At 53.0% G+C, this 57,671-nt stretch carries 52 protein-coding genes and 2 pseudogenes (1 of these 54 running past the window's edge); 26 read left to right on the forward strand and 28 right to left on the reverse strand.

Annotated elements, in window-relative coordinates:
* Positions 1-171: 171 nt before the first annotated feature.
* Positions 172-675, reverse strand: coding sequence for a molybdopterin-guanine dinucleotide biosynthesis protein MobB (gene mobB / locus OGX80_RS00020; protein ID WP_115591158.1), 504 nt, complete (start codon positions 673-675; stop codon positions 172-174).
* Positions 672-1,256: a molybdenum cofactor guanylyltransferase MobA gene (mobA, locus tag OGX80_RS00025; protein WP_115182269.1), complete on the reverse strand. Its 585-nt coding sequence runs from the start codon at positions 1,254-1,256 to the stop codon at positions 672-674. The genes mobB and mobA overlap by 4 nt, the downstream gene beginning before the upstream one ends.
* Before the next feature lie 68 nt (positions 1,257-1,324).
* Between mobA and OGX80_RS00030 the strand changes: the two genes are divergently transcribed.
* The 3 genes from OGX80_RS00030 to dsbA all read left to right on the forward strand — a co-directional run bounded on the left by OGX80_RS00030 (position 1,325) and on the right by dsbA (position 3,307).
* Positions 1,325-1,594: a YihD family protein gene (locus tag OGX80_RS00030; RefSeq protein WP_012133952.1), complete on the forward strand. Its 270-nt coding sequence runs from the start codon at positions 1,325-1,327 to the stop codon at positions 1,592-1,594.
* Positions 1,595-1,670: 76 nt separating this feature from the next.
* Positions 1,671-2,657: a serine/threonine protein kinase gene (locus tag OGX80_RS00035; protein WP_112001472.1), complete on the forward strand. Its 987-nt coding sequence runs from the start codon at positions 1,671-1,673 to the stop codon at positions 2,655-2,657.
* A 26-nt stretch (positions 2,658-2,683) separates the two neighbouring features.
* The gene (gene dsbA, locus OGX80_RS00040) at positions 2,684-3,307 is read left to right on the forward strand and encodes a thiol:disulfide interchange protein DsbA (protein ID WP_286471064.1); all 624 of its coding nucleotides are present in this window, start codon (positions 2,684-2,686) and stop codon (positions 3,305-3,307) included.
* Between the two features lie 12 nt (positions 3,308-3,319).
* On the opposite strand, the gene yihG is transcribed toward dsbA, so the two are convergent.
* Positions 3,320-4,255, reverse strand: a complete 936-nt coding sequence (gene yihG / locus OGX80_RS00045; RefSeq protein WP_115182268.1) for a 1-acylglycerol-3-phosphate O-acyltransferase, YihG family — start codon at positions 4,253-4,255, stop codon at positions 3,320-3,322.
* Positions 4,256-4,618: 363 nt separating this feature from the next.
* On the opposite strand from yihG, the gene polA reads away from it, so the two are divergent.
* Positions 4,619-7,405: a DNA polymerase I gene (polA, locus tag OGX80_RS00050; RefSeq protein WP_049009351.1), complete on the forward strand. Its 2,787-nt coding sequence runs from the start codon at positions 4,619-4,621 to the stop codon at positions 7,403-7,405.
* Positions 7,406-7,571: 166 nt separating this feature from the next.
* A complete protein-coding gene (gene spfP, locus OGX80_RS22375; RefSeq protein ID WP_071892919.1) occupies positions 7,572-7,619 on the forward strand; it encodes a small protein SpfP in 48 nt (15 codons plus the stop codon).
* A gap of 306 nt (positions 7,620-7,925) precedes the next feature.
* Here the strand turns inward: spfP and yihA are convergent, their stop codons facing one another.
* Complete coding sequence (gene yihA, locus OGX80_RS00055; protein ID WP_024130677.1) at positions 7,926-8,558, reverse strand: ribosome biogenesis GTP-binding protein YihA/YsxC; 633 nt, start codon at positions 8,556-8,558, stop codon at positions 7,926-7,928.
* Between the two features lie 240 nt (positions 8,559-8,798).
* On the opposite strand from yihA, the pseudogene OGX80_RS00060 reads away from it, so the two are divergent.
* The 3 genes and pseudogenes from OGX80_RS00060 (at position 8,799) to hemN (ending at position 11,273) form a co-directional block, all read left to right on the forward strand.
* Positions 8,799-9,023, forward strand: a pseudogene (locus OGX80_RS00060) (hypothetical protein).
* 178 nt (positions 9,024-9,201) lie between these two features.
* Entirely contained in the window at positions 9,202-9,711 is a 510-nt protein-coding gene (gene yihI / locus OGX80_RS00065) for a Der GTPase-activating protein YihI (RefSeq protein WP_012133944.1), read from the forward strand.
* Between the two features lie 188 nt (positions 9,712-9,899).
* On the forward strand, positions 9,900-11,273 hold the full coding sequence (gene hemN / locus OGX80_RS00070) for an oxygen-independent coproporphyrinogen III oxidase (RefSeq protein ID WP_101744345.1): 1,374 nt from the start codon (positions 9,900-9,902) through the stop codon (positions 11,271-11,273).
* A 90-nt stretch (positions 11,274-11,363) separates the two neighbouring features.
* On the opposite strand, the gene OGX80_RS00075 is transcribed toward hemN, so the two are convergent.
* From OGX80_RS00075 to glnA, 4 genes are all read right to left on the reverse strand, one after another.
* Positions 11,364-11,474, reverse strand: coding sequence for a YshB family small membrane protein (locus OGX80_RS00075; RefSeq protein ID WP_096753919.1), 111 nt, complete (start codon positions 11,472-11,474; stop codon positions 11,364-11,366).
* A 111-nt stretch (positions 11,475-11,585) separates the two neighbouring features.
* Entirely contained in the window at positions 11,586-12,995 is a 1,410-nt protein-coding gene (gene glnG, locus OGX80_RS00080) for a nitrogen regulation protein NR(I) (RefSeq protein WP_012133942.1), read from the reverse strand.
* An 11-nt stretch (positions 12,996-13,006) separates the two neighbouring features.
* The gene (gene glnL, locus OGX80_RS00085) at positions 13,007-14,056 is read right to left on the reverse strand and encodes a nitrogen regulation protein NR(II) (RefSeq protein ID WP_047459914.1); all 1,050 of its coding nucleotides are present in this window, start codon (positions 14,054-14,056) and stop codon (positions 13,007-13,009) included.
* Positions 14,057-14,335: 279 nt separating this feature from the next.
* Positions 14,336-15,745 carry a glutamate--ammonia ligase gene (gene glnA / locus OGX80_RS00090; RefSeq protein ID WP_024130676.1) on the reverse strand — a complete coding sequence of 470 codons (1,410 nt, stop codon included), beginning with the start codon at positions 15,743-15,745 and terminating at the stop codon, positions 14,336-14,338.
* A gap of 377 nt (positions 15,746-16,122) precedes the next feature.
* Between glnA and typA the strand changes: the two genes are divergently transcribed.
* A complete protein-coding gene (gene typA / locus OGX80_RS00095) occupies positions 16,123-17,946 on the forward strand; it encodes a ribosome-dependent GTPase TypA (RefSeq protein ID WP_012133937.1) in 1,824 nt (607 codons plus the stop codon).
* Between the two features lie 153 nt (positions 17,947-18,099).
* On the opposite strand, the gene OGX80_RS00100 is transcribed toward typA, so the two are convergent.
* From OGX80_RS00100 to yihU, 9 genes are all read right to left on the reverse strand, one after another.
* Positions 18,100-18,552 carry a YqhG/Tai3 family protein gene (locus OGX80_RS00100; protein WP_115182266.1) on the reverse strand — a complete coding sequence of 151 codons (453 nt, stop codon included), beginning with the start codon at positions 18,550-18,552 and terminating at the stop codon, positions 18,100-18,102.
* 1 nt (position 18,553) lies between these two features.
* Positions 18,554-18,916, reverse strand: a complete 363-nt coding sequence (locus OGX80_RS00105) for a CHAP domain-containing protein (RefSeq protein WP_071259439.1) — start codon at positions 18,914-18,916, stop codon at positions 18,554-18,556.
* Between the two features lie 253 nt (positions 18,917-19,169).
* Positions 19,170-19,862, reverse strand: coding sequence for a porin OmpL (gene ompL, locus OGX80_RS00110; protein WP_024130675.1), 693 nt, complete (start codon positions 19,860-19,862; stop codon positions 19,170-19,172).
* Positions 19,863-19,950: 88 nt separating this feature from the next.
* Complete coding sequence (locus tag OGX80_RS00115) at positions 19,951-21,345, reverse strand: MFS transporter (protein WP_012133935.1); 1,395 nt, start codon at positions 21,343-21,345, stop codon at positions 19,951-19,953.
* A 45-nt stretch (positions 21,346-21,390) separates the two neighbouring features.
* Positions 21,391-22,773, reverse strand: coding sequence for an MFS transporter (locus OGX80_RS00120; protein WP_012133934.1), 1,383 nt, complete (start codon positions 22,771-22,773; stop codon positions 21,391-21,393).
* A gap of 45 nt (positions 22,774-22,818) precedes the next feature.
* Positions 22,819-24,843, reverse strand: a complete 2,025-nt coding sequence (locus tag OGX80_RS00125) for an alpha-glucosidase (RefSeq protein ID WP_115182265.1) — start codon at positions 24,841-24,843, stop codon at positions 22,819-22,821.
* Positions 24,844-24,953: 110 nt separating this feature from the next.
* The gene (gene yihS, locus OGX80_RS00130) at positions 24,954-26,195 is read right to left on the reverse strand and encodes a sulfoquinovose isomerase (RefSeq protein ID WP_115182264.1); all 1,242 of its coding nucleotides are present in this window, start codon (positions 26,193-26,195) and stop codon (positions 24,954-24,956) included.
* Positions 26,196-26,210: 15 nt separating this feature from the next.
* Entirely contained in the window at positions 26,211-27,089 is an 879-nt protein-coding gene (gene yihT / locus OGX80_RS00135) for a sulfofructosephosphate aldolase (RefSeq protein WP_047459903.1), read from the reverse strand.
* Between the two features lie 22 nt (positions 27,090-27,111).
* On the reverse strand, positions 27,112-28,008 hold the full coding sequence (yihU, locus tag OGX80_RS00140; protein ID WP_110494842.1) for a sulfolactaldehyde 3-reductase: 897 nt from the start codon (positions 28,006-28,008) through the stop codon (positions 27,112-27,114).
* Positions 28,009-28,174: 166 nt separating this feature from the next.
* Here yihU and OGX80_RS00145 point away from each other — a divergent pair, with 166 nt between their 5' ends.
* The 8 genes and pseudogenes from OGX80_RS00145 to OGX80_RS00180 all read left to right on the forward strand — a co-directional run.
* Positions 28,175-29,071: a sugar kinase gene (locus tag OGX80_RS00145; protein ID WP_115182263.1), complete on the forward strand. Its 897-nt coding sequence runs from the start codon at positions 28,175-28,177 to the stop codon at positions 29,069-29,071.
* A gap of 32 nt (positions 29,072-29,103) precedes the next feature.
* Positions 29,104-29,907 carry a DeoR/GlpR family DNA-binding transcription regulator gene (locus OGX80_RS00150; protein WP_012133927.1) on the forward strand — a complete coding sequence of 268 codons (804 nt, stop codon included), beginning with the start codon at positions 29,104-29,106 and terminating at the stop codon, positions 29,905-29,907.
* 436 nt (positions 29,908-30,343) lie between these two features.
* Positions 30,344-33,064, forward strand: coding sequence for an autotransporter outer membrane beta-barrel domain-containing protein (locus OGX80_RS00155; protein WP_115182262.1), 2,721 nt, complete (start codon positions 30,344-30,346; stop codon positions 33,062-33,064).
* 206 nt (positions 33,065-33,270) lie between these two features.
* Entirely contained in the window at positions 33,271-33,870 is a 600-nt protein-coding gene (yihX, locus tag OGX80_RS00160; protein WP_047459890.1) for a glucose-1-phosphatase, read from the forward strand.
* On the forward strand, positions 33,864-34,736 hold the full coding sequence (locus OGX80_RS00165; RefSeq protein ID WP_110494839.1) for a virulence factor BrkB family protein: 873 nt from the start codon (positions 33,864-33,866) through the stop codon (positions 34,734-34,736). The genes yihX and OGX80_RS00165 overlap by 7 nt, the downstream gene beginning before the upstream one ends.
* Entirely contained in the window at positions 34,733-35,170 is a 438-nt protein-coding gene (gene dtd / locus OGX80_RS00170) for a D-aminoacyl-tRNA deacylase (RefSeq protein ID WP_047459887.1), read from the forward strand. The genes OGX80_RS00165 and dtd overlap by 4 nt, the downstream gene beginning before the upstream one ends.
* 44 nt (positions 35,171-35,214) lie before the next feature.
* The gene (gene fabY, locus OGX80_RS00175; protein ID WP_024130670.1) at positions 35,215-36,156 is read left to right on the forward strand and encodes a fatty acid biosynthesis protein FabY; all 942 of its coding nucleotides are present in this window, start codon (positions 35,215-35,217) and stop codon (positions 36,154-36,156) included.
* Positions 36,157-36,222: 66 nt separating this feature from the next.
* Positions 36,223-36,399: pseudogene (locus tag OGX80_RS00180) on the forward strand (PIN domain-containing protein); the annotation flags it as partial.
* A 36-nt stretch (positions 36,400-36,435) separates the two neighbouring features.
* On the opposite strand, the gene fdhE reads toward OGX80_RS00180, so the two are convergent.
* The 4 genes from fdhE to fdnG are packed head-to-tail and all read right to left on the reverse strand — an operon-like array spanning position 36,436 to position 41,959.
* On the reverse strand, positions 36,436-37,365 hold the full coding sequence (gene fdhE / locus OGX80_RS00185; RefSeq protein WP_047459875.1) for a formate dehydrogenase accessory protein FdhE: 930 nt from the start codon (positions 37,363-37,365) through the stop codon (positions 36,436-36,438).
* Positions 37,362-37,997, reverse strand: a complete 636-nt coding sequence (gene fdoI / locus OGX80_RS00190) for a formate dehydrogenase cytochrome b556 subunit (protein WP_049011887.1) — start codon at positions 37,995-37,997, stop codon at positions 37,362-37,364. The genes fdhE and fdoI overlap by 4 nt, the downstream gene beginning before the upstream one ends.
* The gene (gene fdoH / locus OGX80_RS00195) at positions 37,994-38,896 is read right to left on the reverse strand and encodes a formate dehydrogenase O subunit beta (RefSeq protein WP_012133916.1); all 903 of its coding nucleotides are present in this window, start codon (positions 38,894-38,896) and stop codon (positions 37,994-37,996) included. Before fdoH ends, fdoI begins: the two co-directional genes overlap by 4 nt.
* A 12-nt stretch (positions 38,897-38,908) precedes the next feature.
* Entirely contained in the window at positions 38,909-41,959 is a 3,051-nt protein-coding gene (gene fdnG, locus OGX80_RS00200) for a formate dehydrogenase-N subunit alpha (RefSeq protein WP_115591159.1), read from the reverse strand.
* A gap of 643 nt (positions 41,960-42,602) precedes the next feature.
* Between fdnG and OGX80_RS00205 the strand changes: the two genes are divergently transcribed.
* From OGX80_RS00205 to OGX80_RS00230, 6 genes are all read left to right on the forward strand, one after another.
* On the forward strand, positions 42,603-43,310 hold the full coding sequence (locus OGX80_RS00205; protein WP_115182261.1) for a DUF1120 domain-containing protein: 708 nt from the start codon (positions 42,603-42,605) through the stop codon (positions 43,308-43,310).
* A 73-nt stretch (positions 43,311-43,383) separates the two neighbouring features.
* Positions 43,384-44,067 carry a fimbria/pilus chaperone family protein gene (locus tag OGX80_RS00210; RefSeq protein ID WP_012133912.1) on the forward strand — a complete coding sequence of 228 codons (684 nt, stop codon included), beginning with the start codon at positions 43,384-43,386 and terminating at the stop codon, positions 44,065-44,067.
* A gap of 36 nt (positions 44,068-44,103) precedes the next feature.
* A complete protein-coding gene (locus OGX80_RS00215) occupies positions 44,104-46,527 on the forward strand; it encodes a fimbrial biogenesis outer membrane usher protein (protein WP_286471066.1) in 2,424 nt (807 codons plus the stop codon).
* A gap of 20 nt (positions 46,528-46,547) precedes the next feature.
* A complete protein-coding gene (locus tag OGX80_RS00220) occupies positions 46,548-47,138 on the forward strand; it encodes a DUF1120 domain-containing protein (RefSeq protein WP_233644235.1) in 591 nt (196 codons plus the stop codon).
* 216 nt (positions 47,139-47,354) lie between these two features.
* Positions 47,355-48,107 (forward strand): formate dehydrogenase accessory sulfurtransferase FdhD, encoded by a 753-nt coding sequence (gene fdhD, locus OGX80_RS00225; RefSeq protein WP_313851955.1) that lies wholly within the window; start codon positions 47,355-47,357, stop codon positions 48,105-48,107.
* Between the two features lie 128 nt (positions 48,108-48,235).
* On the forward strand, positions 48,236-48,448 hold the full coding sequence (locus tag OGX80_RS00230) for a YdgH/BhsA/McbA-like domain containing protein (RefSeq protein WP_012133908.1): 213 nt from the start codon (positions 48,236-48,238) through the stop codon (positions 48,446-48,448).
* A gap of 88 nt (positions 48,449-48,536) precedes the next feature.
* Here the strand turns inward: OGX80_RS00230 and OGX80_RS00235 are convergent, their stop codons facing one another.
* Both OGX80_RS00235 and OGX80_RS00240 read right to left on the reverse strand, forming a co-directional pair.
* On the reverse strand, positions 48,537-48,860 hold the full coding sequence (locus OGX80_RS00235) for an AzlD domain-containing protein (protein ID WP_012133907.1): 324 nt from the start codon (positions 48,858-48,860) through the stop codon (positions 48,537-48,539).
* Positions 48,860-49,519, reverse strand: a complete 660-nt coding sequence (locus tag OGX80_RS00240; RefSeq protein ID WP_047459858.1) for an AzlC family ABC transporter permease — start codon at positions 49,517-49,519, stop codon at positions 48,860-48,862. Before OGX80_RS00240 ends, OGX80_RS00235 begins: the two co-directional genes overlap by 1 nt.
* Positions 49,520-49,620: 101 nt before the next feature.
* On the opposite strand from OGX80_RS00240, the gene OGX80_RS00245 reads away from it, so the two are divergent.
* The gene (locus OGX80_RS00245) at positions 49,621-50,169 is read left to right on the forward strand and encodes a helix-turn-helix domain-containing protein (protein ID WP_012133905.1); all 549 of its coding nucleotides are present in this window, start codon (positions 49,621-49,623) and stop codon (positions 50,167-50,169) included.
* A gap of 138 nt (positions 50,170-50,307) precedes the next feature.
* Here OGX80_RS00245 and rhaM read toward each other — a convergent pair whose 3' ends face one another.
* The 5 genes from rhaM to rhaB all read right to left on the reverse strand — a co-directional run bounded on the left by rhaM (position 50,308) and on the right by rhaB (position 55,582).
* On the reverse strand, positions 50,308-50,622 hold the full coding sequence (gene rhaM / locus OGX80_RS00250; RefSeq protein ID WP_012133904.1) for an L-rhamnose mutarotase: 315 nt from the start codon (positions 50,620-50,622) through the stop codon (positions 50,308-50,310).
* Positions 50,619-51,767, reverse strand: a complete 1,149-nt coding sequence (gene fucO / locus OGX80_RS00255) for a lactaldehyde reductase (protein WP_058668376.1) — start codon at positions 51,765-51,767, stop codon at positions 50,619-50,621. Before fucO ends, rhaM begins: the two co-directional genes overlap by 4 nt.
* Before the next feature lie 118 nt (positions 51,768-51,885).
* Positions 51,886-52,713 (reverse strand): rhamnulose-1-phosphate aldolase, encoded by an 828-nt coding sequence (gene rhaD / locus OGX80_RS00260; RefSeq protein ID WP_115182258.1) that lies wholly within the window; start codon positions 52,711-52,713, stop codon positions 51,886-51,888.
* Positions 52,714-52,856: 143 nt separating this feature from the next.
* Positions 52,857-54,116 (reverse strand): L-rhamnose isomerase, encoded by a 1,260-nt coding sequence (gene rhaA, locus OGX80_RS00265; RefSeq protein ID WP_049009558.1) that lies wholly within the window; start codon positions 54,114-54,116, stop codon positions 52,857-52,859.
* On the reverse strand, positions 54,113-55,582 hold the full coding sequence (rhaB, locus tag OGX80_RS00270; protein WP_024130666.1) for a rhamnulokinase: 1,470 nt from the start codon (positions 55,580-55,582) through the stop codon (positions 54,113-54,115). Before rhaB ends, rhaA begins: the two co-directional genes overlap by 4 nt.
* Positions 55,583-55,882: 300 nt before the next feature.
* Between rhaB and rhaS the strand changes: the two genes are divergently transcribed.
* Positions 55,883-56,719 carry an HTH-type transcriptional activator RhaS gene (gene rhaS / locus OGX80_RS00275; RefSeq protein ID WP_012133897.1) on the forward strand — a complete coding sequence of 279 codons (837 nt, stop codon included), beginning with the start codon at positions 55,883-55,885 and terminating at the stop codon, positions 56,717-56,719.
* 153 nt (positions 56,720-56,872) lie between these two features.
* Positions 56,873-57,671 carry the 5' portion of an HTH-type transcriptional activator RhaR gene (rhaR, locus tag OGX80_RS00280; RefSeq protein ID WP_115182257.1) on the forward strand. Its footprint extends 50 nt past the window's final position, so only the first 799 of its 849 coding nucleotides appear in the window; its start codon is at positions 56,873-56,875; its stop codon lies off the right edge, out of view.

Below are 57,671 nucleotides of genomic sequence, written 5' to 3' on the forward strand. Positions count from 1 at the left end.
GTAGTGTGGGGTCTCCCCATGCGAGAGTAGGGAACTGCCAGGCATTAATTAAGTGAAGAGGCCATCCTGAGGGATGGCCTCTTTGCGTTCATGCGTCCGGCATATATGCGCTGTTCTGCCGGATGACACTGCGCCTTATCCTGCCTGCAAAAAACCTGTGCCGCCCGTGTACTATCGTCCCAGCCAACGCAAAACAAATGTAGCGATCTGTGGTATATCATTGATATCTAATAGCGGGACATCCAGGGAAAGTGGAATGTCGCTGGCGACGGCGATCACATGTTCATCAATGGACAGCTCATCCACTTCATGCCCACACCCCTGTCGGAATAATAAGATCTTCGCCACCGCTTCGTGTTTAAAACCTTCAACAAGCACTATATCCAGCTTAGAAACATCCATTCGACTCACCAGATACGTTAAATCCAGCTCAGGTTCTTCCGGTGTTTCTGTCATCAGCGCCCAACGTTGCCGACTGGCGACAAGCGTTTGTGCTGCGCCTGCCTTGCGTAACTCGTAACTGTCTTTGCCGGGCTTATCTACGTCCATATTATGATGGGTATGCTTAATTAATCCTGGGCGAACCCCTCTGGCGCATAACGCTGGAATCAATTTCTTGAGCAGCGTAGTCTTACCGGTGCCGCTCCATGCGGCTATGCCGAGTAGTGGGATCATGATTTCTCCTGCCATCTGGCGAGTTCTTCCGGCGTATTCACATTCACAAATGCCTGTTTAAAATCACTGAAATCAACAGCATGACCACCGGCCTGGCGCATAAAGACCATGACTCGCCGTTCACCTGACCGGAGATACTCCTGTAAGAAAGGTTCTACTGAGCGATTAACCAGTGCAATTGTCGGGTGGTCCCGCTCGCCGTCGTGAACCCATACGACAGGCGCGTTATTACGCTGAGCTTTTAAACGCGCAACCAGATCGCGGGGAATGTAAGGTGTGTCGCAAGGGCAAAACAGAAACCAGTCTCCCTTCTCTTGCTGTAAAACAGACAACATACCCGCCAGAGGCCCCGGAAAATCGGCCAGTGAATCTGGGATCACTTTCAGACCGCTTTGTTGATAAATATCCTGATGGCGATTCGCGTTAATCACGACGGTTTCAAGCTGAGACGCCAGCGTATCAGCAACATGCTTCCAGAGTGGTTTGCCATCCAGCTCAAGCAGACCCTTATCTGCCCCCCCCATTCGCCTGGCCTTACCGCCTGCCAGCACAACCCCCGTTATTGCACTCTCCAGATTCACTGATATCGCCTCTTTTATTGTGGGATTGACCCTGCTAACGTATCTACATCAAATTAAGGAGCACAGCCATGAAATGTAAACGCCTGAATGAAGTCATTGAACTCCTGCAACCAGCCTGGCAGAAAGAGCCCGATCTTAATCTGCTGCAATTTTTACAGAAACTGGCGAAAGAGTCAGGTTTTGACGGTGAACTGGCGGATTTAACCGACGACATTCTGATCTATCACCTGAAAATGCGTGACTCCGCAAAAGATGCGGTGATTCCTGGCATTCAGAAAGATTATGAAGAAGATTTCAAAACGGCGCTATTACGCGCACGCGGCGTGATTAAAGAGTAAAACCTTGTAAGCGGCGCCACCGAAATCGCCACAAAATGATATCCTGAATCATTCGTAGTATTTTCCGGATGATGGGATGAACGATAACGCTTTTACTTTCCAGACATTACACCCGGATACCATCATGGATGCGCTGTTTGAACAGGGAATCCGGGTGGATTCCGGTCTTACCCCGCTCAACAGCTATGAGAACCGCGTCTATCAGTTTCAGGACGAAGACCGTCGGCGCTTTGTCGTTAAGTTTTATCGCCCTGAGCGTTGGTCTGCCGATCAAATACGGGAAGAGCATCAGTTTGCACTGGAACTGGTAAAAGATGAGGTGCCGGTCGCGGCGCCGCTTGTCCTCAATGGGCAGACGCTACTGAACCACCAGGGATTCCACTACGCGATTTTCCCAAGCGTCGGCGGGCGACAGTTCGAAGCGGATAATATCGATCAGATGGAAGCGGTAGGGCGCTATCTGGGTCGCCTGCATCAGACCGGGCGTAAACATTCTTTTGCCTTCCGGCCGACAATGGGCCTGGAAGAGTATCTCATTGAACCTCGCAAACTTTTCGAAGGCGCATCACTGATTCCCGCAGGGCAAAAAGCGGCTTTCCTGAACGCGACGGACACCCTTATTGCCGCCGTTACCGAACGTTGGCATACCCGTTTTGAGACGCTGCGTTTACACGGGGATTGCCATGCCGGAAATATCCTCTGGCGTGATGGCCCGCTGTTTGTTGATTTAGATGATGCCCGCAATGGCCCTGCCGTTCAGGATCTGTGGATGCTGCTGAATGGCGATAAAGCCGAGCAGCGGATGCAGCTTGAAACGATTATCGAGGCTTATGAAGAAGTTAGCGAGTTTGATATTGCTGAAATAGAACTTATTGAGCCTTTACGCGCGATGCGTTTGGTTTATTATCTTGCCTGGCTGATGCGTCGCTGGGCTGATCCTGCGTTTCCTAAAAATTTCCCGTGGTTAACCGGGGAAGATTACTGGCAACGGCAGACTGCGACATTTCTTGAGCAGGCAAAAGTGCTGCAAGAACCCCCTTTACAATTAACGCCAATGTATTAAACGGACACATCAGGAGAGAGTTGATCATGAAAAAGATTTGGCTGGCGCTGGCTGGTATGATTTTAGCTTTTAGCGCATCGGCAGCGCAGTTCAGTTATGGTAAGCAATACATCACACTGGATAAGCCCGTTGCTGGCGAGCCTCAGGTTCTGGAGTTTTTCTCCTTCTACTGCCCGCACTGCTATCAGTTTGAAGAAGTGCTGCACGTTTCTGATAACGTGAAGAAAAAGCTGCCTGAAGGCACCAAAATGACCAAATACCACGTTGAGTTCCTGGGCCCATTGGGTAAGGACCTGACGCAGGCATGGGCTGTGGCGATGGCACTGGGCGTAGAAGATAAAATCACTGCGCCGATGTTTGAAGCAGTACAGAAAAACCAGACCGTTCAGTCTGCTGCCGATATTCGCAAAGTATTCGTTGATGCGGGTGTGAAAGGTGAAGACTACGATGCGGCATGGAACAGTTTCGTGGTGAAATCACTGGTTGCGCAGCAAGAAAAAGCGGCCGCTGATCTCCAGCTTCAGGGTGTACCGGCGATGTTTGTAAACGGCAAATATCAGGTTAACCCGCAAGGGATGGATACCAGCAGCATGGATATCTTCGTACAACAGTACGCCGATACCGTGAAACATCTGGTTGAAAAGAAATAAAAAAATCGCCGGTCATTGACCGGCGTTTTTGTTTTCCGCTTTAATCTTTTCTATCTGTTCGTCTTTTTCATTCCAGAGTGCATTCAACCAAAGCTGGAAACGGCGTTTGAATCCTTTGTCGTTCACATAGTCACCGTGCAGCTCTTCTTTAATCGGCTCCAGATCGATACGTACCACGATGCGCGTCAGTTTACCGCTCAACATATCGTAGAATGGTTTCCGATCGTTTTCCGGGTAGCAGAGGGTAATGTTGAGCAGCTTATCGAACTGAGACCCTAATACGTTTAGCGCCATCGCGATCCCCGCCGCTTTTGGTGGGAGAAGGTTTTTATATGGCGAGCGAGTTTGCAGACGTTTCTCTTCGGTAAAACGCGAACCTTCGACAAAATTTACGATCGTTGTGGGATGCGCGCGAAATTTCTCGCAAGAACGGCGGGTTGTTTCTACATCTTTACCGCGTTGTTCGGGATGACGGAGCAAATAAGCGCGCGAGTAGCGTTTCATAAACGGCATATCCAGCGCCCAGCAGGCCAGGCCGATAAACGGCACCCAGGCCAGTTGCTGCTTAAGAAAGTATTTATTCATTGGAATGTGCTTACGGAACAGAACGCAAAGCACCACGATATCGGCCCAGCTGTGATGGTTACAAATAAGCAGATACCAGTTTTTCTTGTTCAGGCCTTCCAGCCCTTCCACGTCCCATTTAAGCCACGGATTGAGATGCAGCAGCAGCGCCAACCCTTCACACCAGCAGTACATCATGAAATTACAAAAAACGGATACCTTGCGCCAGACGACAGGAATGGGCAAAAGGAGCTTCACGATCCCGGCAAGGATGATCGGCACAGAACAAAAAATAGTGACCAAAATGGTCAATACGATACTCAGCAACAGCGTTATCGCAGCGAGTATTCTTGTCATAATTAGATTATTCAACGGGTTAGCCATAAATAGTGCGCGAAAGAGACGCAAGGGGCTGATTTTATCAGAAAACGCATCAAATGACGGGTCTTAGCGAAACAGAAAAAATATTGATATCTATCCACACACTGAGATGACGCTGAATAATGGGATAAAGTTCTGGTGATTTAATTAATATGTTGAAAAATAAGAATAAGTTTAATGAAAATTAAATCATCAGGATGAAATTAAATGAAATGTAATAATTTATGCACAAAGTTATCCACAGCTCGCTTTGCGAGCGATCCAGAAGATCTACAAAACTTTTTCGACAAATGCGGCGAAAAACTCATGTTTTCATCCTGTCTGTGGCATCCTTTACCCATAATCTGATAAACAGGCACGGACATTATGGTTCAGATCCCAGAAAACCCACTTATCCTTGTAGATGGCTCATCTTATCTCTATCGCGCGTATCACGCCTTTCCTCCTCTGACGAACAGCGCAGGGGAGCCTACAGGGGCGATGTACGGTGTTCTCAACATGCTGCGCAGCCTGATTATGCAGTATCAACCGACGCATGCCGCAGTGGTATTTGATGCCAAGGGTAAAACCTTCCGTGATGAGTTATTCGAACATTACAAATCGCATCGCCCGCCGATGCCTGATGACCTGCGTGCGCAGATTGAACCGCTGCATGCGATGGTAAAAGCGATGGGCCTGCCGCTGCTGGCCGTTTCGGGCGTGGAAGCGGACGACGTTATCGGTACGCTGGCGCGTGAAGCCGAGAAGGTGGGCCGTCCGGTGCTGATCAGCACCGGCGACAAAGATATGGCCCAACTGGTGACGCCAAATATCACGCTGATTAATACCATGACCAATACGATTCTGGGCCCGGATGAAGTCGTGAACAAGTACGGTGTTCCACCCGAATTGATCATCGATTTCCTGGCGCTGATGGGCGACTCTTCCGATAACATTCCTGGCGTGCCGGGCGTGGGTGAAAAAACCGCCCAGGCGCTCCTTCAGGGGTTAGGCGGGCTGGATACCCTGTATGCCGAATCAGATAAAATTGCGGGCTTAACCTTCCGTGGCGCGAAAACTATGGCCGGGAAGCTTGAGCAGAATAAAGAGGTGGCTTACCTCTCTTATCAACTGGCTACCATCAAAACGGATGTCGAACTGGAGCTAAGCTGCGATCAGCTTGAAGTACAACAGCCAGCGGCTGAAGAGTTGCTTGGCCTGTTTAAGAAATATGAATTTAAGCGCTGGACCACCGATGTGGAAGCGGGTAAATGGCTACAGGCGAAAGGTGCGAAGCCCGCAGCAAAACCGCAGGAATCCATTGTTATTGATGAAACGCCAGACGTGCCTGCGACCGCGCTTTCTTACGATAACTACGTCACTATCCTGGATGAAGCGACGCTGGAAAGCTGGATTGAGACGCTGAAAAAGGCGCCCGTTTTTGCATTTGATACCGAAACGGACAGCCTGGATAACCATGCGGCGAATCTGGTCGGTCTCTCTTTTGCTATTGAACCGGGCGTGGCGGCCTACGTTCCTGTGGCGCATGACTACCTGGATGCGCCCGATCAGATTTCCCGCGAGCGAGCGCTGGAACTGTTGAAGCCGCTGCTGGAAGATGAGAAGGCGCGTAAGGTTGGGCAAAACCTGAAGTACGATCGCGGCGTATTGCAGAACTATGGCATTGAGCTGCGCGGTATTGCTTTTGACACTATGCTCGAATCCTACATCCTGAACAGCGTTGCTGGTCGCCATGATATGGACAGCCTGTCCGAACGCTGGTTGAAGCATAAGACCATCACTTTTGAAGAGATTGCCGGTAAAGGCAAAAATCAGCTGACCTTTAACCAGATTGCCCTGGAAGAGGCCGGACGTTATGCCGCAGAAGATGCGGACGTTACGTTACAGCTGCATTTGAAAATGTGGCCAGAGCTACAGCAGTACAAAGGGCCGCTGAATGTCTTCGAGAATATCGAAATGCCGCTGGTGCCGGTGCTTTCCCGCGTAGAGCGTAACGGTGTAAAAATCGACCCTGCCGTGCTGCACAAGCATTCAGAGGAGATCACGCTGCGTCTGGCGGAGCTGGAGAAGAAGGCGCATGAGATCGCCGGAGAAGAATTTAACCTCTCTTCTACCAAACAGTTGCAAACCATTCTGTTTGAAAAACAGGGTATTAAGCCGCTGAAGAAAACGCCGGGCGGTGCGCCGTCCACCTCGGAAGAGGTGCTGGAAGAGCTGGCGCTGGACTATCCGCTGCCGAAGGTGATTCTGGAATATCGCGGGCTGGCGAAGCTGAAATCGACCTACACCGATAAACTCCCGCTGATGATCAACCCGAAAACCGGGCGAGTGCATACCTCTTATCATCAGGCGGTGACCGCGACGGGGCGTTTATCGTCTACCGATCCTAACCTGCAAAATATTCCGGTACGTAACGAGGAAGGGCGCCGTATTCGTCAGGCGTTTATCGCTCCGCAAGATTACGTCATCGCATCAGCGGACTATTCGCAGATTGAACTGCGTATTATGGCGCACCTTTCCCGCGATAAAGGTCTGTTAACCGCCTTTGCCGAAGGAAAAGATATCCACCGGGCGACGGCTGCTGAAGTGTTTGGACTGCCGCTGGAGAGCGTTACGGCTGAACAGCGCCGCAGCGCCAAAGCGATTAACTTTGGTCTGATCTACGGCATGAGCGCATTCGGTCTGGCGCGTCAGCTCAATATTCCGCGCAAAGAGGCGCAGAAGTACATGGATCTCTACTTCGAACGCTACCCTGGCGTACTGGAATATATGGAACGCACGCGCGCTCAGGCAAAAGAGCGAGGTTATGTTGAAACGCTGGAAGGGCGTCGTCTCTACTTGCCGGATATTAAATCCAGCAATGCTGCGCGTCGTGCCGGTGCGGAACGTGCCGCCATCAACGCTCCGATGCAGGGGACGGCAGCAGACATCATCAAGCGCGCTATGATTGCCGTCGATAAATGGCTGCAAGATGAACAGCCGCGCGTGCGTATGATCATGCAGGTACACGATGAACTGGTGTTCGAAGTGCATAAAGATGATCTCGACGTGGTATCGAAAAAGATCCATCAACTGATGGAAAACTGCACGCGTATTGATGTACCGTTGCTGGTGGAAGTGGGTAGCGGCGAAAACTGGGATCAGGCGCACTAAGGCTTTACTGAATAACGCGCTTTTTTCGTAACTAAGCAACATAAGATAGAACGTTTTGTGATGATCATTAGAATTCCCTATGTAAAGAATGAAAAAAAATTACAAAAAGTGCTTTCTGAGCTGCTCAAAAAAGAGTAAAGTTATTCGCGTAGGGTACAGAGGTAAGATGTTCTATCTTTCAGACCTTTTACTTCACGTAATCGGATTTGGCTGAATATTTTAGCCGCCCCAGTCAGTAATGACTGGGGCGTTTTTTATTTTGCTCGTCATACTTCAAGCTGCATACGCGTTGGCTTCGAATTACTCGGCTCATCCATGAGCCTCACCCTTACGGGCCGCCGCTTCGCGGCGTTCAAATCTGTTCCAGACAGATTTGTCGCTCACCCCAGTCACTTACTTATGTAAGCTCCTGAGGATTTGCTGTGTTGCCGCCTTTATGCAACTCGAATTATTTAGAGCAAGAATAAAGAACTGTAGGCCGGATAAGACGCGCAGCGGCGCCATCCGGCATATCGGTGGGTTATTCCCCGTCCTGCGTCTCTTCTACGGGGGCCAGATCGTTAAACCAGCTATCCAGTTTCTGACGTAATTTATCCACGCCTTGCTTCTTCAGGGAAGAAAACGTTTCTACCTGCACATCGCCGTTAAAGGCCAGTACCGCTTCACGCACCATATTCAGCTGCGCTTTACGTGCGCCGCTGGCCAGTTTGTCCGCTTTGGTGAGTAAAACCAGAACCTGAATGTTGCTCTCTACGGCCCACTGGATCATCTGCTGGTCGAGATCTTTTAACGGGTGACGGATATCCATCAGTACCACCAGGCCTTGCAGGCTCTGACGTTTTTCCAGATATTCGCCCAGCGCGCGTTGCCACTTACGCTTCATCTCTTCCGGGACTTCTGCATAGCCATAGCCGGGCAGGTCAACCAGACGTTTGCCTTCAACCACCTCAAACAGGTTGATGAGCTGAGTACGGCCCGGTGTTTTGGATGTACGCGCCAGACTCTTCTGATTCGTAAGCGTGTTCAGCGCGCTGGATTTGCCTGCATTGGAACGGCCAGCAAAAGCCACTTCGATTCCGGTATCGGAAGGTAAATGGCGAATATCAGGCGCACTCATCACAAAGTGCGTCTGTTGATAATTCAAATTAGTCAAAGCGGTCGTCTCCGTCAGTCAAAGCTTTGCAGCGATTATACCTGAACAGCGGCAAAAGACGGATTTTTCAGCATGGGGATGTGTGTAAGCTAAAACCATGCTCTTTGTGAGACATTGCCGATTGTTCTTATGCGAAATTTCAGAGTAAGCGCAGACCGAAAGTTAAGATAAAATAATAAAATCATAACGTTATGTTTCATGCAATATTCTGAAAAGTGGACATTCGCGTTTCGATTACTTGTGCGTTTATGCCAGAAGAGTAAAGTAGCATCCATAGCGAGGAAGCTGTCAGGATTACGACTCAGGATGAGGGTCAGGAGCGCCAGGAGGCGAAGACGCAGGATTTGTCAGGAAGACAAACGTTCGGAGACGTTAGTAAAAGGAAATGGAAACAACACGGAATGTTTCAGGCTAAGGGAAAAACAGGGCGTGTTGGTAGCCAACAGGGATCGTAGAGCCCGTTAGGGTTGTTAGACAGCAAAAAAGGCGACAGATTACTCTGTCGCCTTTTTTCTTTATAGGGTTTCTGCTAGATTCCGCGGCAAATGAAACTCGTCATACTTCAGGTTGCATGTGCGTTGACTTCCTGCAACTCGAATTATTTAGAGTATATACTGACTAAAACAGCCAAAGACGAATCACTATGAAATCAACTTCTACACCACGCGGTAAAGGTCCCGCAAAAGCGCGTCGTAAAACACGCGAAGAGCTGAATCAGGAAGCGCGCGACCGTAAGCGTCAGAAAAAACACCGTGGTCATGCGGCGGGGAGCCGTGCGACAGGTGACAACGCGGCTTCAGGCGGTAAAAACCAGAACAAGCAGAAAGATCCACGAATTGGCAGTAAAACCCCCATTCCCCTGGGTGTGACCGAAAAAGTCACCAAACAGCACAAACCGAAGAGTGAGAAACCTATGCTTTCACCGCAGGCTGAGTTGGATTTACTGGAAACGGATGAGCGCCTGGATGCGCTGCTGGAACGTCTGGAAGCAGGCGAAACCCTGAGTGCGGAAGACCAAACCTGGGTAGATGCCAAACTGGATCGTATTGATGAGCTGATGCAGAAGTTGGGCCTCTCTTATGATGACGATGAAGAAGAGGAAGAGGACGAAAAGCAGGAAGATATGATGCGCCTGCTCCGGGGCGGCAACTAACGGGTTTACACCGTGGGCCTTCCCGTCCTGCTTATAACCCTTCCGGTTGTATGTTATCTGGTGTGGTTATTCGTTAAACTACAGCGGTTGTCGCGGCGACAGAAGTGGCTGCGCAACCGGTTTATTACCCGTAGTGGGGTAAAGCCGGTACGCCGTACCCGCCAGCGACGCCATCGGAAGGAGTGAGCATGTCTGAACAGTTGATAGACTGGGATCTGGCCCTGATCCAGAAATATAACTATTCCGGGCCACGATATACCTCGTATCCCACAGCGCTGGAGTTTTCGGAAGACTACGGCGAAGAGGCATTTCAGCACGCTGTGGCGCGTTACCCTGAACGTCCGCTGTCTCTGTACGTTCATATCCCGTTTTGCCATAAATTGTGCTACTTCTGCGGTTGCAACAAGATTGTGACCCGCCAGCAGCATAAGGCCGACCAATATCTCGATGCGCTTGAACAAGAAATTATTCATCGCGCGCCGCTGTTTGCCGGACGTCGCGTTAGTCAACTGCACTGGGGCGGCGGAACGCCAACGTACCTGAATAAAGCGCAAATCAGTCGGTTAATGACGCTTCTGCGTGGAAACTTTCATTTTAACGATGACGTCGAAATCTCGATCGAAGTCGATCCCCGTGAAATTGAGCTGGATGTGCTCGATCATTTACGCGCGCAAGGGTTTAACCGCCTGAGTATGGGAGTGCAGGACTTCAATAAAGACGTTCAGCGTCTGGTTAACCGCGAGCAGGATGAAGAGTTTATCTTCTCGCTGCTCAATCATGCGCGCGAGATAGGCTTCACCTCGACGAATATCGATCTGATTTACGGGCTGCCAAAGCAAACGCCGGAAAGCTTCGCCTTTACGCTCAGACGCGTGGCAGAGCTGAGCCCCGATCGCCTGAGCGTCTTTAACTACGCTCATTTGCCCACGTTATTCGCCGCTCAGCGCAAAATCAAAGAGGCCGACCTGCCCAGCGCGCAGCAAAAACTCGATATCCTGCAAGAGACCATCTCGTCGCTGACGGAGACGGGCTATCAGTTCATCGGGATGGATCACTTTGCCCGCCCGGATGACGAACTGGCCGTTGCCCAGCGTGAGGGTGTTCTGCATCGTAACTTCCAGGGCTATACCACTCAGGGCGATACGGACCTGCTGGGGTTGGGCGTTTCCGCCATCAGTATGATTGGCGACAGCTACGCGCAGAACCAGAAAGAGCTGAAGCGCTACTATCAGCAGGTGGATGAGCTGGGGAATGCGTTATGGCGCGGCATTGTGCTGACCCGCGATGACTGCATTCGTCGGGATATTATTAAGTCGCTGATCTGCAACTTCCGTCTCGATTACGCAGCGGTTGAACAGCAGTGGGATCTCAACTTCGCGGCGTACTTTGCGGAAGATTTAGCGCTGCTGGCGCCGCTGGCGAAAGATGGGCTGGTGGATGTGGATGATAAGGGGATTCAGGTTACGCCGAAAGGCCGTCTGCTGATCCGTAACATCTGTATGTGCTTTGATGCTTATCTGCGCCAGAAAGCGCGGATGCAGCAGTTCTCACGGGTGATTTAGTGGCGTTGCCCGGTGGCGCTACCGCTTACCGGGCCTACAAGTTAACATCAACCGTAGGTCGGATAAGCGTTAGCGCCATCCGGCACGCATTTAGCTAAACAGCCCAACCAGCGCTGCACACAGCACTGCGGCAACCGCAGTTTGTGGCGTGTGGCTGTCGACCGCTCCGCTCGATACCAGATTGATTAATGATTCCAGCATGATGATTCCCCCTGTTTGCCGGGCATGATCATACTCAACTCATCGGAACAGTAAAGCGCAAAATAACGGCAATTTGCGCTTAAATATTAATCTTTACACAACGATGAATCGTCACTCCATACCCAGCTCTTTTAGCTTGCGAGTCAGGGTGTTACGACCCCATCCCAGCAGCCGTGCCGCTTCCTGTTTATGCCCCTGGGTATGACGCAGCGCGGTGGTTAACAGCGTACGCTCCAGCTCAGGCTGCGCTTCAGAAAGCAGGTTTTGATGACCGGAACGCAACGCGCGATCCGCCCACTGCGCCAGCAATGTGGCCCAGCTGTCTGACTGTATGTGCGACTGGCTGTCTGGCACCGTGGCTTCAAACAGCTCGCCGGGTAAGTCCTGAATCAGAACCTCCTGTCCGGCGGCCATCACCGTTAACCAACGGCAGGTATTCTCCAGTTGACGCACGTTGCCAGGCCAGGCCAGACGCGTCAGCGCCGCTTCGGTTTCCGGGTGGAGCAATTTGGCTTCGACGCCCAGCTCGCGAGCAGCCACTTGCAGGAAATGCCGCGCCAGGCGTGGAATATCTTCCCGGCGCTCGCGCAGCGGCGGTAAATGTACGCGAATCACGTTCAGGCGGTGGAACAGATCTTCACGGAACTTACCTTCCTGTACGCGTAATTCCAGGTTCTGATGGGTGGCGGCGATAATCCGCACATCAACCTTCACTGGCGCATAGCCACCAACGCGGTAAAACTGCCCATCGGCTAAGACGCGTAGCAAACGCGTCTGCACATCCAGCGGCATATCGCCGATCTCATCGAGAAACAGCGTGCCGCCGTCGGCCTGCTCAAAGCGCCCCTGACGAATGGTATTCGCCCCGGTGAACGCCCCTTTTTCATGACCAAACAGTTCGGACTCGATCAAATCCTTCGGAATAGCCGCCATATTCAGGGCGATAAAGGGAGCTTTAACGCGTGGGCTATGGCGATGCAGCGCATGGGCGACCAGCTCTTTACCGGTCCCGGACTCGCCGTTGATCAGCACGCTGATAGACGAGCGTGAGAGGCGGCCAATAATGCGAAAGACATCCTGCATCGCGGGCGCTTCGCCGATGATATCGGTTGTCGGGCCGTTGATCTGGACATTGCGCGGCTGTTGCTGCTCCTGATAATGGCTGATCGCGCGTTCAACCAGCGCGACCGCTTCGTCAATATCAAAAGGCTTTGGCAGATAATCAAACGCGCCTTGTTGATAAGCGCTGACGGCGGCATCGAGATCGGAATGCGCCGTCATTATGATGACCGGAAGCATTGGGTGACGCTGTTTGATCTGTTTTAACAGCGCCAGTCCGTCCATTCCCGGCATACGGATATCCGACAGCAGGACATCCGGCGTTTTACTCGCCAGCGCGTCCAGCACTTCGTTGCCGCTTTCAAATGTGGTGCAATGTAATCCCGCCCCAGCGAGCGCACGTTCAAGCACCCAACGGATGGAACTATCGTCATCGACTACCCAGACTATCCCTCGTTGCATAAACGTCACCTTTATTTCCTGATAGGCAGGTAAACCGAGAACTCGGTATGACCCGGCCAACTGGTAAATTCAATTTTGCCGGAATGCTGATCAATCAAATTACGGGCAATGGATAAGCCCAGCCCGGTACCGCCTTCGCGACCGCTGACCATCGGGTAAAACAGCGTGTCCTGTAAATGGGACGGAATACCCGGCCCGTTGTCCTCAACGTCGATGCGTGCCGCCAGGCGATAACGCACGCCATGCAGCGTCAGCTGGAATGCGGTACGGGTACGCAGAATGATTTCACCGCCTTCCGGCCCTAACGCCTGTAAAGCGTTACGCACGATGTTCAGCAGGACCTGTTCAATCTGGTCCGGGTCGTGAGGCAGTTCCGGCAGACTGGGGTCATAATCACGAATCAGCGTGACGTTCTCCGGCAGCTCCATCGACACCAGTGCGACGACGCGTTCTGCGACTTTGTGGATACTCTCCGTGACGTGCATACCCGGCTGTTGCGGCCCCAGCAGTCGGTCAACCAGATTACGCAGCCTGTCGGCCTGCTCAATAATGACTTTGGTGTACTCCAGCAACGCCGGGTCAGGCAGGGCTTTACTGAGCAGCTGGGCTGCGCCGCGTAAACCACCAAGCGGGTTTTTGATCTCATGCGCCAGACCGCGCACCAGATCGCGGGCGGCGATTTGCTGGGCATGCTGAAGCTGTTCCTGGCTCAGGCGACGCTGGTTATCCATCGGCGCCATTTCCAGCAGGATGAAGTTATCCGGCAGGCGCTGGGCGGTTAGCGAGAGAATATGAGAGCGCCCGTCGATCACCAGCGTGACTTCGTTGTCCGTAAATCCCTGACCTGCTTCCAGGCTTTCGCGCATCAGCCCAATATTTAATGAAAAATAGCTCAACAGCTCAGGCAGCGGCGTACCAAACAGCTTGCGGGCGCTTTGGGCGAGCAGCTGTTGTGCGGCCGGGTTGGCGTAATGCACCGCCAGCTCGTCGTCGACCAGTAAAATGCTGTTGATTAAAGAATTGAGGATCTGCCCAGCATCGGGCTGCGTGCCTGTTGCCATTTAGCAGTCTCCTGGAATAGTTTGCACCAATTTAGTGCATTATAGCTTTTTACGTGTAAAAAGCGCGTGGGATCAGAACGTTGGTGGAGAAAAAAGCCCATCGTGTGATGGGCTACAGATGAGTGGCAAACGTTGTGCCGGATGGCGGCTTTGCCTTATCCGGCCTACAAGGTGATGTTACCGGTAGGCCTGATAAGCTTGCGCCATCAGGCGTCTTATCATTCGCCATCAATCTCAAACCTGCCTGAACAGGCTAAAAGTTCCACGGCAACTCAACGATTAAACGCTGTAGTACAGCTCAAACTCTACCGGGTGCGGCGTCATGCGCACGCGGTCATTTTCTTCAATGCGCAGGGCGATGTACGCGTCAATCGCTTCATCAGTGAACACGCCGCCTGCTTTCAGGAATTCGCGGTCAATATCCAGCTCGTTGAGCGCTTCTTCCAGAGAGCCTGCAACCTGTGGGATCTCTTTCGCTTCTTCCGGCGGCAGGTCATACAGGTTTTTGTCCATCGCTTCGCCTGGGTGGATCTTGTTCTTAATACCGTCAAGACCCGCCATCAGCAGAGCGGCAAAGCACAGGTACGGGTTCGCAGCCGGGTCCGGGAAGCGCACTTCGATACGACGCGCTTTCGGAGAGGCCACAACCGGAATACGGATAGAGGCAGAACGGTTACGGGCGGAGTAGGCCAGCATGACCGGTGCTTCATAACCCGGAACCAGACGTTTGTAGGAGTTGGTGGTCGGGTTCGCCAGGGCGTTGATCGCTTTCGCGTGTTTGATTACGCCGCCGATGTAGTACAGCGCCTGCTCAGACAGACCCGCATATTTGTCGCCGGAGAACAGGTTAGTCCCGTTTTTGGACAGGGACATGTGGCAGTGCATACCGGAACCGTTATCGCCGAACATCGGTTTTGGCATAAAGGTCGCGGTTTTACCGAAACGGTGAGCGACGTTGTGCACAACGTATTTGTAGATCTGAATTTCGTCCGCTTTTTTGGTCATGGTGTTGAAGCGGGTTGCCACTTCGTTCTGACCTGCGGTTGCCACTTCGTGGTGGTGTGCTTCTACAACCAGACCCATTTGCTCCATAACGGAACACATTTCAGAACGGATGTCCTGAGAAGAGTCTACCGGCGGAACCGGGAAGTAACCGCCTTTTACTGCCGGACGGTGACCTTTGTTGCCACCTTCGTACTGGGTGGAGGAGTTCCATGCGCCTTCGATATCGTCGATAGCGACGTGGGAACCGGAGATAGAAGAACCGAAGCGGATATCGTCAAACAAGAAGAACTCTGGCTCTGGCCCGAACAGAACGGTGTCTGCGATGCCGGTAGAGCGCAGGTACTCTTCCGCGCGCTTGGCGATGGAACGCGGGTCGCGATCGTAGCCTTGCAGGGTGCCTGGCTCCAGGATGTCGCAACGAATAATCAGCGTAGAATCAGCGTAGAACGGGTCAATGACCGCAGTGGATGCGTCCGGCATCAGAACCATGTCGGATTCGTTGATACCTTTCCAGCCACCGATCGAGGAGCCGTCAAACATTTTGCCTTCTTCAAAGAATTCGGCATTCACCTGATGAGCAGGAATCGTGACGTGCTGTTCTTTACCTTTGGTATCGGTGAAGCGCAAATCAACAAACTTCACTTCATGCTCATTCAGCATCGTCAAAACGTGTTCAGCGGACATACTTAACTCTCCCGGATTGGTCATTGTCGTCGTGGTAACGAAGTCTTCAATTCTGCAAAAATTGGCCGTGTCGCCGTAAAAAATACAAAGCGAAATCTGTGCCAACTTTTAAATTGCCCCTAAAAGGCGTTATCATGCGCACCATCGTGCAAAAGGGCCGCACCATAGTGGATATGTTGCACCAATATAGTGCTTTAATGTGAACATTAAGCACCATGTTGGTGCAATGGACAGTGAGTGACCCTTTTAACGCTCCGTGAAAGCGATCACAAAGAAACTCTGCAATACTTGTTTGCGGAGGATCTCTGTGATCCTGTTTTGTAGTGCGATTAATCCGTGTACAATAACGCGCTATTTCTAATGCCTGAGGCAAAGTTGTGATCGAAAATTTGCGTAACATCGCCATCATCGCGCACGTTGACCACGGTAAAACTACCCTGGTCGATAAGCTGCTACAGCAATCCGGTACGTTTGATGCGCGTGCCGAAACTCAAGAGCGTGTGATGGACTCCAACGATTTGGAGAAAGAGCGTGGGATTACCATCCTCGCTAAAAACACTGCTATCAAATGGAATGATTACCGTATCAACATCGTTGATACCCCAGGACACGCCGACTTCGGTGGTGAAGTTGAACGTGTAATGTCCATGGTAGACTCCGTGCTGCTGGTGGTTGACGCATTTGACGGCCCGATGCCGCAGACGCGCTTCGTGACCAAAAAAGCCTTTGCTCATGGCCTGAAGCCGATTGTTGTTATCAACAAAGTTGACCGTCCTGGCGCGCGCCCTGACTGGGTTGTAGACCAGGTATTCGACCTGTTCGTTAACCTCGACGCGACCGACGAACAGCTGGACTTCCCGATCATCTACGCTTCGGCGCTGAACGGTATCGCAGGTCTGGATCACGAAGATATGGCGGAAGACATGACCCCGCTGTATCAGGCGATCGTTGACCACGTACCGGCACCGGACGTTGACCTGGACGGCCCGCTCCAGATGCAGATCTCTCAGCTGGACTACAACAACTATGTTGGCGTTATCGGCATTGGTCGTATCAAGCGCGGTAAAGTGAAGCCGAACCAGCAGATCACTATCATCGATAGCGAAGGTAAAACCCGTAACGGTAAAGTGGGCAAAGTGCTGACTCACCTGGGTCTGGAACGTATTGATAGCGACCTGGCGGAAGCGGGCGATATCATTGCAATCACCGGTCTGGGCGAGCTGAACATCTCCGACACCATCTGCGATCCGCAGAATGTTGAAGCGCTGCCAGCGCTGTCTGTTGATGAGCCGACCGTTTCTATGTTCTTCTGCGTAAACACCTCTCCGTTCTGCGGTAAAGAAGGTAAATACGTGACCTCTCGTCAGATCCTTGAGCGTCTGAACAAAGAACTGGTACACAACGTTGCGCTGCGCGTTGAAGAAACCGAAGATGCGGACGCGTTCCGTGTATCCGGTCGTGGTGAACTGCACCTGTCCGTTCTGATTGAAAACATGCGTCGTGAAGGTTTCGAGATGGCGGTTTCCCGTCCGAAAGTTATCTTCCGCGAAATCGACGGCCGTAAACAAGAGCCGTACGAAAACGTCACGCTGGACGTCGAAGAGCAGCACCAGGGTTCTGTGATGCAGGCGCTGGGCGAGCGTAAAGGCGACCTGAAAAACATGAATCCAGATGGCAAAGGCCGCGTACGTCTCGACTACGTGATCCCAAGCCGAGGTCTGATCGGTTTCCGTTCAGAGTTCATGACCATGACCTCCGGTACGGGTCTGCTGTACTCCACCTTCAGCCACTACGACGATATCCGTCCGGGCGAAGTGGGCCAGCGTCAGAACGGCGTACTGATCTCCAACGGTCAGGGTAAAGCGGTTGCGTTCGCACTGTTCGGTTTGCAGGATCGCGGTAAGCTGTTCCTGGGTCACGGCGCGGAAGTTTACGAAGGCCAGATCATCGGTATTCACAGCCGTTCTAACGACCTGACCGTAAACTGCCTGACCGGTAAGAAACTGACCAACATGCGTGCGTCTGGTACTGACGAAGCAACGGTTCTGGTTCCGCCGATCAAGATGACCCTGGAGCAGGCTCTGGAGTTCATCGATGACGACGAACTGGTAGAAGTGACTCCAACCTCTATCCGTATTCGTAAACGTCACCTGACGGAAAACGATCGTCGTCGTGCAATGCGTGGCGCGAAAGAAGAGTAATACGGGCCTACCGTGAAATGCCCGATGGCGCTTCGCTTATCGGGCCTACAAAATCGGCCTGATAACTCCGATTCGTAGGCCGGATAAGGCGTTAGCCGCCATCCGGCAACAAAAAGCCGCTGATTTCAGCGGCTTTTTTTGACTCTCGATTTATTACTGTAAGCTGCTATTGTGGTAAATCTCATGTCCGACGACTGACTGAACTCTCCACCTCCCTCCCTCCCGGACCATACAATCAACGACAATGTGATCGCGTTTTTTGCCAAATGACACATATACATTCACACAAACCGGATCATAATCGGATGAAACTACGGTTACGTTGGTTGGCCAGTCATCGCCAATGTATTGCGCCTTAATAAAGAAGTCAGCGTCATAAAATTCATCGTCCGCGTATTTAGGATCTTGCGCATGACGCAGCTTTTTCATCGTGTCTGACGTAACAAAGTTATCAATTTCATGACCGGCGCTGATAGGATAAATATCTTTATTTATCTGATTAATATACCATTTATTGAATTCAAGCGCCCGAGATATGGGGGTTTTATCATCAATTGCGCCAAATGTTGCGAAACTGATGGAAAGTAATATCAATAATTCTTTCATATTAATTGTGCCTGTAAAGTTTAAAAGCAGGATGTAGCTCCCTGTAATGTGGGCCAGGGTACATACTGCGTTGAATGAAATCGGAATACCATGTTCCCATCCCATCGTAAATACAGGTATGACCATATTGATGCGGGCCAGGTAATGCGCTTATCACTGCGACATCTCCTTCCATCGGTTCACCATAAACTTGCCTGAATCCGGCACGCTCAAGTGAACGATCAAAATTCATGGCATTGGCTCCCTCAATCTGAATACCGCCAGCTCGTATCGCGGCTGCAACGGCACGGGCACAAAAATGAGTACTTTGTTGGTGTGCATGCTGGCGTGCAAAGGTTACTGCGGAATGTTTATTCCATGACATTATAATAACTCCTTTATTGTTAATATATACCAATGTATTTCGCGTTACATCAAGGTGGCGACGTAGCTGTGTCGCTACCGTCCTGCTACTTGAATTATGTAAGGTATAAAAAAGAAGTTATTACATTATTTATATAGGATGTGTATTATTAAATGTTTTCTATATATTAATGAAAATAAATTATTATTATAATTTAAATGTTTTCATAAAAATTAAAAATGCGATCTTTCAGTTGAAGATCGCATAATTAAAATCAGAAGAAATATTTTACCCCGACACGAATCTGGTTTTGCTCCCGATGGTAGGGCTCCACATTGCGATCCAACCAACGTAACTCTAAGTACGGCAGCCAGTTCTGGTTAATCCGGTATCTGAAAGTATTGGTAATTTCCCAGTGGTGTTTGGTTCCGTTGCTGCTGTTAAAATCATTCACATTATAAAAATAGTGTGGCTCAAAGGTATAAGAAAATTTATCAGTAATGATGAAATTCCAGTAGTTGCCGATTTCATAGCTATCGTTATTATCTAATTCACCATTTAAATCAGTAGAACTGTAGTTATTATGGTTGTAACGGTTACGAACCGTCAGGTTAAACCACGGCGTGAATTTATAATTGACGTCCAGATAAACAGCGCCGCCAGAACCGATGCTTTTATCGTTTATCAGACCACCGGGTTGAATGGTTAACCGGTCCGTCGGTTTAAATAACGGATACCAACCCTCAATTTCATTATAGCCATGCTTTAATTCATCATCACGCTGTAGCGTATAGGTGTTGGTTAACATAATTCCAGCCCCCATATCGGAGTTGTAGCCAACGCGCAGCATGAATTCCATTTGATCGGATGCCAGATTATAGGCCTCGCGGTTTTCCACATACGCGCCCGCAAAAACAGAAGTGGAGATAACAGAGGATAACAGCATTATTGTGTTCAACGTTTTCATAGTAAATCCATTTTTTAAGCGTAGGGAGCCGCTATCCATCGAAATGGATAGAGCGGCAATTATTTTATTTAATTAGAACAGAGGTTTTTTAATGGCTTACAACGCCGGTTTGTATCGATTGTTTCTTTCGTTGGCTAATTTCCTCAATAATAAAAGCAAAACGTTTTTCATTGAGCTTATAAAAAAAGCCCATTGTGAGTGCGGCGATAATCGCCAGGCCGCATGGCCAGAGAAATATCAGCTGACGCAGGCCAAGTAACGTCTCCGCGCTTTGCGCTATGTTCGGCACGTAGCCAATTTGCGTCAGCATAATGCCGGGCAAGAAACCCGCCAGCGCCGCAGAAATTTTTCGTGAGAAGGTATAACCGGTATAGACCGACCCTTCCGCACGAATGCCTGTTTTCCATTCGCCGTAATCGACCGTATCAGGAACCAGCGCCCAGTTCAGGCTGTTAACGAACGCGGTGCCGAAAAACGCCATGCAGGAGAAGATCACGAACAGGAAAGAGGTTCCACCCCAGAGAAAGTTCAGCACATCGCCGATAGCCCACAGCGTCAGGCCGCCGAGATAGACCTGCTTTTTCCCAAACCGTTTTACGGTTACGGGCACCAGCAGTACGCCGACCAGAATGCACCCCATACTGAAAAATCCCATCCATGACAGCAAATGGATGTCGTTCAGCACGTACTGGGTGTAATAGACCTGAATCGCCAGTTTGATGTTAAACGCGGCCAGCGTACATAAGTTGGCCACGCAGAGCACCAGCAGCGGCGGATTGCGGAAAATCGCACAGAAGGATTTAAGAATGCTGGGCTTATGGTGGGCCGGAACGATATCGATATACCGTTCTTTCACCCCGCTGAAACACCACCACATACTGAACAGGCCGCAAACGGAGAAAATCAGCGCGGCTACCAGATAACCCAGAGAAGATGACTGGGTAAAGAGCGCCTGAATCGGCATAAAGCCAACGGTACACAGCAACAGACCGAGCGTTGCGCCGCCCTGACGCCATGCTGCGAGTTGGGCGCGCTCATGCGGGTTTCTGGTGATAGCGGGCACCATCGCCCCGTATGAGCAATTCATCAGGCTGTAAAACAGGCCAAACAGCATGAACAGTACGGTTGCCAGCGCTGTTTTGACCGTCAGTGTAAAATCGGTGGCGAGAAACTGCGCGCTGGCAACCAGCGCGACAGGAAATGATGCATACAGAATGAAAGGGCGAAACTTACCTTTAGCGCCAATATGACGACGGGAATCCAGCAGCACCCCCGTCAACATATCGGTGAACGCGGTAAAGAACTTCGCCACCAGAAAGATAATTCCACCGTAATATGCGGGCATCCCCAGTTCATCGGTATAAAACTTAAGCAGATACAGCGTACCGATACACAGCATCAAATTTGAGCCGAAGTCACCCATGCCATAGGCATATTTTTCCCGTAGGCTCAGTTTTAGCGTCAGCGGATCATGGTCAGACATAATCGCTCCTCAATAACGCCCCGAAGGGCGCCTTTATTATCATTGTTAAGCCGTTTGTTTACGGGCTTCTATCTCTTCAACGATGCGGACATACATCTTCTCGTTGAGGTTGTAGAAACACCCCATTGCAATGATGGTTATCACCGCCAGCGCGCACGGATAAATGAAGATCAGCTGCCGCAAACCTTCGACAGTGCCTGCCGATTGCACCACATTGGGCACGTAGCCGATTTGGGTCAGCATCCAGCCGGGGAAGAAGCCCGCCAGCGCCTGAGACACCTTACGGAAGAAGGTAAAACCGGTGTATACCGTTCCTTCTGAACGCACGCCGGTGCGCCATTCACCGTATTCCACCGTGTCGGAGACCAGCGCCCAGTTCAGGCTGTTCACAAACGCTGAACCGAAAAACGCCAGGCAGGAAAACGCGACAAAACTGACCGAGCCGCCGCCAAAGAAGTAGTTGAGAAGATCGCCGATAACCCAAACCAGCAGGCCGCCGATGTAGACCTTTTTCTTGCCGAAGCGTCTTACCGCGCCGGGCATTAAAAAGACGCCGATGAAAATGCAGCCCATGCTGAAAAAGCCCATCCAGGAGAGAAGGATCGGGTCATTCAGTACGTACTGGGTGTAATACACCTGGATCGCCAGCTTAACGTTGAAAGCGCCCAGGGTGCAGAGATTCGCGATACATAAAATGAACAGCGGACGGTTCCCGGCAATGGCGCGAAACGACTGGAGCAGCCCCGGTTTTTCGGTCGCTTCAACCGGTTTTACCTCCACATAGCGCTCTTTGACGCCTGCGTAGCAGAGCCACATAAACAGCAGGCCAAACAGTGAGAACAGCGTGGCGGCGAAAATATAGCTTAGCTGTGCGTTCCCTTCGATCAGATTCATCACCGGAACAAAACCGACGGTGCACAGCAGCAGGCCGAGCGTGGCGCCGCCCTGACGCCAGGCGGCAAGCGAGGCGCGCTCATCCGGGTTTTTGGTAATGGCGGGCACCATCGCGCCATACGAACAGTTCATCATGCTGAAGAACAGGCCGTACAGCATAAACAGCACCGTCGCCATCACCGTCTTACCGGTGATTTCAAACGGCGTGCCAACAAAGTTGGCGATGGCCAGCAGGGTCACCGGAAACGCGGCATAGAGCACGAACGGACGGAACTTGCCTTTCGGGCCGATTTTACGCCGCGAGTCGAGCATAATCCCGGTGCCCATATCGGTGAAGGCGGTAAAGAATTTGGCGATCAGGAAAATAATACCGCCATACGTGCCCGGTAGACCCAGCACATCGGTATAAAACTTAAGTAAATAAAGCGTACCAATATCCAGCAGGATATTGGAGCCTAAATCACCCATCCCATAGGCAAGTTTTTCTTTAAACGGCAAGCGTAGGGTCGCCGGATTTGATGACGTTTGACTCATTATTTTTCTCCATATGCCCGTGAGTTTCCCCACGGGCGAGCCGTATTAGATAGTGCGTAAAGAGGCAAACAGTGATACCCACTCGCTCTCTGCACGGTAAAAGACCGGAGGCTTGCCGAGCGGCGCGTCCACGGTAATCTCGCCGCCGCGAAGCGTTTCGCCCGTCCACGCGTTGATCCAGTTATCCTCAGGCAGATATAGCGTCCAGTCGCGGCGTCCTTGTTCGTGGACCGGCGCAACCAGCAGGTCGCGACCCAGCAGATACTGATATTTCAGGGTGTAGGTCTGCGCATCGTCCTCGTAGTGCAGGAACAGCGGGCGCATGACCGGCAGACCGGTTCTGGCGTTCTGCGCCACCGCCTGTTTGAGATACGGTTTCAGGGTGGTAAAGACGGTTGTCATACGGGCAAAGTGGGCGATGGTTTCCGCGTCGCCATCAAACTGCCAGTTATCGCCGGGGCGGTTCCCTTCGTGGGTACGCATCATCGGGGTGAAGGCGCTGAAGTCACACCAGCGCAGCAGCAGCTCTTTACTGCGCTTCATGTCGAACAGGGTGGTATAACCGCCAATATCGCTGTGATGCAGACCGTGACCCGTCATCGCCAGCGACAATGCGGCAGGCACCACGGAGGCGAGACCGTCGTCCAGACTCCAGTCGACGTTCTGATCGCCCGCCCACATCATGGTGGAGTATTTCTGGCTGCCGGTATAACCCGCACGCATAAAGAACAGGATCTCGCCCAGCTTGCCGGTCTCTTGTAGCGCTTCGTAGTTACATTTCGCCCACAGCGCCGGCCAGGCGTTATGCATAATTTCCGCGCTGACGCCGTTATGCAGGTAAGTGTCGGTTGGCAGGTATTCCCCGAAATCCGCCATCCAGCCGCCGCAACCCAGCTCAATCATGTTTTTCTTGATGACATTCTTGAACCAGTCATAGGCTTCAGGATTGGTCAAATCCACGACGCCGCCATAAAACTCGCCGAACTCAACCAGATAGTCATCGCCCGCAGCGTCTTTTGCCAGATAACCGTGTCTGGCCGCTTCGGCGCAAAGATCTTTATCGCTGGCGACGTAAGGATTGATGTAGGAGAGGAACTGCACGCCTTCTTCTTGCCACTGCTTGATACGGGTATCCAGCTGCGGATAGTTGTCGCTGTTCCACTTCCAGTTCCACATCACGCGTTTGCCGAAAGAGGTCATGCGGATGCCGGACCAGTCCTGCGCCCAGATGCCATTCACCTTCACGCCTGCGTTGCGCATGGTGTCCAGCTTCTGCTGGCAGACGTCGGTGCCGCCCTGAATGCCGAGCGTCACGCCGTCGTAAACCCAGTCCGGCAACACCGGCTGGCGGCCTAACAGCGCCGTCAATTTTTCCAGCAGGGCGATGTAGCTGTCGGCGCATTCAAAACGCAGGGTGGCGTTGTCTTCCCATAGCGCCAGCTCATGGTATTCCGGCGCGCTAAAGTCGAAATTCATGTAGCAGCTGTTATCGACGTGGCAGTAGTACTTTTGCGTGCTGACAAAAGTGGGCTGTGGGAAAAAGGTCCAGTAGTAATCCCCGCCCGCGTTTTCTTTGCAGTCCGCCTGCCAGGTGACATAGCTGTTTTTGTTGCGCCCGACGCCTTGTTCGCTGGTCCAGAGCGGGAAAGGCTTGCCGCGTAAATCGAAATAAGAGAATTGTTCGCCGCAGCCATAGATGTGATCTTCTGGCTGGGCGGCCAGGCGTAACCAGATGCGGTTATGGGTAAGAGCGCTGTTTTGCAGTTTCAGCGTCAGGCGGCCCGCCTCATCGGTGGCGATGTGTAACGCTGCGCTGATGGCATCGCCGCGATTGAAATGGATCAACCAGCCATCCGGGGACTGGCTTATCGTTGCGTCAGTCAGCGCGATTTTCTCATTCAGCTTATCTTTTATGCTGAAATTACCGCGAAACATGTCGATATCGGCGACGCCGGCGCCGATCCACAGGCAGGGATTTTCTGCGCTGTGGGATAGCAACAGACGATCTTGCCAGCTCAGGGTGAAGCCGCCATCGGTTGTTGTCAGGGTGATATTGTGTAGGGTATGCATAAGTTTTCTATCCTCAATGTTGCCGGACGGCAGCGCTCTTGCCTACGGTTAGCACGGCGCTCGTCGGCCGGATAAGACGCCTTAACGTCGCCATCCGGCATGTCATATTGTTATTTCGCGTTGCTATCCAGCAGACCCGCAGCAACGGCGGGCGCCAGCCCCGGCGCCAGCGGCAGGCGCGGGATCACCAGGCAGTGCAGCAGGTGGTAAATATCTTGCTTGCCGTCCCACACTTTGGTGGTCACCTGGTTATTGGTATCCAGCTCCTGCCACCACGAACCGTTCTCGTAGTCCATCAGATAAGTGATGCAGTAATCCCACCACTTCTGATACCAGGCTTCGTATTGGCTATCGCCGGTGAGGGTATACAGGGCGTAAGCGGTGCCCATTGCTTCCACAATCGGCCAGCGCACCCTTTCACGTACAATCGGTTTGCCGTCCCAGTCCACGGAGTAGACGAAGCCGTCTGCACCATCGGGCGCCCAGGCGTCGCGAAGGGTGGCGTGGAATAACCCTTTGGCATCTTCCAGCAGCCAGGCGGGAGGAGTTTCAAAACGCGCTTCCAGGGCCGCATGCAGGTGCAGCATCAGGCGACCCCACTCGATCCAATGCCCCGGCGTGCCGCCGTAAGCGCGGAAACGGTGGGCAGGGTTATCTTTGTTGTAATCGCGGATGGGGTTCCACTGCGCATCGAAGTGCTCGTTGACGCGGTAGTCACCGTTGCGGGCCACATCGTGAATAATGACGGAGGCGATGCGCAGCGCGCGGTCGAGCCATTTACGATCGTGGGTCACGTCGTACACGATCAAAAAAGCCTCTACGGCATGCATGTTGGCGTTGCCGCCACGGTAATCTTCGGTCTGGCTGAAGGCTTCGTCCCAGGACTCCAGGCACATTTGCTCCTCTTCGCTCCAGAAGTATTTTTCGATGACCTCGATCGCGTCATCCAGCAGTTTTCTGGCCTGTGGATGGCCCGTGGTGACGGCGCTTGCCGCCCCTAACAGGACGAAGAAATGCTGATATCCCTGTTTGGAGGCGTCCATCACGCCTTCATCGTTTACACAGGCATACCAGCCGCCGTAGCGCCGATCGCGTAACGCGCCGTTCAGCGCGTTAATACCATGCTCGACTAACTGATATGCGCCCGGACGGCCCATCGATGCTGCAACGGAATAAACGTGCAGCATACGGGCGGTAATCCACAGGTGCGTACCCATCTCCGCTCTGATCTGTCCCTGATTTCCCAGCCAGCCGAAACCGGTAGGTACTGCGGATTTTTTCCCAAAGTCAAAAATGCGATCGGTTTCTTGCTCCAGCCAGCGGTTGTGGCTCAACGTGTTAAACCATTTCATGCTTTCATCCTCACATTAACGACGGCGGGCCATCATTTCGTCGACGATCTCACCCAAACGCTGCAACTTAGGCACAGAAATATCACGCAGCATCAGTTCGGTATCCGGCAGGCCAATCACCGATGACCAGACGGCGCGACCCGCCAGAAAACCGGATGCGCCTGCGGTCATTGCGACTCTGACCGCCCGAGGGAACAATTTTTCATCAATACCGGAAGAGAGGATGACCCACGGCATATTGATATGCTCGTTCAGGCGCTGTGACGCGGCGAGAAGGTCGTGCTGCGCGCCTTTGCCGTACAGCGGCATTTCAACTTTGTAGAGATCCGCGCCGCTGTCGCCCAACTCTTTTGCGGCATCAATGATGGCCTGTTCGCGGTCGAACTTATCGCCACGGCGAGGTGGGCGCACAACCGGTTCGATAATGCTCACCAGACCATTGCTGTGGCACATCTCATTAAATTCTTTGACCATATCAAGACGCTGTTGGGCGTCTTCATCGCTGCGCCAGAGCACCAGCAGTTTTAGTGCTTTACCGCCATCTTGCTTTATCGCTTGTGGATTGATTTTTTTATCAATGACGACGCTATCGACAGGAATGCCATTGCCGGGAATGAACGCATCGGCGGCGACGATCATGGCGCAGTTTTTCGCAATCGCGTTTTGCTCCACCACCTGGCGGTAACAGAACTGTTGGTCAATCAGAATAGCGGAGGCATAAGGAGACAGCGCTTTTGCGGCATTCACTTTGAAATCCGTCAGTACGCTGTCGGCAACAGGAGACTTCGCACCAGCAGCTGCAAACATTAAGCGCATCGCTTCACGCTGATCGACCGCCAGCATGGCAAAGCCGCCGGATGCGCGCGTAATGTCTTTGATGGTGTAGTTGTTCATTCAGTTTTCCTTTATTCAGTCGTTACATTTTGAATTTGTTCGGTAATCCGGCGCTGTTACGCACCTGTTCAAGAATGGCTGTCCAGTCTTCCCGGCCACGACCGGCGGCGCGAGCCTGGTTATAAACTTCACGGGATGCGGCGCCGAGCGGCATCGGCACATGCAGTTGGTTGGCAACATCCAGCGCAATCCCCAGGTCTTTGTGCGCCAGATCGATCATGAAGGAGGGAGAAAGGTCGCCTTTCAGCACTTTGTTGGGCCAGGAGGTGGTGAAGTGGCCTTTGCCTGCCGGGGTTCCGCTCATCACTTTTAACGCGACGTCGAAGGAGAGGCCCAGCGCTTCGCATAACGCGGCGGCTTCGGCAGAAAGCGCATTCAGCGCGATGCTCATATAGTTATTGATAAGCTTTACGCGAATCCCCATGCCGGGGCCGCCAGCGTTAATCAATTCATTGCCCATCGCCATCAGTACCGGCGTTGCGCGCTCCACCTGTTCTGCGCTGCCGCCTGCCAGTAATAGCAACGTCCCCGCAATGGCGTGATCGGATGTTCGACCGACCGGGACATCCATCATGCTGAACCCTCTGGCACACATATCTGCGATAAGTTTGTCCGTCTGTAGCGGATGGATGGTGGACATATCGATCACTAGCGCGTCCTGCGACAAGCCTTCGCAAACGCCTTGATCGCCGAATAACACGCTGCGAACGAGATCGCCATTAGGCAGCATTGTGATGACAAACTCGGCCTCTTTCGCCGCCTGCGCCGGGCTGCTGGCAGGACGAGCGCCTTTTTCCACCAGGGTCTGTATGGCGTCGGGGTTCACATCAAAGACGCTGAGCTGATGGCCCTGCTTGAGCAAATTACTCGCCATGGGCGAACCCATCTGGCCTAATCCGACAAATGCAATCACTGCCATATCGTTCTCCTGAAACGTGAATGTCATTTTTTGTCACTTGCGTGACGCTGATTTTGTCTGTTTTTGATCGTATTTGTAATTTATGGTCAAAAAATTGACAGCCGTCACTTTTTAAACATTTTGCGAAATTAAAATAATCGCATCCCGAAATGCTTAAGGAATGACCATGATTCGTGTTGCTTGTGTGGGTATCACAGTGATGGATCGCATCTATTACGTTGAAGGTTTACCGACTGAAGGAGGTAAATATGTGGCGAAACGTTATACGGAAGTGGGCGGCGGGCCTGCTGCAACTGCCGCAGTGGCTGCGGCGAAACTGGGGGCGCAGGTGGACTTTATTGGGCGTGTGGGAGATGACGACACCGGAAGCAGCCTGCTGGCGGAGCTGGAATCCCTGGGGGTAAATACCCGCTATACCCGGCGTTACGCGGGGGCGAAGTCCTCACAGTCTGCGGTCATCGTCGATGCGAAAGGGGAGCGGATTATCATCAATTACCCTAGCCCGGATTTATTGCATGACGCTGACTGGCTTAATGAGATCGACTTTTCTCAATGGGATGTGGTGCTGGCGGATGTTCGCTGGCATGAAGGGGCGAAACGGGCGTTCACGCTGGCGCGCCGGGCCGGAGTCATGACGGTTCTGGATGGCGATGTGACGCCACAGGATATCAGCGAGCTGGTGGCGTTAAGCGATCATGCCGCCTTCTCTGAACCGGGTCTGACGCGTCTGACGGGAATACAGGATACCGTAAGCGCGTTAAAAAAATCACAAATGCTCACAAATGGACATGTCTATGTCACGCGCGGCGGTGAAGGATGCGACTGGTTAGACGATAATGTCTTTCGGCATCAACCCGGATTCCCGGTAGAGGTGGTCGACACCACCGGCGCGGGGGATGTTTTTCACGGTGCGCTCGCCTTTAGCCTGGCAGGTGGAACGCCAGTCGAAGAGGCCGTCAGGTTTGCCAGCGGCGTGGCCGCACTGAAATGCACCCGACCAGGCGGGCGTGCCGGAATCCCTGACTGTGATCAAACCCGATCTTTTCTGTCACTTTTTGTATAAAATGTAAGGCAATGGTTTTTCGAGGAATTTGCATGAGTCTTACTGAACTGACCGGTAACCCACGGCATGATCAGTTGCTGGCGCTGATTGGCGAGCGCGGTTACATGAATATTGACGAGCTGGCAGGTCTGCTGGATGTGTCCACGCAGACCGTGCGTCGCGATATTCGCAAACTGAGCGATCAGGGATTGATTACGCGTCATCACGGTGGCGCGGGACGGGCTTCCAGCGTTGTGAATACCGCCTTTGAGCAGCGAGAAGTCTCCTGGACGGAAGAGAAAAAAGCCATCGCGGAAGCGGTGGCGGACTATATTCCAGACGGCTCCACGGTCTTTATCACCATTGGTACGACCGTTGAGCAGGTAGCGCGGGCGCTGTTAAACCACAATCATCTGCGAATTATCACTAACAGCCTGCGTGTGGCGCATATTCTGTACAATAATCCGCGTTTTGAAGTGATGGTGCCTGGCGGAACGCTTCGCCCGCATAACAGCGGCATTATCGGCCCTTCTGCGACGGCGTTTGTGGCGGGGTTTCGTGCGGACTATCTTGTCACCAGCGTCGGCGCGATAGAAAGCGATGGCGCGTTGCTGGAGTTTGACGTCAATGAAGCCAGCGTGGTGAAAACCATGATGGCTCACTCCCGGCATATTCTCCTTGCTGCCGATCATACGAAATACCATGCTTCCGCAGCGGTAGAGATTGGCAACGTGTCGCAGGTAACGGCGCTGTTTACTGATGAGTACCCTGGCCCGGCATTGCATAACCTGCTTCAGTCACAGCAGGTTGAGATTGTCCAGGTTAGCCCAGGCCAGGATGACGCAACGTCAGTCTGAAGGGGTTATAAAAAGAACCGTCTTTTTAGACGGTTCTTTTTCACCTTTTTGCCAAATATATAATCATCCTGGTGGTGATATAAAAATCTTAAAATAAAATCCGCCTGCTTATTGTTACCCTGATAGCTGTTGTTTTATAAGACATTTATTTTCCTGCCGGGGATGCTTTTATTTTATAAAAACAGTTATTAAGAATAATGCAAATAAATAAGGTGCATTTTATTTACTGTTATCTCATGAGACCCTGCCGTACATTGACAGATTAAATGAATACTTGTATTTATTCTGCTAAGGTGACAATTCATTACGCCTTTGAACTCTGACTCTTTAATTATTTAAAGATGAGCGGATGGATTTCGCCTTTTATAAATATCTTATGCACGCGTCTTTGATGCTTTTATCCGAATAAAAAAGCCTTACGGAAAAGGTGGCTCTCATGAAATCTTCTCGTCTTATTCAAAAAACGCCGATCCCGGCAAAGCTTGCGCTCTGTATCGCCAGTGCGCTGGCGTTGAGCGGGTTGAGCGGACACGTTCTGGCAGCAGGATGTAGCCAATCCTCCAGTACGCAGTTTTTCTGCGATGATACGACGATCTATTATTTTGGTAATCCTCTGAATGGTGGTTCTCGTGATTACACCACGTTTGATGAAGTATTAATTAATACCAGCCAGAATGGTATAACCACACCACTTCAGGGGTGGGGAGTCTATCTTGATTCAACGGGGTACAAATTTAAAGACCTGGTAATTAACACCACGGGATCTGAAGCTGACGGTATTCACTCCAAAAACGTAGGGGGGAGGCTGGAAGCGGAAAATATCAAGATTACCACGACCGGAACCAGTTCTGATGGGATTAATCTGGGACGCGAACTTAACAGCGCTTACTCTGTTGTTGAAGTCAGCGGTAATGTTTCTGTCGATGCTTCTGACGGCATGGGACTACGCGCAAATATCTCCAGAGTAAATACAAGTGCGAAATCTTCTATTATTATTCATGGGAATGCTGATGTTGTAACCCGAGGTAATGGTGGTGCAAATTCTGGCTATGGTATTTATGCTGGTAAAGATCCTGGAGATTTATTTGGTAGCGCGGCAGGCGTTGCGGATGTCACGATCAATGGGACTGCAAAAATCACCACTTCTGGTTCGAATGCTCATGGGGTTTATGCGGGACGAAAAGGTGAGATTAACCTTAATAACACTGATATCACGACAACCGGGAACGGGGCGAATGGTATCTATGCTTACGCCAACAGTGACTTTTCCAGAGTAAATCTGGGTGGGAATACAACCATTAAAGTGACAGGCAATAATGCCTATGCGATGTATGCCTACCAAAGTAAAGGTTTAATCCGCTCCTGGGATGCCGCAACGGATACCGCAAGCTCTGGTATCTATGATATTGAGGGCAATTTGTATGCGCGTTCGAGTGGTATTATTGACCTTACAATGGATGATGGCAGCCAGTTTGTCGGTATAGCCAACTCATCACAATTGGAAAATACAACATCGCTTCGTGCCACAATAAATCTCAACATGAACGGTGCAAACAGCGAATGGACGATGACCGGTAACTCTGTGGTCTCTACTCTGACGCTGAACCAGGCCGCATTGCGTTATAGCGCAGATGGCGTGTCCCGCGATGACGAAAGTACCTTTAAAACCCTGACCGTGATGGGCAACTACACCGGCACAGATGCGTTACTGGTGTTGAACACCGTGCTTGAAGGCGATGACTCTTTTACCGATAAACTGATCGTCAAAGGGGATACCTCCGGCAATACCAACGTAGGCATCAATAACATCGGCGGTGTGGGCGATCTGACCCTTAACGGCATTGAGATTGTGGACGTTGAGGGCGTTTCCGACGGAACGTTCACCAAAGCCGGACGTATTGTGGCGGGCGGCTATGACTATGACGTGGTGAAAAATGCCAGCAACTGGTATCTCACCAGCCAGCTAAGCCCGGTGGAGCCAGAACCAGAACCTGAGCCGGAACCAGAAAACCCGGACCCGGTCGAGCCACCAACACCGCCGGGACCGGTTGACCCGGTGGATCCGCCAGCACCACCAGGGCCGGTTGATCCCGTGGAACCACCAACGCCGCCAGGACCGGTCGATCCTGTTGACCCCCCTGCGCCACCAGAGCCACCGCTGCCGCCAGCGCCTGAACCTGGTGAACATCAATACCGCCCGGAGTTTGGTAGCTATCTGGCGAACAACTATGCCGCCAATACGCTGTTTATCACCCGTCTGCACGATCGCCTGGGTGAAACCCAGTACACCGACATATTAACGGGTGAGCAGAAAGCGACCAGCATGTGGATGCGTAACGTAGGTGGTCATATGCGTTTTACTGATGGCAGCAAGCAGCTGAAAACGCAGGCTAATCGCTATGTATTGCAGATTGGCGGCGACCTGGCGCAGTGGAGCAGCGATGGCCTCGACCGCTGGCATCTGGGTGTGATGGCAGGTTACGCCAATCAGAAAAGTAAAACGCATAACACCCATAATGGCTACGCTTCACGCGGTCATGTGAACGGCTACAGCGCGGGGGTGTATGCGACGTGGTATGCGAATGAAGCGGATAAAACCGGGACGTATCTGGATAGCTGGGTGCTCTATAACTGGTTTGATAACACCGTGCAGGGTGACCATCTTGCCAGTGAAAAATACAAATCTGACGGTATCACGGCATCCATCGAAGGGGGATACACCTTCCTGATAGGCGAAAGCGAGCGTACGAGTTACTGGCTCCAGCCAAAAGCCCAGGTGACCTGGATGGACGTGCAGGCTGACTCGCACCGTGAAAGCAACGGCACTCAGGTGAAAGACAAAACTGACGGCAACCTGATGACCCGACTCGGTGTGCGCGCATACCTGAAAGGCCATAACGCCATTGATGATGGCAAAGACCGCGAGTTTCAGCCGTTTGTTGAAGCAAACTGGCTCCACAATACCCATAACCAGAGCGTCCAGATGGGGGCGATCCGGGATGAAATCAGCGGCACTAAAAATATTGGTGAGTTGAAAGTTGGTGTGGAAGGGCAAATTAACCCGCGTTTGCAGGTGTGGGGGAATGTAGCTCAGCAGGTAGGCGACAACAGTTACAGCGATACCGCAGCGATGTTGGGGGTGAAATACAGCTTCTGAACCATAACGGCGGATAGCTTACCGGGCCTACGGACTATTTTGTAGGCCGGATAAGGCAAAGCCGCCATCCGGCGAAAAGTGTTAAGGCGATGCATTGCATCGCCTTTTTTCCGGTTGCGTTAGTCGATTTTTTCCCTGTCCGGCGCATAGTCAAACTCCTCCTTTCCCGCTACAGTTATTCATCCACGGCTTGCAAGGAGAGGATCATGCTCTATATCTTTGATTTAGGTAATGTGATTGTCGATATCGACTTCAACCGCGTGTTAGGTGCATGGAGTGACCTGAGCCGTGTCCCGCTGGCTTCGTTGAAGCAAAGTTTTACGATGGGAGAGGCGTTTCATCAGCATGAGCGGGGGGAGATCACTGATGAAGCCTTCGCAGAAGCGCTGTGCCATGAGATGGCGTTGCCGCTGAGCTATGAGCAATTTTCCCACGGCTGGCAGGCGGTATTTGTCGCATTACGGCCCGAGGTTATCGACATCATGCATAAGCTTCGCGAGCAGGGGCATCGTGTCGTCGTATTGTCTAATACTAACCGTCTGCATACGACCTTCTGGCCGGATGAATACCCTGAAGTTCGCCAGGCTGCCGATCATATTTATCTGTCCCAGGAATTGGGCATGCGTAAACCTGAGGTGCGGATTTACCAGCATGTTTTGCAGACAGAAGGTTTTTCCGCTGCCGATACGGTCTTTTTTGACGACAACGCCGATAATATAGAAGGGGCTAACCAGTTGGGGATCACCAGTATTCTGGTGACGGATAAAACGACCATCCCGGACTATTTCGCGAAGTTGTTATGCTAAAAAACGTGCATCAAAAAGCCAGGCATCATACGCGTCCAGTCAGGGCCTGGCTTAAACTGTTGTGGCAGCGCATTGACGAGGACAATATGACCACCCTGGCGGGGAACCTGGCCTATGTCTCGTTGCTCTCGTTAGTGCCGTTGATCGCCGTCGTTTTTGCGCTTTTCGCCGCCTTTCCCATGTTTTCCGATGTCAGCCTCCAGTTACGCCATTTTATTTTTGCTAACTTCATCCCGGCGACGGGAGATGTTATTCAGCGTTATATTGAGCAGTTCGTCGCAAATTCCAACAAAATGACGGCGGTAGGCGCTTGTGGACTGATTATCACGGCGCTGTTGCTGATGTATGCCATCGACAGCGCCCTGAACACCATCTGGCGTAGCAAACGCACGCGTCCAAAAGTGTATTCCTTTGCCGTTTACTGGATGATTCTGACCCTGGGGCCACTGCTGGCGGGCGCCAGCCTGGCGATCAGCTCCTATCTGCTTTCTCTGCGCTGGGCCAGCGAGCTCAACACGGTTATTGATAACGTCCTGAGGGTATTCCCTCTGATTCTCTCCTGGATTTCGTTCTGGCTGCTGTACAGCATTGTGCCGACCACGCGCGTACCAAACCGCGATGCCGTCGTCGGCGCTTTTGTCGCAGCGGTACTGTTCGAAGCAGGAAAGAAAGGATTCGCGCTTTATATCACCATGTTCCCGTCATATCAGTTGATTTACGGCGTGCTGGCGGTTATCCCCATTTTGTTTGTCTGGGTGTACTGGACATGGTGTATCGTCTTGCTTGGTGCCGAAATAACTGTCACTCTCGGGGAATACCGCAAACTCAAACAAGCCGCAGAACAAGAAGAAGCAGACCAATCATGATTGCATTAATTCAGCGCGTAACCCGTGCCAGCGTCACCGTGGAGGGCGAGGTGACGGGTGAAATCGGCCAGGGACTTTTAGTGTTATTAGGTGTCGAAAGGGATGATGACGAACAGAAAGCGAATCGTCTGTGCGAGCGCGTGCTCGGTTATCGAATTTTTAGCGATGCCGAAGGCAAAATGAATCTCAACGTGCAACAGGCGGGGGGAAGCGTGCTGGTGGTGTCGCAATTTACGCTGGCCGCCGATACCGAACGCGGTATGCGACCGGGCTTCTCAAGAGGCGCCGCGCCGGATCGCGCTGAAGCGCTGTATGAATACTTTGTTGAGCGCTGCCGCCAACAGGAAATGAACACGCAAACCGGACGTTTCGCTGCCGATATGCAGGTCTCGCTGGTCAATGATGGCCCCGTAACGTTCTGGCTACAGGTATGAGCCAGCTTCCGGCGTGGCCGCGGGTAACAAGAGAGAGTACAGCTATGTATCACCTTCGAGTACCGCAAACAGAAGAAGAATTAGCGCGTTACTACCAGTTTCGCTGGGAAATGCTGCGCAAACCGCTCCACCAGCCGAAAGGTTCCGAACGTGATGCCTGGGATGCGATGGCGCATCATCAAATGGTGGTGGATGAAGAGGGGAACCTGGTTGCGGTAGGGCGTTTGTATATCAATGCGGATAACGAAGCCTCTATTCGTTTCATGGCCGTTGAACCGTCTGTTCAGGATAAAGGGCTGGGAACGTTGATGGCGATGACCCTGGAGTCCGTAGCGCGCCAGGAAGGGGTAAAACGCGTCACCTGTAGCGCCCGTGAAGATGCGGTAGCGTTCTTCGCCAAACTTGGCTTTGTGAATCAAGGGGAAATCACGACCCCGCAAACCACGCCGGTTCGCCATTTTCTGATGATTAAACCGGTCGCGACGCTGGATGACATTTTGCACCGTGGCGACTGGTGTGGGCAGCTTCAGCAGGCCTGGTATGAGCACATCCCGTTAAGTGAAAAAATGGGGGTGCGCATTCAGCAGTACACTGGTCAGAAATTTATTACGACCATGCCTGAAACGGGCAATCAGAATCCGCACCACACGTTGTTTGCCGGGAGTTTGTTTTCACTGGCGACGCTTACCGGCTGGGGGCTGATCTGGCTCATGCTGCGCGAGCGTCATCTGGGCGGTACGATTATTCTCGCCGATGCGCATATTCGCTACAGCAGGCCCATCAGCGGCAAACCCAGCGCAATTGCCGATCTGGGGTCGTTGAGCGGCGATCTGGACAGGCTGGCGCGAGGCCGTAAAGCACGCGTGCAACTGCAAGTGGAGTTGTTTGGCGACGAGACGTCAGGCGCAGTTTTTGAAGGTATCTATATCGTATTGCCGGCAAAACCGTTTGGCCCCTATGAAGAGGGCGGCAACGAGGAAGAGTAGGATAAAGGGGGTAATCCTCCTTTATTCGATATTTTGCTCCCATGAAGGGGAGCGACCCGCAGCGTTATCGGCGTTTCACAGGATATTGCCGAAAGAAGTGTCAGTCTCAGGCAGGAATACGGGATGAAGTTGCCGGATGCGGTTATTCTGGCTACAGCGCACATTCATCGTTTTGCGCTCGTGACGCGCAATACAAAGGACTTTGCGGGGATTCCGGGAGTCATTACGCCTTACCATTTATAAGCCGGGCGGCACGCGCCACCCGACCTGACGTCAGAATTACTCCCCTTCGCCCGGGAACAGGAACGGGTTGATGGAGCTGCGGGCAAAGCCCTCTTGCTCCATGCGCGCGTCGAGCACCAGTGAGGCGAGATCGTCGGCGACGGCTTCCACTTTCGGGTCTTTTTCCTGATACAGAATTTTCAGGTAAGTACCGCAGTCACCACAGCTTTCTGCTTTAATCGACGCCTGTTCGTTATCCAGCGACCAGTAGTGCAGATCGCGACTCTGCTCGCAGTTGCTGCATTTGACGCGCACCACATGCCACTCGGTTTCGCACAGGTTGCAGTGCAGGTAACGCAGACCCTGCGTGGTACCGATTTGCACCATGCTGGAAACCGGCATTGAGCCACACACCGGGCAATACTGACGCTGCTCGCCGTACTCCGCACGGGCTTTACCGGGAATCAGGCTGGCCATTTGCGCCCAATAGAGCGACAGCGCCGCCCAGATAAACGGGGCCTTATCACTGCTGACGGAGGCAAAATCGGATTCAAACAGCGCGCTCGCCATTTGCTCCAGTTCCTGTTCCGAAGCCTTCTCCAGATTTTCGATTACCGCCAGCGCGGGGCCGCTCATCTCCGGTTTCAGCTCAGCAATCAGCGAATGCAGCAGTTTCTGCCAGTGCTTATCGCGCGGTAAAACGTGAATATCCAGCGGCGGTTTGCCCTGCGCGTTCGCTTCTTTGATGCGCGCGGTCAGATCCATCTCCAGCGGATGGTCGTACAGCACCACTTCCTGGGCATGTGCGATCAGCGCGGCAAAGCGCAAATAATCGCCCAGCGGGTTGTTTTCGGCCAGCTCGCGCAGACGCTCGGCGCGGCGGTTATACAAATTTTTGAGCCGGGGGAACAATAACGGCGGAATCATATCCGCCGTACGTTTCTCGCTCTTCTCCAGCTCATCTTGCGGGATTATGCGAATACTCATTCAGATGACTTTTCCTGTTTCTGGCGGACTTCACGGTACCAGCGCGGGTGATGTTTCTTCGCCCATGACCGGGTTACCCATCCCTCCACCATCGCGGTAATGGTGCCTTTCACCCAGAGGGCGGCGTAAATGTGCACCATGATAACCACAATTAACGCTACTGCGGCAAATGAATGCAGCATTAACGCGAATCGGATCACCGGGATTGAGAAAGCAGGCGCAAAATACGGACGCCAGATGATCACTCCACTGACCAGCAACAGGACCAGGAAAATAATCGCCGCCCAGAATACGCATTTCTGGCCGAAGTTATAACGTCCGGTGTCGCCGACTTCCTCGTTGACGACGATCTTACGAATATTCTTCGCCCAAAAGATATCATCCCGATTGATTAGATTGTGGTGCCAGTAACGGAAAAACATGATGATGAATGAGGCGAACATGATCACGCCCACGAACGGGTGCACAATGCGCGCCAGCTGTGGGGTGCCCATGATATGCATCAGCCAGTTGAAGGACGGGAACAAAAAGCCCAGTCCGCTCACCGCCGCCAGTACGAAACAGAAGGCGGTTACCCAGTGGTTGATGCGTTCCGGCGCCGTATAGCGCACGATGGTGTCACGTCGTTTCATTTGCGCACCTCGTCTTTCTCTTCATGCAGATTGTCTTCTTCCTCATCTGCACGGTTCGGGCCGACACCGACATAGTGGAAGATGCTGGCCGCAAAGGTCGCAGCAAAGCCGACCGCTGCGAGAGGTTTCCAGATGCCTTTCCAGAATTTCACCGTCGCGCTGATTTCCGGGTTTTCCGGCAGACCGTGGTACAGATTCGGTTTGTCGGCATGGTGCAGCACGTACATGACGTGAGTACCGCCGACGCCCGCCGGATCGTACAGACCTGCATTGTCGTAACCACGGGTTTTCAGCTCAGCCACACGTTCGCCTGCCAGCGTCTTCATCGCCTCTTTGGAACCAAAGTGGATAGCGCCAGTCGGGCAGGTCTTCACGCAGGCCGGTTCTTGCCCCACCACCACGCGGTCAACGCACAGCGTACATTTATAAACGCGGTTGTCGTCCGGGTTGAGGCGCGGCACATCGAACGGACAACCGGCGATGCAGTAGCCGCAGCCGATGCACTGTTCAGACTGGAAGTCGACAATGCCGTTGGCATACTGAATGATAGCCCCTTCTGCCGGACATGCCTTCAGGCAGCCCGGATCGGCGCAGTGCATACAGCCATCCTTACGGATAAGCCATTCCAGTTTGTCGTCTTGCTCCACTTCCGAGAAACGCATCACCGTCCAGGATTTTGCGGTCAGATCAGCCGGGTTGTCGTACACCCCGATGTTGCTGCCCACTTCATCACGGATGTCGTTCCATTCCGAACAGGCCACCTGACAGGCTTTACAGCCAATACAGGTGGTGACGTCGATAAGCTTCGCCACCTCTTGCTGGTGATCCCGCGCCTGTGGCGCGGGAGTGAAACCGTTAGTCGCGGAACGACGAATGATGTCTTGCGATTGATAAGCCATAGGTCGTCTCCGTTACACCTTTTCCACATTCACCAGGAAGGACTTGAACTCCGGCGTCTGCGTGTTCGCATCACCGACGAATGGCGTAAGCGTATTGGCGATAAAGCCTTTTTTCGCCACCCCTTCGTAGCCCCAATGAATAGGAATACCGATGGTATCGATATCCTTGCCGTCTGCTTTCAGCGTGCGAATGCGCTTGGTCACTACCGCCTTGGCTTTGATATAGCCACGGTTGGAGGAGACTTTTACGGTATCGCCATGCGCGATGCCGAGCTTGTTCGCCAGCTTCTCGCCGATCTCCACAAACTGTTCCGGCTGCGCGATAGCGTTAAGCAGCGCGTGTTTGGTCCAGTAGTGGAAGTGCTCGGTCAGACGGTAAGTTGTTCCGACGTAAGGGAACTTATCGGCTTTACCCAACGCCTCTGCGTCGCCTTTAAAGATACGGGCGGCAGGGTTGGAGATAACGTTCGGGTGCAGCGGGTTCGTCCCCAGCGGCGTTTCAAACGGCTCGTAGTGTTCCGGGAACGGCCCTTCCGCCATCTTGTCGAGCGCGAACAGGCGACCCATCCCTTCCGGCTGCATGATGAACGGCCCGACGTTGCTACCCGGCGCAGCGGCGCTGTAGTCCGGGATATCCATCCCGCCCCATTTCGCGCCATCCCATTTCAGGATTTGGCGCTTCGGATCCCACGGGTTGCCCTGTGGATCGGCGGAGGCGCGGTTATACAGAATGCGGCGGTTCAGCGGCCATGCCCATGCCCACCCCAGCGTATTGCCGAGGCCTGACGGATCGGAGTTATCGCGGCGCGCCATCTGGTTGCCTTCCGGCGTCCAGCTACCGGCGAAAATCCAGCATCCGCTGGAAGTTGTGCCATCGTCACGCAGCTGGGCGAACGAGCTGAGCTGTTGGCCTTTCTTCACGATCACCGCTCCCGTTGCCGGGTCGATAAGATCGGCCAGCGCCTTACCGTTACTTTCCATCGCCACTTCTTCCGAAGACGGTTCATGCGGCGTGGAGTAGTTCCAGGTCATATTCAGCACCTGTTCCGGGTTTGCGCCGCCTTGCTCGGCGTACATCTTACGCAGGCGTAAGAAGATACCGGCCAGGATCTCGCCGTCGGTTACGGCGTCGCCGGGGGCGTCCGCGCCTTTCCAGTGCCATTGCAGCCAGCGGCCGGAGTTGACGATAGAACCGTTCTCTTCGGCGAAGCAGGTTGACGGCAGACGGAACACTTCGGTCTGGATTTTCGACGGATCAACATCGTTCGACTCACCGTGGTTTTGCCAGAAGGTGGACGTTTCGGTGTTGAGCGGGTCGATAGTCACCAGGAACTTCAGTTTAGAGAGTGACGCAACCACTTTGTTTTTGTTCGGGAATGAGGCGACCGGGTTAAAGCCCTGGCAGAGATAGCCATTGACCTTGCCTTCGTTCATCATCTCGAAGTATTGCAGGACGTCGTATCCTTTGTCCCACTTCGGCAGCCAGTCGAAGCCCCAGTCGTTTTCCTTCGTTGCGTTATCGCCAAAGAAGGCTTTCATCATAGAAACGAAGAATTTCGGGTAGTTGCTCCAGTAGTTGACCTGACCTTCCAGCAGCGGTTTTGGCGTGTTGGCGGCAAGGTAGGTTTGCAGGTCGGTCTGTTTTTCGCTGGGCAGCGTCATGTAACCCGTCAGGCTTTGCGACAGCAACCCTAAGTCAGTCAGCCCCTGAATGTTGGAGTGACCGCGCAGCGCGTTGACGCCGCCGCCAGCCATCCCCATGTTGCCGAGCAACAGTTGGATCATCGCCATCGTGCGGATGTTTTGCGCGCCGATGGAGTGCTGCGTCCAGCCGAGGGCATACAGGAACGACGCGGTTTTATCTTTGACGCTGGTTTCCGCAATGTATTCGCATACTTTCAGGAAATCGGCTTTCGGCGTGCCGCAGATATTTTCCACCACCTCCGGCGTATAGCGGGAAACGTGCTGCTTGAGCAGGTTCCACACGCAGCGAGGATGTTGCAGCGTGGTATCGCGTTTAGCGAAGCCATTTTCATCCAGTTCGTAGGCCCAACTGGTTTTGTCGTACTTGCGTTTATCCGCGTCATAGCCCGTAAACAGGCCATCTTCGAAGCCAAAATCTTCACGCACGATCAGGCTGGCGTTGGTATAGGCTTCGGTGTATTCGCGGTTGTATTTTTCGTTGTTCAGCAGGTACAGCAGTACGCCTGACAGGAAGGCAATGTCAGTACCGGAACGGATAGGGGCATAGAAATCGGCCACCGACGCCGTACGCGTGAAGCGAGGATCAATCACAATCAGCTTCGCGCCGTTGTGAATTTTAGCTTCCATCGCCCAACGGAACCCTACCGGGTGGGCTTCAGCGGCGTTACCGCCCATCACCACGATGAGGTTGGCGTTCTTCATGTCGACCCAGTGGTTGGTCATCGCACCGCGACCAAATGTTGGAGCAAGACTTGCTACCGTTGGTCCGTGTCAGACACGCGCCTGGTTGTCGACCGCGAGCATACCGAGCGCGCGGGAGAATTTTTGCGTTAAATAGCCGGTTTCGTTACTGGATGCGGAAGCGCACAGCATCCCGGTGGAGAGCCAGCGGTTAACGGTCACGCCTTCGGCGTTCTGCGCAACGTAGTTGGCGTCGCGGTCTTCTTTCATCAGTTTAGCGATGCGGTCGAATGCCTCATCCCAACTGATTTGCTGCCATTTATCTGAACCTGGCGCGCGGTATTCCGGGTATTTCAGGCGGCTTTCGGAGTGAATGAAGTCCACCAGACCGGCCCCTTTCGGGCAAAGCGCGCCACGGCTGACCGGATGATCCGGATCGCCCTCGATGTGGAAGATAGATGCTTTGGCGTTTTTTGCACCGTCGCCGAGGCTGTACATTAACAGCCCACAACCAACGGAACAGTAAGTGCAGGTGTTACGGGTTTCGCGGGTGCGCAGCAATTTATATTGCCGTGTTTCCGCTAGCGCTACGCTGGGTGCGAAACCCAGTGCCGCCGCCGTGGTGCCTGCCATACCGCCAGCGCAGATCTTAAAGAACTGCCTTCTGCTGACCTGCATGGTTTGCTCCTTGTTTCGACATTGCTATGTAGTTTTACTTTGCGGACCACCATGAAACCGGCCGCAAAGGGAAGAATTTGCGCATTCCCTCAGTTCCGGGAGGGATATAACTCAGGATACCATAATGTTGGTAGGTGTGTTCTGTTGCGGTTAAATAAAAGTGAATGAGTTTTCATGATGGCAACATGAAAATGTGATACTTATCACATTGAGGCATAATGAATGACGAGCTTTGCAACCGAAAAAGAAGGAACTAATACTTTAGAGTTAATAAATTTCGCTGCGTAATCATCACTATGTTAAATAATTGTGTTGTTGTTCGAAATAGAGATGAGGTATCAGCATTCTTTATCGGTAGTTCTGGATAGATCGGCTTTTCTGGCGGTAGATAATATTTATTATTTATACAATAACGGGATTTAATCTTTTATATGAATCTTTATATATGTTTGGTGAATGTATATAAGGATTTTCTTTGAGGATTTTCCTGGAATAAATTCTTAAAAATAATCTTTCGATTGTATGGTTTTTTGACAAATGATAAATTTCGCCAACCAATATTGTATGTTGGTGTCATGTCAATTTTTTGAAATATGCAGAGGTCATCATTATATAAAGTGGCTTCTTTTATAAGGAAATAAAAATGAATGTTTTTTTTAAAAAAAGCCTGATGGTGTCTGTGCTGGCGCTGACGGCTTCTTCCGTTATGGCGGCACCGAGCGTTGATATTAAAGTATCAGGGAAAATTGTTCCTGCTTCCTGTATTCCGTCATTCCCAAGCGGCGGCGGTATCGCTGATTTTGGCACCATCAAAGTGGCGTCATTAAATTCAACTGCGCCAACCGCGCTGCCTGACATTAAAACCGTACCAGTCGCCATTACCTGTGAAGAAGATACGCGTGTCGGCGTTTCTTTTACTGATATGCATAGCGCTTCTGCACCGACCACCGGTTATGCCATTAATTTCGCATCGACTGATTTCATTTCTTCTGCTAATTATCTTTTTGGCCTGGGGCTGTACGGTAGCCAGAAAATTGGGGCATATGCGCTGGGTATTCAGATTGATTCAGGAACGCTGACTAACGGCAATGGCGATAACCTGATTGCCTATTTCTCAGCAAATGACGGCACTACCTGGGGAACAAAAGCAGGCAACAGCTATATGCAGATTATAAATAATAACAGCGAGGTTTACAGCTTTGGTAAAAGCTCGGCTGATGCGCCAGAACCGCAAACAAAAGTCAACTTTAACGTCGGTGTGTCCGCGATTATCAACCCGACAGACGATCTGCAAATTACCGATGAAGCGACGCTTGACGGCTTAACCACCGTAGAGCTGGTATACCTGTAATTACACTGCACGTATCGTAGATGCTCCCCATATTACTATGGGGAGCAGTTATGAATATTAATGGACTAATATTATGCTTTCCTTCAAGAAAACATTAATCTGCGCCTGTTTATTGGCGTCATTTAACTGTCTGGCTGCCGGGATGGTGCCCGACACGTCGCTGCTGCTGATTAATGAAGAAGAGCAAGGCGGCAGTATGGATGTCAAAAACACCGATGCTGATGCCCAGCTCTTGTATACCAAAATCGTCAATCTTCCAGACGATCCTCAGCCTGGCCTGATTGTCACGCAACCCGTTACGCGTGTTGATGCCGGTAAGACGCAACGTGTGCGATTCGTTCTTAAAAATAGCGCGGAGCCGTTAAAAGTTGAGCATTTGAAGCGCGTTATTTTTACGACCATCCCGCAACGGGATAAAAACAAAGTTAAAGTGGTCTTTAGCCAAAACCTTCCCGTCATTATTCATCCTTCGGGTTTAGACGTGAATATGGAGCCGTGGAAAGATCTCCAGTGGCATATGCGCGGCGGAAAACTCAGCGTAGAAAATAAAACGCCTTATGTTATCCGTCTGGAGCAGAAAGTAAAATTATTGCCATCAGGCGCGCACGCTGATTTACCAAAGGCTTATATTCTGCCGGGTGAAACAATAAGTGCCCATGCCTCGACCACATTATCCGCACTGGATAAAAATATCGAAATGTATCCTGCTACGCGCTATGGCTATAAGGCGAAGAGTTTTGTCGCAGAAATAAAATAATTAATCTCAGTTTATTGTAAAACACATGGAGTGGTTATGATTCGCGGTTCCGCTAAAAAAGGAATTATTGTGTTTTGTCTGACGGCAATCGCTTTCAGTATACGGGCGGAAATAATGCCGACCTCTACTGGAACGATGGAGTTGGCGAGAGCGGTATTTGATACTGATGCATTAGAATCTAATGGTCTCGATCCTGTGATTGCTGATTATTATTCCTTAGCGTCCCGGTTCACTCCTGGTGTCCATAATGTGACCGTTATTATTAATGGCAAAAAACACAGTGTCATGTCGGTTAAGTTTAATGAGGAAGGGCAGCCCTGTATTGATAAAGCATTTCTGGAAAGCGCAGGACTCGTCACGAAAATAAAAAGAGAAACCTGCCCGCTGATCCATCAATACTGGTCTACGGCAACCGTTAGCGCTACGCCTGAAACAGAAGAAATGTCGCTGGTTGTTCCGCAGGAAGCGATTGATCCAGATAATAACCGACAGGTCGCGGACGTTCGCGGTGGTCATGCCGCAATGCTGAATTACTCCATGTTTGGCACGCATTATAAATATGACGGCGATAATTCAGACCGCTTTCAGTCAACGTTTGAACTTGGTTTTAATGCGGGTGACTGGATTGTGCGCAGCACGCAATTCGTCAGCGACGGCAGCGACCAGGAATTAGAGACTGACTCGTATTATACCTACGCGCAACGCACTTTTGCCGACTATGGCGTGATGGTGCAGGGCGGGCAAATCAACATTGCCAACAGCCGCTTTAGTATTCCGTCGGTCTACGGTGTGCAAGTCATGCCGGATAATACCCTGCTGCCGAACGAGGGGAGCGGCGTCGAGGTGACGGGGATCGCCAGATATTCTCAGGCGCGCGTGGATATTCGCCAGGGCGGGCAGATCATCTATTCAACGCTTGTTCCCGCTGGCCCCTTTACCTTAACCAATGTGCCCATTGCTAACCTCAACACCGACCTGAATGTCACGGTGACGGAGACCGATGGAAGCGAAAGCCATTTTACCGTATCGGCGAGCACGTTTCGTAGCAACCATGTCGGCAGGGCGCCGGGCTTTTCTCTGGCCGTGGGGCGTGCGGAAGATATGGACACGAATTTTGAGCAGCCCTGGATTGTGTCGGCGTCTGATGGCTGGTCAGTGAATAATCGTATGAATCTCATGGCCGGAATGGTGATGGCAGATAACCACTATTACGGTTTCTCTGCCAATGTGGATACCGTTCCCGTACAGAATTTATATGCCTCGCTCGGGTTTCTTGGGTCGATCGATAACCGTAGCCAGACTGATGGGCACAAAACCACGCTGGATCTTGGGTATTCCTTGCCCTGGGGGATGGGGATTTCGCTGGGCGGCAGCTACGGCACGGCGGACTATCGCGAAATGCAGGAACTGTATAGCGACGACGATGATTACTCCCCAACGAAATACGATACGAACGTCGCGGTCAGTTGGTCGGATACGCTTCTGGGGCGTTTTTCGCTCGGCTACTACCGTAATGAGGCCTGGGACAGCGACTATAATAGCCGCCGCATTATCTCTTCCTGGTCGCAAACCTATAAATATTTCAGCGTCAGCGTGAACTGGGAATCGGATATCAGTCGTGGGGATGAGAGCGATCGCGATATGTTCTACGTGAACGTTTCTGTTCCGTTAGGCCGTACCGGTGTTTCAACGAACTCGTGGTATCGCGAGAGTGAAGGAAGAAGCTCTTATGGCACGCGGGCGATGGGGTCGCTGAATGACGACAACCAATACACGGTCGGCGTGTCTCGCGATCAGGACGAAAGTGTTACCGACTGGGATAGCTCGCTCAACAGCAATCTTCACTATACCACGCTGTCCGTGGCGGCTGGCGGCGATAACGACAGCAATACGAACTACTCTGCTGCATTGAGTGGCGGCATTGTGGCGCATGACGATGGCGTGACCTTCTCACCGTATCCGGTCGCGGACACGTATGCCATTACCCAACTGGACAAGCCTGTTGCCGGTATCGAAATCGTGACGTCGCGCGGGCCCGTCTGGACCGATAAATGGGGCCAGGCCGTTGTCCCGTCATTGACGCCGTTCCATGAAAGTACGCTGGAACTTAATACCCAAAGTCTTCCGGGTAATCTTGACGTCAATAATGGCCGGACGGCGATTAAAGCGTCGCACGGGGCGGTCGCGAAATGGCAATTCACCACGCTGAGTCAGCGGCGCGTGCTGCTCTCTGTCATGCGTGCAGACGGTACTCCGTTGCCGAAAGGCGTCTCCATTGTCAACGACGCCGGGGAATATATCACTTCCGCGCCAGAGGACGGTTTGATCTTCCTGAATGATATCTCAGCAAGCCATCAGCTGTATGCGAAGGTGGACGGTGGACGATGCAAACTGAACTACACCCTGCCGGAAGCCGATTCGCAGAAATTCTACGAGGAGATAAAAGGGAAATGTCTCTAATGAAACAGGGAGCTGGCTCCATGAAACACCTTAGCGTTTTTATGCCTGTATTACTGGCGGGTTTCTTGTGTGGGAATGTGCCATCCGCACTGGCGGAAGAAGGCGACTGTCAGATTTTATCTTCGACAAAACAGGTCGACTATGGGCGGTTCCGCAGGGAGGATATGAGAGAGGGGAGCACCGAATACGCCGGGAATATGTATCACGGTTATGCCTCCGTCACCCGGGAGTTACAGGTCTCCGTCATCTGTACTGATGAACATAAAATTCGGCTCTTTGTGGATGGCCCCGCCCGGCAGGGGCAGGCCTGGCGGTTTTCTGACAACGGCGCGATGTCGATTAAAATGAAAAATGCCAGAGTCGATAACGCTCCCGTTCAGTTGGCTTCGGTTCCCCGCGGCGCGGCGCAGGTATCGGGCGGCGCTGTGGAAATGACGCTGTTGCCGGATATGTCCGCTGCTGCGGTAAACGGTCAGGAAGTGGCAGGAAAACAGTGGGTTGCAACACTGATGATCACCACTTATCTTGCCGATAAAGCTTTCCAGACCAGCAATACGCAGGATCTGGAAGAAACCTACACCGTGTCGTTTGACGCTCTCGCGGCTAACTAGCGTTCTCATCCTGCCGACCGGGGCGGTTTTGCCCCGGTTTTGACCTCACAAAAATAATGGAGGACAATAACCGCAGTTAAATGCGCAAAGGCGCTCTCATCCTGCCTGAACGCAATCTCTCTTATCGTGAGTCCATACCAGGAAGCTGCTTTGTCTGACCATCAAAATTCATCCCCGGAGGGCGCTGTTTCTCATGCCGTCTGGACGCGCGGGTGCCTGACGCAATCAAAACCGGATATGCTGGCGACGGAAGTTCCTGTCGCGCTGGTCTATAACGGCATTTCCCATGTGGTGATGATGACCACGCCGAAAGATCTGGAGCAATTCGCGATCGGTTTTTCACTGTCGGAAGGCATTATTGAATGTCCGCAGGATATTTATGGCATGGATGTCGTTCCTTCCTGCAACGGCCTTGAAGTGCAGATTGAGCTTTCCAGCCGCCGTTTTATGGGGCTGAAAGAACGTCGTCGCGCCCTGGCCGGACGTACCGGCTGCGGCGTTTGCGGCGTGGAGCAACTGAATGACATCGGCAAACCCATTACGCCACTCCCGTTTACCCAAACCTTTGACCTGGCGAATCTTGATCGCGCGCTGAAGCATCTGTCTGATTTTCAACCGGTTGGTCAGCTTACCGGCTGTACTCACGCGGCGGCGTGGGCGATGCCGTCCGGTGAATTAGCGGGCGGGCATGAAGATGTCGGTCGCCATGTCGCGCTGGATAAACTGCTGGGGCGCCGGGCGACGGAAGGCGAAAGCTGGCAGCAGGGCGCGGTGCTGGTCTCCAGTCGCGCCAGCTATGAAATGGTGCAGAAATCGGCGATGTGCGGCGTTGAAATCCTGTTTGCCGTCTCCGCTGCCACTACGTTAGCGGTTGACGTGGCTGAGCGCTGTAACCTGACGCTGGTGGGTTTTTGCAAGCCGGGCAAGGCGACAATTTATACGCATCCACGGCGTTTGATGACAGGTTGAATTTTATTCAGTAAATTTGAAAAAGAATAGCAAATCCTTCCGCTTTTAGTTGTTCGAATACCGGCCTATTATTTATCACATCAAGGCACGGTGCCTTACTCAAACAACTAAGTTAAAGGGTTTATATCATGAAAAGCATCAAAACTTTTGTCGCAGTTATCGCTCTCGCTACTTCTTTCGGTTCTTTCGCCGCTCAGTCTGTTACCGCGACGGGCTCTACTCTGGAAAGCGCAGAAGCAAAAATTGCCGCTCAGGCTCAGCAGGCTGGCGCCAGTGATTACAAAATCACTTCCGCATACTCCGGTAACCGCGTGCATATGACCGCTGAACTGCTGAAATAAGTGATCCAAAACTGTCGAAAGAGCGCCTTCAGGGCGCTTTTTTCGTTTCTGCGTTTACTGTTTTACTATTCCGATAAATGCCTCATATTTAGTGCATACCCGCCAGCCTCAGCAGCGCTGTCACTACCGCCGCAGCGATAATCACCACAATCAGCGGCATTTTGCGCCACGCCAGGAAAACAGCGAACGCGACGCCCAGTACCCGCGCCATTCCGGCAAAATGTTCGCCTTCATAAAACGTGGTTGCCAGCGCCACTGAAAACAGCAATACCGTTGCCGCATCCGACAATAGCGCCTGAGAACGTTCGGAGAGCGCCAGCCGGTTGCCGAGCTTTGCTCCGCCAAGACGCATCAGATAGGTGCCTGCCGATAACACAGCAATACCGACGATAAACAGCGTCATGTTGCCCATTATTTTTTCCTCGTCAGTAAGCCAAGCAGAGAGAGCAGTACCGGCAACCCGACCGGTGCGAAGGGGACGGCGGCAAGCGACAGCCCGGCGCCGCTACAGGCGCGGATCAGCGTGGTGCGATTCCTGAACGCCGGGATCACTAACGCCAATAAAATGGCGGGAAATACCGCGTCCAGACCGATGGTTTCCGGTGCCGGGAGCAGTTTGCCGACCATCGCGCCAAGCAGTGCGCCCAGTGGCCAAAAAATTGCGACGCCCGCGCCGCACAGCCAGTAGGCGGCTTTGCGCTGTTGCCGTGTTTTTTGCGACAGACCAAAGACGACGCTTTCATCATTCATGATATGGCAGCCCAGAAAGCTGGCGGCGCGGGTGCCTACCAGTTCACGTACCGTTACGCCGAATGGAATATGGCGGGCATTCACCAGCAAACCGGCAGCGGCGGCGGCCAGCGGGTTCCCGCCGCTGGCGACAATGCCGATAAACATAAATTCGGACGCCCCCGCCAGGACAAAAATGGAGAGTACAAACGGCACCCAAATCGGGAAGCCGTAGGCCATCGCCAGCGATCCGTAGGACATCCCGACGACGCCAACGGCCAGACACACTAAAAATATCGCTTTTATCGTGTCTCCGCTGAGACATGAGAGGTGATGTTTCATACTATTTTAGCCATATCGAACGAATTTCCATTATAATGAACGCAACAGAATTGATTTACAAGTCGAACGATTCGTTCGATATAAAGAACGCGGAGTCGTGAATGACACAGCCCATTAGCGTGATCGCGAAAAGCCTGGTGCGCGAACGTCAGCGTACCGGCCTGTCGCTGGCGGAAATCGCCCGGCGTGCGGGGATTGCGAAATCTACCCTGTCGCAACTGGAAGCGGGCAATGGAAATCCTAGCCTGGAAACGCTCTGGGCGCTTTGCGTGGCCCTGGATATTCCCTTTGCACGTCTGCTGGAGCCGCAGGCGCAAAAAACGCAGGTGATTCGTCGCGGAGAAGGGACAAAAGTGGTGGCGGAACAGGCCCACTATCAGGCTATTTTACTGGCTGCCTGTCCGCCAGGGGCGCGGCGCGATATCTACCTGCTGCTGACGCAGCCGGGGGCGGATCGTATTTCACATCCACATCCGCCGGGATCGGTGGAGCATATTATTGTGACGCAGGGGAAAGCGCTTGTCGGGCTGACAGAGGCGCCGGAAGAGTTAGGCGAGGGCGATTATATTTGTTATCCCGCCGATCAGGAGCACATTTTTAAAGCGCTGGAAGCGGATACGCAGGCGATCCTGGTGGCCGAGCAAAATTAATTCCGCGCGATGAGGTTTATGACGCCGGATGGCGCTGACGCTTATCCGGCCTACAGGTAGCAAATGGCGCGAAACTGTAGGCCGGATAAGACGCGTTAGCGCCGCCATCCGGCGTTGAGTCATCCGGCTTCAGACAGCCTACGCCAGGTAAAACACTTCTTTCAGCTCTGCGCTCACCGGGCTGTTATCCGGGTTGGCAGGCATCACGTCGCGCATATGCTTCCACCAACGCTGGCACACGTCGGTACTGGCGATGGCATTCCAGCGCTCTTCCGATTCGATCTCGACGGTCGCGAACAACAGGTTGCGTTCTTTATCGAGGTAAATCGCATAGTGATGCGCGCCATGCGCTTTCAATACGCTCTCCAGCTCCGGCCAGATGGGATTATGGCGACGCTGATACTCCTCGTGTGCGTCGGCATTCACCTGCATCACAAACGCTTTGCGGATCATAGCGCCTCCAGATACAACTCGCGGACGTCATCGCGGCTGGCGGTGCGTGGATTGCACGGCGCGCACGGATCTGCCAGCGCTTTGTCCAGCCAGCCTTCAATATCGTCTTTCGTGACGCCCAGTGTGCTGAAACCTTCAGGAATGCCGACGCGTTTGCTCAATGCGCGAATTGCATTGATCGCTTCCATACTCGCCGCCTCAATGCTCATACCTTGAGTATCGACGCCCATCGCCTGGGCGACGCGGGCAAAACGCGCGACCGCGTTCGGGCGGTTAAAGTTCTCAATGATCGGCAGCAGGATGGCGTTACAGACGCCATGCGGCAGGTTGTGCGTGGCGCCTGGCTGATGCGCCAGCGCGTGTACCAGACCAAGACCAGCGCTGTTGAACGCCATACCTGCCAGATACTGGCCAAACGCCATTTGCTCACGCGCTTCGAGGTTGTGGCCGTCATCAACCGCTTTCGGCAGCCACAGATTAATCAGCCGAATGGCTTCCAGCGCGTTGGCGTCGGTAAGCGGGTGCGCGCCAACCGAGACATAGGCCTCAATGGCGTGGGTCAGCGCATCCATGCCGGTGGCGGCAGTGACGGATGGCGGGATGTCCAGCATAACGCTGGCGTCGTCCACCGCGATATCAGGGATGATATTCGGGTCGATGATGACCTCTTTGACCTGGCGCGCGGAGTCGATAATGACGGCATTGCTGGTCATTTCCGCTGCCGTACCGGCGGTGGTATTAATCGCCACCAGCGGAACGCCCGCGTTTTTGACTTTGCCGACGCCAGAATAGGCGGTAGAGGGGCCAGGGTTCGCCGTCAGAATTTTGACCGCTTTGGCGGTATCGATCGGGCTGCCGCCGCCGAAGGCGATGATGTAATCACACTGCGCGTCCTGATATGCCGCATACCCTTTTTGCACCAGTTCTTCAGTGGGGTTCGGGAAAACCTCGTCGAAAAGGTGGTACGACATCTGATGCGCGTCAAGCGCGGCAAACAGGCTGTCCAGCAGGCCCAGTTTTACCAGTTGCCCGTCAGTGACGACCAGCGCTTTACCCCATTGCTTGTTCGCGACGAGGTTAACCATATCGCCGATTGCGCCTGCGCCATGCAGGCTAATTTTGGGAAGTGCCAACATGAAGCTCATGAATATTCTCCTTAAGATTGACGCGTTACCCTATTGCCCGATGACGTTGCGCTTATCGGGCCTACGGCATAGGCCGGATAAGGCGAAGCCGCCATCCGGCATTGGATTGCGGGAAGAATCAGTACAACGCTAATGCACTGGCAAGCGGAGTCACGCCAAAGCGTCTGCCAAGCGCTACCAGTTCTTCACGCGTGATGGTTTGCTTCATACCGCCCATCGAATAGATTTTGACCAGCACCTCCGCAGACTTCTCGGCGGTATCGATCAGGCCGAATGTTTCATCCAGCGTCGGGCCGCTGCCGAACACGCCGTGGAAGGGCCACAGCACCAGCGAGTGCTTCTGCATTTCCTGCGCGGTGGCCTGACCGATCTCATCGGTGCCCGGCACCATCCACGGCAGAATGCCGACGCCGTCCGGGAACACCACCAGGCACTCGGTGCTGCCTTCCCACAGTTTGCGGGTGAAAAGCGGCGTGTTGTTTTCCAGCACGTAGGTCAGCGCGATCAGGTTGGTGGCGTGGCAATGCATAATCACGCGGTCTTTGCCGTCGGTGGCGTTAATGCGCTCGCAGTGGGAGAGGAAGTGAGCCGGCAGCTCGGAGGTTGGAACCGCCTCATGATTCAGCCCCCACAGAATGTGGTAGCCCGCGCCGTCGCTGTCCACTTTCACCACGCCTAAATTCGCTGCCGGATCGAGCTGCACGTTGCGGAAGAATTTGCCGGAGCCGGTGACGATAAACGGCGTGTTCGCCAGCAGCGGCATTGGCTGACTCAGCGCGATATAGCGTGGTTCCTGGTGGAAATCGTCGGTAAACGGCGCGATATCCGCCTCATCCAGACGCAGCGTCAGGTTGCCGCCGTTGCGTTCGTCCCAGCCCTTCAGCCAGGCGTCGGAGGTGGCTTTGATCATTCCCTGGACAAACCAGGAGTGGGTAATGTTCTGCATGTTCGGTGTTCCCATTTATTGCCCGAACGTTATCGGGTCTTACGTAGGCCGGATAAGCGCAGCGCCATCCGGCAATCGTGTTTCATTTATTGCCGGATGGCGACGCGGAACGTCTTATCCGGCCTACAAGTCAGGCGTCGCGGTTAGCTACGTTTGCTCAGAATCTCTTTTTCATAGGCACGGACGCTTTCCAGCCACTGGCTGCCGGCTGGCGTGTCGTGACGCTGGCAATACATTTCCCAGACGGCTTGCCACGGCAGGGATTTCTGCTCTTCCAGCAGCGCCAGGCGGGCGGTGTAATCGCCGCTGGCTTCTAACTGACGCAGCTGCCCGGTTGGTTCCAGCAGCGCGCGCAGCAGCGCTTTCTTCATATTGCGCGTGCCGATAACCCACGCGGCGATACGGTTGATGGAGGCATCGAAGAAATCGAGGCCGATATGCACGCGGTCAAACAGGTTATGACGCACGATTTCGCTGGCAATTGCCTGGGTTTCATCATCCAGCAGCACGACGTGGTCGCTGTCCCAGCGTACCGGGCGGCTGACGTGCAGCAGCAGGCGCGGCACATACAGCATGGCGGCGGAAATCTTGTCGGAAATCACTTCGGTCGGATGGAAGTGGCCCGCGTCGAGGCACAGCGCGGTCTGGCGGCTGGTGGCGTAGCCCATGTAGAACTCGTTGGAGCCGACGGTATAGCTTTCCGCGCCAATACCGAACAGTTTGCTTTCCACGGCGTCGATGTGATGCGCCGGATTCAGTTTTTCGCTGATCACCTCGTCCAGCGCCTCCAGTAGGCGTTGGCGCGGCGCTAAGCGGTCAACGGTGATGTCTTTCATGCCATCCGGGATCCAGATGTTCATCACCGACGGCGTGCCCAGTTGCTCACCGAAGTACGCGGATACACGGCGGCTGGCCTTGCAGTGGTCAATCCAGAACTGGCGAATGTTGTCGTCCGCGTGCGCCAGGGTAAAGCCGTCAGCGCTCAGCGGGTGAGAGAAGCAGGAGGGGTTGAAGTCCAGCCCTAACTGGTTCGCTTTTGCCCATTCCACCCAGTTTTTGAAGTGCTCCGGTTTGATCTGGTCGCGGGACACCGGTGTGTCAGACTCCAGATAGATTGCGTGTAAGTTCAGGCGTTTTGGCCCAGGAATCAGGCTTAGCGCCTGTTCCAGGTCGGCGCGCAGCTCGCTGGCGCTGCGCGCTTTACCGGGATAGTTACCGGTGGCCTGAATACCGCCGGTGAGCGATCCTTCCGGGTTTTCGAATCCGGCGACGTCATCGCCCTGCCAGCAGTGCATCGATACCGGCAGACGATCGAGCTGGCGTAACGCCTCCTCGACATCAATACCTACCGCAGCAAAACGTTGTTTCGCCAGTTCCCAGGCTTGTTCAAGTTGAGTGGTCATGCGCAAAGCTCCTTTGTCTGTCGTTTTGATTGAAACTGCGCAACGTGGCGGGCAATTTCACTGTCAGGATTTGGGGTAAAGGTCGTCAGGTCGTAGTTGGTTCTCACCACCTGACGGAAGTCGTCAACGTTGTTCAGTTCGTCCAGCGTCATGAGCTGGATGCCGATATTGCCGAGGGTGGAAGCCTCAATCGGCCCGGCCATCACGCGAATGCCGCAGGCATCCGCGCACAGCTGGTTCAGCAGGGCGTTCTGGCAACCTCCTCCAACGATGTGCAGCTGGCTAAAGGCTTCACCGCGCAGGTTCGCCAGCTCCTGCAACACATCGGCATACAGCAGCGCCAGACTGTCGAAAATGCAGCGTGCCAGTTCGGCGTTACGGGTGGGTTCCGGCTGGCCGGATTCACGGCAGGCCGCCTGAATCTCCGCGCTCATATCGGCGGGGTTGATAAAGCGATCGTCATTCGGGTTTATCAGGAAACGGCAGGCCGGAAGCGACTGGGTCTCGGCGATCAGCGCGGGCAGGTCGGTAATCTGGCGCTCTTTCAGTACGCGTTGAAGCAGCCAGAGCCCCATGATGTTTTTCAGCACCCGGTAGCGGCCTTCTGCGCCGCCTTCATTGGTGATGTTCGCCGCCAGCGCCACGTCATCGGTGTAAGGCGTTCTGCTCTCGAAGCCCATCAACGACCAGGTGCCGGAAGAGAGATAAGCGCTGTTTTTATCGGCCAGCGGAGAGGCGATCACCGCGCTGGCGGTGTCGTGACTGGCGACGGCGACCACCGGAATCTGATTTTTCTGTGGGCAGATCCAGTAGCCGATCACGTTGCCCGGATGGGTAGGTCTGCCAAACCAGGCTTTGTTGGCGCCGGTCCAGTCCAGCAGGGCATCGTCCCAGTCATCGCTGTTGATATTGACGAGCTGCGTGGTGGTGGCGTTGGTGTATTCCCAGTTCATTTCGCCCGTCAGGCGGAAACTGAAATAGTCGGGGATCAGCAGGGCATGCGCCACCTGCGGGATAAGTTCAGGCTGTTGTTCAACCAGCGCGCGGAGCTGATACAACGTATTGAACGGCAGAAACTGAATGCCGCTGCGGCGATAGATATCATGCTTACCGAGCTGCGCCAGCGCCTGCTGCATCACCCCCGTGGTACGGTTGTCGCGATAAGATACGGGCAGACCGACGCGCTGGCCGTGCTTGTCGAGCAGCACATAGTCCACGCCCCAGGTATCAATGCCGATGCTGTCAATACGGATACCTTCATCGCAGACTTTCTCCAGTCCAAGGCGAATTTCATTTTCCAGGCTGTCGATATCCCAGGCGTCGAACCCGTCTGTTTTTTGCAAACAGTTCGCGAAGCGGTGGATTTCACGCAGCGTCAGGGCGTGTTGTTCACTGTCGTAACGCGCCAGCATTACGCGCCCACTGGATGCCCCGAGATCGACAGCGACACAATGGCGAAAAGTCATGGTGAAGTCCTTCTGAGTTTCATTGCACTCAGTCTAAGAACCCCCAGGAAGGCGTACCTTCCTGTTACTGACAGGTTAAATTGGCCGCTGGCAAGGAGGCAAAGGTGAACGTGATAGCGTTCACAATTTCCGTTTATCAGCGTGAATTGGCCGGATGTGACGGCGTCCGCATTTCCTGATCTTTCCCGTCCTTTCTTGAAAAAACGACCGGGTTTGCGCGCTTTGGCGTTAAAAATTTAAGGTGAGGGTAGTAACCCTTAATTACTATTTCTGACATGTTTCTCATATCAGGAAGCCATCATGACCGTACTGCATAGCGTGGATTTTTTTCCGTCAGGTAAAGCGCCCGTGGCCATTGAACCCCGGCTTCCTCAGTCTGCTTTTCCTGAACATCATCATGATTTTCACGAGATTGTGATTGTTGAACATGGCACTGGCATTCATGTGTTCAATGGGCAGCCCTACACCATTAGTGGCGGTACGGTCTGCTTTGTTCGCGATCATGACAGACATCTGTATGAACACACCGACAACCTGTGTCTGACGAATGTGCTCTATCGCTCGCCGGACGCGTTTCAGTTTCTGGCAGGGCTGAACCAGCTCTTGCCGCAGGAACAGGATGGGCAGTACCCGTCACACTGGCGCGTGAATCAGAGCGCGTTGCAGCAGGTGCGGCAACTGGTGGCGCAGATGGAAAACGCCGGAGACGAGATGGACACGCCTGCGGTCGCCAACCGTGAAATTCTGTTTATGCAGTTGCTGGTGCTGCTGCGTAAAAGCAGCCTGATGGAAGGGGCGGCCAATAACGATGCGCGGCTGAATCAGTTGCTGGCCTGGCTGGAGGATCATTTTGCTGAAGAGGTGTGCTGGGAATCGATAGCCGACAAGTTTTCGCTCTCGCTGCGCACGCTGCATCGTCAGCTCAAACAACAGACCGGCCTGACGCCGCAGCGCTATCTTAACCGTCTGCGGCTTATCAAGGCTCGCCATCTGCTGCGTCACAGTGATGAAAGCGTCACAGATATCGCGTATCGCTGCGGTTTTGGCGACAGTAACCATTTTTCGACGCTGTTTCGCCGGGAATTTGACTGGTCGCCCAGGGATATTCGCCAGGGGCGGGACGCATTGCTACAGTAACGCGAAAGCTATCACCGTTTTTTGTCGCCAATTTGCTGATAATCGTCCCCTTCAATGCCGGATGGCGGCTTCGTCTTATCCGGCCTACGGCGGCGATCTGTAGGCCAGAAAAACGTAGCGCCATCCGGCAAGCATTCAACGTGAGGTGCTGCGGTGGCAAATCAGTTAGTCCTTCTGAAAAAAGACTTTTTTGCGAATGACGGCCAGGCTGTCGCGGTTGCCGATCGCTATCCGCAAAATGTGTTCGCGGAACATACACACGAGTTTTGTGAACTGGTGTTGGTCTGGCGCGGCAACGGTTTGCATGTGCTCAACGATCGCCCTTACCGCATCACGCGCGGCGATCTGTTTTATATTCGCGCCGAGGACAGACACTCCTACACCTCCGTTAACGATTTGGTTTTGCAGAATATTATTTACTGCCCGGAGCGGTTGACCCTGAATCTTGGCTGGGAAAGCGCCATTCCGGGTTTTAACGACAGTGAACGGCGTCCGCACTGGCGGCTGGGCAGCGTGGGGATGAATCAGGCGCGGCAGGTTATCAGCCAGCTTGAACATGAGAGCAATCAGGGCGATCCGCTGGCGAATGAGATGGCGGAACTGCTATTTGGTCAGCTGGTGATGACGCTGAAAAGACACCGCTATGCCACCGATGATCTCCCGACCAGAGCGAGCGAAACGTTGCTGGATAAATTGATTACCGCGCTGGCCGGCAGCCTGGAGCGCCCCTTTGCGCTGGATGCGTTTTGCGACCAGGAGCAGTGCAGCGAGCGGGTGCTGCGACAGCAGTTTCGCTCACAGACCGGGATGACTATCAACCAGTATCTTCGCCAGATCCGCATCTGCCATGCGCAGTATTTGCTTCAGCACAGCCGCCTGATGATCAGTGAGATTTCAATGCAGTGCGGCTTTGAGGACAGTAACTACTTTTCGGTGGTGTTTACGCGGGAAA

This window comes from Citrobacter sp. CK194, assembly GCF_030333395.1.
Taxonomy (GTDB): Bacteria; Pseudomonadota; Gammaproteobacteria; order Enterobacterales; family Enterobacteriaceae; genus Citrobacter_B; species Citrobacter_B koseri.

Excerpts from the sequence above, each read along its gene's own strand:
- mobB (WP_115591158.1), bottom strand. The coding sequence starts at position 675 with ATGATCCCACTACTCGGCATAGCCGCATGGAGCGGCACCGGTAAGACT.
- OGX80_RS00030 (WP_012133952.1), top strand. The coding sequence starts at position 1,325 with ATGAAATGTAAACGCCTGAATGAAGTCATTGAACTCCTGCAACCAGCC.
- OGX80_RS00035 (WP_112001472.1), top strand. The coding sequence starts at position 1,671 with ATGAACGATAACGCTTTTACTTTCCAGACATTACACCCGGATACCATC.
- dsbA (WP_286471064.1), top strand. The coding sequence starts at position 2,684 with ATGAAAAAGATTTGGCTGGCGCTGGCTGGTATGATTTTAGCTTTTAGC.
- yihG (WP_115182268.1), bottom strand. The coding sequence starts at position 4,255 with ATGGCTAACCCGTTGAATAATCTAATTATGACAAGAATACTCGCTGCG.
- polA (WP_049009351.1), top strand. The coding sequence starts at position 4,619 with ATGGTTCAGATCCCAGAAAACCCACTTATCCTTGTAGATGGCTCATCT.
- yihI (WP_012133944.1), top strand. The coding sequence starts at position 9,202 with ATGAAATCAACTTCTACACCACGCGGTAAAGGTCCCGCAAAAGCGCGT.
- hemN (WP_101744345.1), top strand. The coding sequence starts at position 9,900 with ATGTCTGAACAGTTGATAGACTGGGATCTGGCCCTGATCCAGAAATAT.
- OGX80_RS00075 (WP_096753919.1), bottom strand. The coding sequence starts at position 11,474 with ATGCTGGAATCATTAATCAATCTGGTATCGAGCGGAGCGGTCGACAGC.
- glnG (WP_012133942.1), bottom strand. The coding sequence starts at position 12,995 with ATGCAACGAGGGATAGTCTGGGTAGTCGATGACGATAGTTCCATCCGT.
- glnL (WP_047459914.1), bottom strand. The coding sequence starts at position 14,056 with ATGGCAACAGGCACGCAGCCCGATGCTGGGCAGATCCTCAATTCTTTA.
- glnA (WP_024130676.1), bottom strand. The coding sequence starts at position 15,745 with ATGTCCGCTGAACACGTTTTGACGATGCTGAATGAGCATGAAGTGAAG.
- OGX80_RS00100 (WP_115182266.1), bottom strand. The coding sequence starts at position 18,552 with ATGAAAGAATTATTGATATTACTTTCCATCAGTTTCGCAACATTTGGC.
- OGX80_RS00105 (WP_071259439.1), bottom strand. The coding sequence starts at position 18,916 with ATGTCATGGAATAAACATTCCGCAGTAACCTTTGCACGCCAGCATGCA.
- ompL (WP_024130675.1), bottom strand. The coding sequence starts at position 19,862 with ATGAAAACGTTGAACACAATAATGCTGTTATCCTCTGTTATCTCCACT.
- OGX80_RS00115 (WP_012133935.1), bottom strand. The coding sequence starts at position 21,345 with ATGTCTGACCATGATCCGCTGACGCTAAAACTGAGCCTACGGGAAAAA.
- OGX80_RS00120 (WP_012133934.1), bottom strand. The coding sequence starts at position 22,773 with ATGAGTCAAACGTCATCAAATCCGGCGACCCTACGCTTGCCGTTTAAA.
- OGX80_RS00125 (WP_115182265.1), bottom strand. The coding sequence starts at position 24,843 with ATGCATACCCTACACAATATCACCCTGACAACAACCGATGGCGGCTTC.
- yihS (WP_115182264.1), bottom strand. The coding sequence starts at position 26,195 with ATGAAATGGTTTAACACGTTGAGCCACAACCGCTGGCTGGAGCAAGAA.
- yihT (WP_047459903.1), bottom strand. The coding sequence starts at position 27,089 with ATGAACAACTACACCATCAAAGACATTACGCGCGCATCCGGCGGCTTT.
- yihU (WP_110494842.1), bottom strand. The coding sequence starts at position 28,008 with ATGGCAGTGATTGCATTTGTCGGATTAGGCCAGATGGGTTCGCCCATG.
- OGX80_RS00145 (WP_115182263.1), top strand. The coding sequence starts at position 28,175 with ATGATTCGTGTTGCTTGTGTGGGTATCACAGTGATGGATCGCATCTAT.
- OGX80_RS00150 (WP_012133927.1), top strand. The coding sequence starts at position 29,104 with ATGAGTCTTACTGAACTGACCGGTAACCCACGGCATGATCAGTTGCTG.
- OGX80_RS00155 (WP_115182262.1), top strand. The coding sequence starts at position 30,344 with ATGAAATCTTCTCGTCTTATTCAAAAAACGCCGATCCCGGCAAAGCTT.
- yihX (WP_047459890.1), top strand. The coding sequence starts at position 33,271 with ATGCTCTATATCTTTGATTTAGGTAATGTGATTGTCGATATCGACTTC.
- OGX80_RS00165 (WP_110494839.1), top strand. The coding sequence starts at position 33,864 with ATGCTAAAAAACGTGCATCAAAAAGCCAGGCATCATACGCGTCCAGTC.
- dtd (WP_047459887.1), top strand. The coding sequence starts at position 34,733 with ATGATTGCATTAATTCAGCGCGTAACCCGTGCCAGCGTCACCGTGGAG.
- fabY (WP_024130670.1), top strand. The coding sequence starts at position 35,215 with ATGTATCACCTTCGAGTACCGCAAACAGAAGAAGAATTAGCGCGTTAC.
- fdhE (WP_047459875.1), bottom strand. The coding sequence starts at position 37,365 with ATGAGTATTCGCATAATCCCGCAAGATGAGCTGGAGAAGAGCGAGAAA.
- fdoI (WP_049011887.1), bottom strand. The coding sequence starts at position 37,997 with ATGAAACGACGTGACACCATCGTGCGCTATACGGCGCCGGAACGCATC.
- fdoH (WP_012133916.1), bottom strand. The coding sequence starts at position 38,896 with ATGGCTTATCAATCGCAAGACATCATTCGTCGTTCCGCGACTAACGGT.
- OGX80_RS00205 (WP_115182261.1), top strand. The coding sequence starts at position 42,603 with ATGAATGTTTTTTTTAAAAAAAGCCTGATGGTGTCTGTGCTGGCGCTG.
- OGX80_RS00210 (WP_012133912.1), top strand. The coding sequence starts at position 43,384 with ATGCTTTCCTTCAAGAAAACATTAATCTGCGCCTGTTTATTGGCGTCA.
- OGX80_RS00215 (WP_286471066.1), top strand. The coding sequence starts at position 44,104 with ATGATTCGCGGTTCCGCTAAAAAAGGAATTATTGTGTTTTGTCTGACG.
- OGX80_RS00220 (WP_233644235.1), top strand. The coding sequence starts at position 46,548 with ATGAAACACCTTAGCGTTTTTATGCCTGTATTACTGGCGGGTTTCTTG.
- OGX80_RS00230 (WP_012133908.1), top strand. The coding sequence starts at position 48,236 with ATGAAAAGCATCAAAACTTTTGTCGCAGTTATCGCTCTCGCTACTTCT.
- OGX80_RS00235 (WP_012133907.1), bottom strand. The coding sequence starts at position 48,860 with ATGGGCAACATGACGCTGTTTATCGTCGGTATTGCTGTGTTATCGGCA.
- OGX80_RS00240 (WP_047459858.1), bottom strand. The coding sequence starts at position 49,519 with ATGAAACATCACCTCTCATGTCTCAGCGGAGACACGATAAAAGCGATA.
- OGX80_RS00245 (WP_012133905.1), top strand. The coding sequence starts at position 49,621 with ATGACACAGCCCATTAGCGTGATCGCGAAAAGCCTGGTGCGCGAACGT.
- rhaM (WP_012133904.1), bottom strand. The coding sequence starts at position 50,622 with ATGATCCGCAAAGCGTTTGTGATGCAGGTGAATGCCGACGCACACGAG.
- fucO (WP_058668376.1), bottom strand. The coding sequence starts at position 51,767 with ATGAGCTTCATGTTGGCACTTCCCAAAATTAGCCTGCATGGCGCAGGC.
- rhaD (WP_115182258.1), bottom strand. The coding sequence starts at position 52,713 with ATGCAGAACATTACCCACTCCTGGTTTGTCCAGGGAATGATCAAAGCC.
- rhaA (WP_049009558.1), bottom strand. The coding sequence starts at position 54,116 with ATGACCACTCAACTTGAACAAGCCTGGGAACTGGCGAAACAACGTTTT.
- rhaB (WP_024130666.1), bottom strand. The coding sequence starts at position 55,582 with ATGACTTTTCGCCATTGTGTCGCTGTCGATCTCGGGGCATCCAGTGGG.
- rhaS (WP_012133897.1), top strand. The coding sequence starts at position 55,883 with ATGACCGTACTGCATAGCGTGGATTTTTTTCCGTCAGGTAAAGCGCCC.